We start from the raw sequence: 57,671 nt of genomic DNA, 5'->3' as shown, positions 1-57,671 counted from the left end.
AGATAAAACTGAAAATTTACAACCATGAATACAATGTATTGAAAATTAATAATATGGAGTTTGCTTATGTATATCCCAAAAGATTTTGCAGAACAACGTATTGATGTGTTGCAAGAGCTGATTATTCAGCATCCTTTTGCAACTCTTGTTTGTTATGGAAATCAAGGATTAGATGCACATCATTTACCTTTTGAATTAAATGCTGAGCAAGGGCAGTTCGGGGTGTTACATGCTCACGTAGCACGAAATAATTTGCTATGGACTGCGGTGAAAAATGGTGATGAAGTGCTGGTTGTATTTCAAGCTGGGGATGCATATATCACGCCGAATAGTTATCCATCCAAACACGAACATCACCAGCAAGTGCCAACATGGAATTATCGTGTAGTTCATGTCTATGGAAAAATCACGGTTCATGATGATGAACAGTATGTGCGTGGTGTCGTTGCACGACTCACAAGACGTCATGAAGCTTCACAAGTTGAACCATGGAAAATGACGGATGCACCTAAAGATTATTTGCAGCAAATGTTAAAAGCAATCGTGGGAATCCAAATTGAAATTACTAAAATTCAAGGTAAATTCAAGTTAGGGCAAAACAAAGCAATAGCAGATATTGAAGGTGCAGCAAGTGCATTGCAACAACAAGGTAAAGTAGAGCTGGCACAGGCAATGTATGCCGTGGCAGCAGAAAAACAAAACACTGTAGTGAAATAGAAGGAGCACCACAATGTCATGGACTACACCATTAACGTTACAAGGTGACTATGTTGTTGTAAAACCTTTAGCGTTGAATCAAGCAGAACAATTCATTGAAGCCGTTTGTGATGGAGAGTTATGGAATTTATGGTATACACGAATTCCTCAACCTGATCAGATGATTGCGGAGATTACACGGCGTTTAGCATTGCAACAAGCAGGGTCAATGCTGCCTTTTTGTATTGAAGATCGTCATACTCATCAAGTCTTGGGCATGACAACATTTATGAATATTGAACCTACCCATCGACGAGTTGAAATCGGCTCTACATGGTATCGGCGGTCGGCTCAACGTAGTCCAGTCAATACTGAGGTCAAACGGTTATTGTTAACACATGCCTTTGAGTACTGGAAGTGCATTGCTGTGGAGTTCAGAACATCATCTTTTAATGTTCAAAGTCAAATGGCTATTCAGCGCTTAGGTGCAAAACTCGATGGTGTACTACGTAGCCATCAAATTGTGCAAGGTGATATTTTACGTGATACTCATGTTTATAGTATTTTGCAGCAAGAATGGCCAGCAGTACGACATCATCTAGATTATTTAATGAGTAAACAACGTTAATTGTTTAAAGTCATTGTCATCTTGAGTACAAACGTACCAATGTGATTGCGGTCTTATATTTTTGTTATATAAGGAGAAAGCCATCTCATGGTGCGTTATTTTGTGGTTAAGGGGAGAGTACTCTGCCCACTGATTTGATTGTGGGCAAAGAAAAATGAACGGTATTGAGGCTGTTTGTGACGATTTAAATCTGTTGATCGGGTGGGCTTGAGATATTATCTGGCGTCATCAAAGCTTGATTTACATAGAGTTTGATTAATCTTTCACGTGAACCAATGGATTTTTGATAATGTGTTGAGTTGAGCAGTAGAGACGCGCCGTAGGTGACAGTCCAAATGTAAGATAAATAATCACGAATGGACATCATACTATTTGACTGTTTTAGATAGGCTGCAAAAATATCCTTAATTTCTAAAATACGCTGTTCACGAATATGGTACAGCTCTTTAAACAGATCATTGAGTTTGCGTTCGTTGTTGGTGAGACGTTCTTCAATAACATGTAATAAAATCGTTCGGTTTGAATTGAGCATGTTGTACAACATATATTGTGAAACATAAGATTTAATATCGTTATTGTATTTTTTGGAAATTTCTAATAACCGCAGTTCATTTAATATAATGAGTTCTAAATAGAGTTGATTCTTACTTTTAAAATGTTTGTAAATAGTGCCTTTGGCAATATCCAATTCATTAGCGAGTTCACTTAGTGTTATATCTTGATGTTTATCCAGCAATAAAGTTTCTGCCATCGCTAAAATTTTTTCCTTGCGCTGTAGAAGATTTTGTTGCCGTACAGTAGTCATTTTGAATTCCATATACATCAATTGATAAAGTCATTTTAGATCAAGCGATGTAGATTTTAGCTCAAATAATACCAAGGTTGGTCATCGTTGTTATAACTGTCTATAAAATAAGCATTATATCTGTTTTTCAGGTTTCACAGTAAATGTTGCTTAATGTCAAGAAAAGTGAACCCTTGAGGTCATTTCTAACAAATAAAATTCCATTTTTTAGGAAACTGCACTATTGTCAATGCGCACAAAATCAACGGCGATTTTATAAATCATAGTCATTGACTTTTAATGTTTGATCCTTGTGGGTTGGTTTCAAATTTTGTTTTTTTTAGGTTATTTATGTACAGTTCAATGCAAAATCAATTTATGAACTTAGTCCATTTCATGCAGTTTCTATCTAGTCGAACGCGATTTTAAAACCCCATAGGATTAGATAACACCTTCTTTCCTTTTGTGTCATATATCTAGAACAATTATCTAGAACAATGACATTAATGATATAGACCTAAATTTGATCAAAATAAAATCAGTACGCTGATTTTATCGGGCTAGTTTGTCTTTAAAAAAGATACGGATTTATTTTTCACTCACATGCACTATAAGGTAAGTAACAATGCCAATTTATAACGCTCCGCTCAAAGACATGGACTTCATTTTAAATGATGTGTTTAAGGCTGATGAATTTTGGCAAGCCAATGAAAATTTTGCCCACCTTGATATGGCAACGGCAAACGCAATTTTAGAAGAGATGGCTAAATTTTCTAAAAACATCATCCTTGATTTAAATCGCAGTGCTGATGAATCTGGTGGTGCCCAATTTGAGCAAGGTGTTGTTCGCACTCCTGAAGGATTTAAAGAAGCTTTTCAACAGTTTGCAGCAGGTGGCTGGATTGGTCTAGGCGCAGATGAGCAGTGGGGCGGTCAAGGCATGCCAAAAATGTTGACTGTGCTTGCAGACGAAATGATTTGGAGTACCAATCCATCATTTATGTTGTATCCATTACTGACTGTTGGTGCAGGCATGGCGATCAATGATCGAGCATCAGAACAACAAAAACAGACCTATTTACCGAAGTTATATACAGGGGAATGGTCTGGCACAATGTGTTTGACTGAACCTCATTCAGGTACAGACTTAGGTTTAATTAAGACTAAAGCAGAACCTAATGAAGATGGTTCATTTAATATTACTGGTACCAAAATTTTCATCACCAGTGGTGAACATGATTTATGTGAAAATATTATTCATTTAGTGTTAGCAAAAACACCGAATGCACCTGCTGGTTCACGTGGTATTTCACTCTTTATAGTACCTAAGTTTTTAGTGAATGAAGAGGGCCACCTTGGTGAGCGTAATGCAGTCTCTGCGGGTTCGATTGAACACAAAATGGGTATTAAAGGTTCAGCAACGTGTGTGATGAATTTTGATGGTGCCAAAGGCTATATGGTTGGCAAAGAAAATGAAGGTTTGGCTGGCATGTTCGTCATGATGAACTATGAACGTTTATCTATGGGGATTCAAGGTATTGGTGCTGCCGAATTTGCCTACCAAAATGCAGCACAATACGCCACAGATCGTTTACAAGGTCGTTCTGCAACAGGAGTGAAGTCTCCTGAAAAACCTGCAGATTCAATTTTAGTTCACGGCGATGTACGTCGTATGTTGTTAAATATTAAGGCAAATAATGAAGCATCACGTGCTTTTGCTGTATATGTTGGACAACAGCTAGATATTACCAAGTTCTCAAATGATGAAGAACAAATCCGTAAAGCCAATGATCGTGTGGCGCTATTAACACCAATTGCCAAAGCTTATTTAACAGATAAAGCTTTAGATTCAGCACTAGAAGCGCAAATGTGTTTTGGTGGTCATGGCTATATTCGTGAATGGGGAATGGAACAGTGTATTCGTGATTTACGTATTGCACAGATCTATGAAGGAACCAACTCAATTCAAGCAATTGATTTAATTGGACGTAAGACCACCAAATGTAAAGGTGCTTTTATTGCTGAATATATTGCAGAGATTCGTGAATTTGCTGCGAGCATGGATGATTGCGCAGTGAAAACAGCAACCAGTTCTGTGTGTGATCAGCTTGAAGCAGTGACTCAATTCATTGTTGAGCAATCACAAGTAGAGCCAGATTTTAGCAATGCTGTAGCCGTGGATTATTTACATAGTGTTGGACTACTCAGTTTTGTTTATATGTTTGCACGTATTCGCCAAGCCGCGGCAGCAAAATCTGAAGAGTTTTACCAAAATAAATTGGTATTGGCTGATTACTATGTTGCGAAATTACTCCCAGATCTAGCTGCACGTATTGCACGTATCCACGCGGGCTCAACACTTATTATGCAATTGCCTGAGGCGTATTTTACGGCTCAAGCATAGGATTTTGGGGGATGTTGCACAGGCTTTGATTTTATCTTACTTGAGGAAAATAGGGTGAGGCAGAGCCATTCCCCAGATCAATGAGGACAATATTGATATGCCTCAACGTACAAAAGTGTCGTTGAGGTTCAAGATGTATAAACAGGATGGAATAAAAAAATGATTGTAATTATAGATGGCGTACGCACAGCAATGGGTGGTTTTCAGGGTTCATTGTCTTCATGTACAGCACCAGATTTGGGTGCTGCTGTAATCAAAGCCAGCGTTGAACGCTCTGGTTTAACGGCTACAGATATTGATGAAGTGATTTTTGGTTGTGTATTACCAGCAGGATTAAAACAAGGACCAGCACGTCAAGCAATGCGTCAGGCAGGTTTGAGTGATGCTACAGGTGCAACAACAATTAATAAAATTTGTGGCTCTGGTATGAAAGCTGTGATGCAAGCAGCAGATGCAATTAAAGCAGGTTCAGCACAAATTGTTGTTGCTGGTGGTATGGAGTCGATGTCAAATGCACCTTATTTACTTGAAAAGGCGCGTTCTGGTTATCGTATGGGACATGCTAAGACCATTGATCATATGTTCCAAGAAGGCTTAGAAGATGCTGAAACCGGTCTTTCTATGGGCGTATTGGCACAAGAAATGGCAGATAAGAAGGGCTATAGCCGTGAGCAACAAGATGCCTATGCAATCAACTCACTCAATAAAGCAGTCAACGCAATTCAAAATGGTCATTTTAAAGATGAAATTGTTGCGGTGAATATAAAAACACGTAAAGGTGAACTTTGCGTAGATACAGATGAACAACCACTCAACGCCAAAGTAGATAAGATTGCAACTTTACGTCCTGCATTTAAAAAAGACGGCACGATTACTGCGGCAAATGCCAGTTCGATTTCTGATGGTGCATCGGCATTATTAGTTACTTCAGAAGAAATAGCGACTGCACGTGGACTACAACCTTTTGCAAAAATTGTTGCTTATGCAACGCATTCACAGCACCCTTCAGAATTTACCATTGCCCCTGTTGGTGCGATTGCTAAAGTGCTGGAAAAAGCAGGTTGGAATGCGCAAGAAGTTGACTTATGGGAAGTGAATGAAGCATTTGCGATGGTAAGTATGTTGGCTATTGATGGATTTAATCTTGATCCAAATAAAGTCAATATCAGCGGCGGTGCATGTGCATTAGGACATCCATTGGGTTCTTCAGGTTCACGTATTATTGTCACTTTAATGCATGCTTTAAAACGTACAGGTGCGAAAAAAGGGATTGCAACTTTATGTATTGGTGGCGGTGAAGCAACTGCGATAGCAATTGAATTGATCTAAGTAATGTATTGCTAGATTTAATGCATGGTACTGATTTGATTATTTAATAGATACGGTTTCAGTGATTGAGCGTTTATCAAAGTAGCCCATGATGAACTCAGGGAGAGGTCATTGGAGACTACTTTATTTTGAGATTTTTAGATTATGAATGGTTTAGATCGCATTCGTTTACATTCCTTACGTGATAAGGTGATGTCTGCAGAACAAGCAGTACAATTGATTAAAGATGGTTTTGTTGTAGGGATGAGTGGTTTCGGTGGTGCTGGAGAGGCAAAAATAGTGCCTTTGACTTTGGCTGATTATGCAAAGACGCATCCTTTAAAAATTACTTTAGCCACAGGTGCAAGTTTAGGTAATCAGATTGATGGTCGTCTAACTGAAGCGAATGCATTGGCACGTCGTTATCCTTACCAAGCTGATCCTGTACTACGTCAAGCGATTAATGCGGGTGAAGTGATGTATATCGATCAGCATTTATCTGAAATGGCAGATAATATACGACATCATAATTTACCTCGAATTAATGTTGCAATTATTGCGGCTACTGCGATTACTGAAGATGGTTTAATTATTCCTACAGGTTCAAGTGGTAACTCTGCTAATTTCGTTGAAATGGCCGATTTCGTTATTGTTGAAATTGACAATACCATTAACCCAGTGTTGGAAGGCGTACACGATATTTACGTTCCGAAGGCAAGACCTCATCGCGGCCCTATTCCAATTATGAGTGTAAGCGATCGTATTGGTCAGCAGGGTATTGAGGTTGCGCCTGAAAAAATTGCAGCGATCGTGATTAATGAGGTGCCTGATACTTCATTTGCAATGGATGAACCAGATGCAGATACCTTAGCAATTGCACAACATTTGATTCAATTCTTTGAAGCAGAGGTTGCAGCAGGACGTCTACCTGAAAATTTAGGTCCATTACAATCGGGTGTTGGTTCAATTGCCAACGCAGTGTTCTCAGGTTTTGAGCACTCAAATTTTCATGATTTAGAAATGTATTCTGAAGTATTGCAAGATTGTACTTTCCAGCTCATTGATTCTGGAAAAATGAAATTTGCATCTGGTAGTTCTATGACGCTATCAGAATCTTGTTTGACTCGTGTGATGAATAATTTTGATCAGTACAAAGATAAAATTGTGTTACGTCCACAAGAGCTATCAAATAATCCAGAGTTGATTCGTCGTTTGGGGATTATTGCGATTAACACTGCACTTGAGTTTGATATTTACGGCAATGTCAACTCAACGCACGTTACTGGTAATAAGATGATGAATGGCATTGGTGGGTCTGGAGATTTTACTCGACATGCCCATATTGCGATTTTTGTGACAAAGTCTGTGGCTAAAGCTGGGGCAATTTCATCTGTTGTACCAATGGTGAGTCATACCGATCATACCGATCATGATGTTGATATTTTAGTGACAGAGCAGGGACTTGCCGATTTACGTGGTTTAGCACCACGCGAACGTGCTTTAAAAGTGATCGAACACTGCGCACATCCAAGCTATCGTGCACAATTGATGAGTTACTATGAACGTGCGTGTGCTAAAGGTGGGCAGACACCTCATCTATTACATGAGGCCTTATCATGGCATGCTCTTTTTCAAGAAACGGGCAGCATGAAAGCAGTATAAGCATTTAACTTTTAGTGGTATCTGGTCCTTAATTCGGTCGTTGGTGTAATTCAGATTGATTACAGGGTGAAAGGGCCAGATATTTATTAAAAGCGATTCGCTGACTATAAGAATTATTATTGCAGATTTTGATGACTTGTTTTGAGCAAAAGTAATTAGAAAAGAATAAGGAACAAGTGAATTGTGGCATAACGTTATTCTTAGCTGTAATTTATCTTGATATTTCATGTGATATGATGAAGATGTGATTTGCTGATTAAATAAACAAATAGTTCTAATTTAGAACTTAAGTAATTTTGATTTAATTATTTGATTTTTAATATAATAAATGCATATTTTGTGTGGATTTTATGTCACTTTTGACTGCTTAGTAACGACATTATATATTGCTGCTTTTCTCATTTAACGATATTTTTAGCAAGGTAAAATATAGAAGCTTAGGATGGCCTAATCATAATCTAATGAGTAGATTTGGGCCATACGCCTAATTATTTCAATGCTTTAAGCTTAGTTCTCTATCCATCAGTTCAAGTATAAAAAACGACATGTATATAGATATAAAACTCACTTTATATCGTGCTGAGTTGATGGGCAAATTAAGTTGATGAGTGCGGCTTAGGAATAAACCATGACAGATGCACAGAATACGGCAGATACCCCAGTTGAAAGTGGGGCTGCAAATAGTACCCCAGTAATGAAATCGAAACGTAAAAAGTTATTGACTCTTGTTGCTATGATTGTCGTTATTGTTGGGGGGATTTATGCATTGATCACCTTATTTTTCGATAATAGTGTAAATACTGATAATGCGTATGTTGGTGCGGAAAATGCACAAATTACCTCCATGCTGAATGGTCAAGTATTGCAAGTAATGGTGAGCAACACTCAACAAGTAAAGAAAGGCGATATTTTAGCGCTTATTGATCAACGCGATGCACAAATTGCTTTACAGCAAGCTGAAGCACAGTTGGCCAAAGCCAAGCGTCAATACACGCAAAGTTCTGCAAATAGCCGTTCTTTGTCGTCACAAGTGCTGGTGAGTAGTGATGATATTAATAGTGCGCAAGCGCAGGTTGTGCAATCACAAGTAAGTTTGAATAAAGCACAAAACGAATATCAACGCCGTGCACAGTTGGCAGCAACGGGTGCGATTTCAAAAGAAGAACTGGGCAGTTATCAGAGTGCTTTAGATACAGCACAGGCCAATTTAAATGTTGCTAAGGCTACGTTAGCACAAGCAGAGTCTAAACAAAAAGCAGCACAGAGCAATCTAGCTGCAAATGAAGCATTAATACGTGGTACTTCAGAAGACTCAACACCTGACGTTTTAGTGGCTCAAGCGGCTGTTGACCAAGCAAAATTAGATTTAACTCGTACTGTAATTCGAGCACCTTTAGATGGGGTGGTAACGAATCGTAATTTACAAGTTGGGCAACGTGTTGCTCCAGGCTCAGTATTGATGGTCGTAGTGCCAATTCAACAACTTTATGTCGATGCAAACTTTAAAGAGAGCCAATTAAAGCGGGTTCGTGTTGGGCAAAGTGCTGTATTAACCTCTGATCTTTACGGAAAAGATGTTGAGTATCATGGTAAAGTGGTTGGTTTTTCTGGTGGTACTGGGGCCGCTTTTGCTCTTATTCCAGCGCAAAATGCGACAGGAAATTGGATTAAAGTTGTGCAACGCTTACCTGTACGCATTCAACTCGATCCTAAAGAGCTAGAGCAGCATCCGCTTCGTGTGGGACTTTCTATGGATGCCACGATTGACCTCAAATCGAAGTAATTGCCTATGAAAGATCTCACTCTACCAGGAGAGCTCAAGGGGCCCACATTACTATTAGCTGCCTTTGTATTGGCCTTGGCAAATTTTATGGTGGTGCTCGACATGACCATCGCCAATGTCTCCGTCCCACATATTACTGGAAGTTTAGCTGTTTCTAGTTCCCAAGGTACTTGGGTGATTACCTCGTATGCTGTTGCTGAGGCAATTTGTGTTCCATTAACAGGGTGGCTTGCTGGACGTTTTGGTGCAGTACGTATTTTTATTGTTAGTTTGATCGGCTTTACTACATTTTCAATATTATGTGGTTTATCCAATAGCTTAGCGATGTTGGTAATCTGTCGTATTGGGCAAGGCATTTTTGGTGGTCCAATTATGCCGCTTTCACAAACCTTATTGATGCGAATTTTCCCTCCTGAAAAGCAATCGCAGGCTATGGGAATGTGGGCAATGACTACCGTTGTTGGACCAATTTTAGGCCCAATATTAGGAGGCTCGATCAGTGATAATTGGTCTTGGCATTGGATCTTCTTTATTAATATCCCTGTCGGCGTGTTATGTGCTTATGGTGCTTTCCGTTTATTGCGTGGGATTGAGACACCAACAGCGAAGCTAAAAATTGATGCCATTGGTTTGGCATTGTTAGTGATCTGGATTGGTGCATTACAATTAATGCTGGATTTAGGACATGAATATGACTGGTTCAATAGTAATATCATCGTTGCATTGGCGATTATTACGGTACTAGGGTTTATTGTCTTTATGATTTGGGAGATGACCGATCAGCATCCTGTGGTGAATGTTCGGATTTTTCGTTATCGGGGCTTTTCCATTGCAACCTTGTCTTTGGCTTTTGCCTTTGCAGCCTTTTTTGGCAGTATTGTGCTTATTCCTCAGTGGTTACAACTTAACATGGGGTATACCGCAACATGGGCTGGCTATTTAACTGCAACAATGGGTTTTGGCAGTTTAATGATGTCTCCTATTGTTGCAAAAATGGCCACCAAGTACGATCCAAGAGCACTCTCTTGCTTTGGGCTAATGGTGCTTGGAATAGTGACATTGATGCGTGCCTTTTGGTCAAATGATGCCGATTTTATGGCGCTGGCTTTACCTCAGATTATTCAAGGTTTCGCTGTACCATTTTTCTTTATTCCATTATCTAATCTTGCCTTAGGTGCAGTACGTCTTGATGAAATGGCATCAGCGGCAGGGTTAATGAACTTTGTTAGAACAATGGCGGGGGCAATTGGCGCTTCAGCTGCGGTAACACTGTGGGATGATTTTGCGAAATCATCACGGAGTGATTTGGTTGGAACTTTACATACCGAACATACCCAATCTCAATTAATCCAACAGGGGATCAGTTCAGAAAGGGCATTAGGCATTATTTCTGATTTAGTGAATAAAGAAGCACTGACTTTATCTGTCAATCATGTGTTTTTTATTTTTGCGATGATTTTTATCTTTGCAGGATTAATCATTTGGCTGTGTCCAAAACCGAAAAGTAGTGTTGGTGCAGGGCATGCACACTAATTTCTCGTCAAATTAATAAGGAGCCCGCTACTAATAAAATAGCGGGCTTTTTATCTTGCATTTGTGAATTATTTGATTAAAAATACACTTCTTCATTGGGGAGTAGCCGCTATTTACGCAATGTAAATAGGTGATGATCAACATAATTGCTTATCTAAAGCATGGTCATCATAGCAAAAAACGTAATGTTTTCCTGTTGGCAAGACCTTTGATTTACTTTTCTTGTTGAGATTCTTTAGCTAGCAAGGAGGGGTAAGTCATGGGTTTTTATCTTGCTAGCTAGAGAAAATATAATGCTGAAGTATTTTAAGTTTTCCATCCTAGTTTCAATTGCTTGTCTCTTGCTCTCAGCCTATTGGGGCTATCATCATGGTGTTCATGCTGGTGGAGCTGCAATGCTGCAAGTGGTCAGTGCAACACTCATTTTAGCGGTTATGGAAGTTTCTCTGTCATTTGATAATGCAGTAGTCAATGCTGCCGTTTTAAAACATTGGAATCCATTTTGGAAGATGTTGTTTTTGACTTTAGGAATTTTGGTTGCTGTATTTGGAATGCGTTTACTTTTTCCATTATTAATTGTTGCATTAACTAGTGATTTGAGCATGTTTGAAGTCGCTCAATTAGCATTAAATCAACCTACGATTTATGCTGCCAAACTTGCAGATCATCATGCTGAGATTGTTGCTTTCGGTGGTATGTTTTTATTATTGGTATTTTTACATTTTATTTTTGATCAAGATAAAGAGATCCAATGGTTTAAATGGTTAGAACAACGCTTTACTCAATTGGGTAAAATCGCCGCGATAGAAGTGTTTATTGCTTTATCCATATTATTATTCATGAATGTTTTTGTGGCTGAGGATAAACGCTTTGTGGTTATGATGGCTGGTATTTGGGGGATTGTTATTTATATTGGTGTGCAAGTGTTGAGCCATTTTCTTGCTGGTGAGCAAAGTACCGCAACGGATCATTCTGTGGTGTCTTCTACTATTTTAAAAGGGGGAATTGCAGGATTTGTATATTTGGAAATATTAGATGCTTCTTTTAGTTTTGATGGCGTGCTCGGTGCATTTGCAATTTCAAATGATATTGTGGTGATTATGCTGGGATTGGCCATTGGGGCGATGTTTATTCGTTCGCTTACTGTATATTTAGTAGATCAGGGGACTTTAGAAAGTTATATCTACCTTGAGCATGGTGCACATTATGCAATTGGCGCATTGGCACTGATTATGTTGGCTAGTGCAACAGGTTGGCATATTTCAGAAATAATTACGGGTTTAATAGGAATATTTTTTATTATTTGGTCGAGCATTGCATCAATCTCACATCAAAAAAATAGCGTATCTCAATAGAATTTTAATAAGGTGGTTTTAAGCCGCATTTTGCCCCAAGTAAGGGGCTTTTTTATGTTTAAAAATTATTTAATTTTTAAAATCATTGTATTAGATGAAGATGGATTTTTATTTAATAATAATGAAAATGATTATCATTATTATTGTAATTGAGAATAAAGCGTGTATGATTTGTGCCAATTTGTAAATTTCATATAAAACAGGAAGTAAAGATATGTCGTCATTTATTCCACGACCATCTACACAGTTACTGAACTTTAAACCCAATCCCTATGCACAAATAATTAGAAAAATGATTTATATATCAGTGTTTATGGGGATCTCACCTTCAATGGCTTGGGCACAAGATATAGCAAATGAAGTTGTCGTATTACCTGTTATTGAAATGGAGGCTGAATATCAACAGCAGGCATTAAAAGAAGGGAATATGGATATTCCAAGAACAGAAAATGATGTCCAACCTTATACAGTAATTACAAAAGAAGAAATTAAAAATACGGGTGTTAATAATGTCAGTGCTTTGATCACCAAATTATTACCACAGGCAACCTCAACGCCAAACAGCTCTGGTTCAGGGTTTACAGGTACTACGAGTCAAATCAATTTAAGGGGCTTAGGTGCGAATCATACTTTGATTTTAATTAATGGTCGTCGTACAGCAGGTATTGGTAATCGTGGTACGGCTGAAAGTACTGATCAACCGAATTTAAATAATATTCCCTTGGAGGCAATTGAACGTATTGAGGTTTTACCTACATCAGCATCTGCTATTTACGGTTCTGGAGCGATCGGTGGTGTAATTAATGTGGTATTAAAGCGTGATTATATTGGAACAGAAGTAAGCATGCGTTATGAAGATACCACAGGAAATGGCCAACCGACTAAAACAGTAAGTTTAGTGAGTGGTTTTGCCCTTGAGGATGGTCGTACTCAGGTACTCTTTACTGCATCTAAACGTGATCAAGATGTATTAAAACATGCTGAAAAAAATTGGCGTAATATCGGGCGTAATCGACAATTAAAAAATAATCCAGATTCACTCAATAATGCCTCATCTCCACCAGCAGGACATTTGGTTAACCTTCGTATTAAAAATGATGATGGCACTTATACTGCAGCCCACATTCCTAAAGGTTGGAATGGTGATGTTAGTCAACTTGGTAAAGGCTATGCTTTAGGTCTATCTAATCAAATGAGTGCTTGGTCAGATCAAACTCAGATTGCTTTAGAAACCAAAACTGAAGCTTATAGTTTGGCAATTAACCGTGATTTTTCTGATCGTTTAAATGTTTATCTTGAAGGGGCTTATGATAAAGAAGAAGGCAAGCATTTAACCACACCACATGGTTATGGGGTTGTTACATATAAAGCTGATAATCCAGCAAACCCATTTGGTAAAGAGGTTCAGGTTAATTATCCTGTGAATTGGTCTGATATCGGGGAAAAGTCTTATCGTAAAACCGAAAATGAAACCAAGCGTTTAGCAACAGGATTTACCTTTGATTTAACACCTAACTTTACACTTTCTGCGGATTATTCGTGGAGCCGAGCAAATGTTATGGTGAATTATCCACGTCGGGGGAGTAAAAATCCGGGAGCTATTGCATGGGCAAAAGATTTAGATGCAGGATTAATTAATCTGATTAAAGATACAACAACCGATGGAACTGATGTTATTGCTAAATACTGGAATTACCCAAAAACTCAAACTCAATCAACAGTGAATGATTTTGCACTTCGTGGCGCAGGCTCGGTTTATTCTTGGTACGCTGGTGATATTAGTATGGCTACTGGCCTTGAGTATAGTAAAACAGAAACCGAGGGTTTTGCAGATCATCAACATGTTGATAATCCATGGCGCAAACCGATTGAGCGCAATATGGAGGCTAAAAGTGCCTATTTAGAATTGAGCATTCCGTTTATTTCACCTGAAATGGATTTACCTTGGGCAAAATTATTAGATGTTCAAGTTGCTGGTCGTTATGAGGAGTTTGCAATTGACTCTCGAACGCCACAATATACCGTTGATTCAGCTACAGGTTATAACTCAGTATTAACAGGTTATAATTATCAAGATAAAACCAAGTTTGATGCAATTAGTCCAACGATTGGTTTTAGATTTGCTCCCAATGATCAAGTTCTATTACGTGCCTCATATAGTGAAGGTTTTATTGCACCTAAATTAGCACAGCTTGCTGAGCTTAACAGTACATCTGTACATAACTCCACACTAGTTGATCCTAGAACAGGTAAAGAACTTGGAGGCTATACAGAAATAGGTGGTGGAAATCCATCCATTACACCAGAATCATCAAAGAGTTATAACGTTGGGGTGGTATTTACTCCTGATTGGGTGCCCGATTTGAGATGGTCTGTTGATTATTTCCAAATTGAAAAAGATAATAATATTGCTACACCTAATGCTGAGTATGTGTTGAATAATGAAGATCGTTTCCCAGGTCGAGTGATTCGTAATGCTCAAGGTCAAGTAGAAAGTATTAATACTCAACCATTTAATGCATTAGGTCTAAAAACCAGTGGTATAGACACGGCATTGAGTTATCGTTTTGATAGTTTACTCGGCGATGCAAATTTCAATCTTGGCTATACATATGTCGATCAATATATTCAACAAACCAACCTCACAGGAGGATGGGAAAGTAAGTTAGACGGTAGTGCTTCTGGTGATCCAATTCGCCACCGTGCAAATGCTTCTTTTAGCTTTAAAGCCAATGATGTTTGGACATTTGGCTGGGGTGCGCAATATTATAGCGGTTATAACATTACCAACGCAGCAGCGATTTTAAATCAAACGGGTGTTGCAGCAGAGCGTTTAAAGATTGGCAGTGAAATTTCTCATGATATTTTTGCTTGTGCAAATTTTAAAGTTCCAGGCATAAAAAAATTGAATGGTGCAGAACTTGGTTTTGGTATTAATAATCTTTTTGATCATTACACTGTAGATATGTCAGGAACAAACTATTTAAATCGTTATAGCAGTCAGATTGGTCGAAATTATTATCTCAACTTTAAACTGTCATTCTAAAGTTAGTTTTTGTGTTGTTTGATTAAGCCAAAGCGCATTAGTATGCACTTTGGCTTTTTGATTGAATCTCGCTATTGTTATAGCTTAAATGCTTTAATCTATATTAGTTTAAATTACGAACTCATATTTGAAATACAAAGGGACTAATGTGCAGAAATTTTTTTCTATCATCATGATGGCGGTATGTTTAGCCCCAACATTAAGTATGGCAAAACCGGATGAAGCATTGGTTTATGAAAAATCATCGGTAAATGTGAGTAGTCTAAATATGGAACAAATATTGTCCCGTATTTATCAGACACAAGCTTTAGCTGTTCCAGAAGAGTTAGAACATATTTCCTCCGCACCTAAAGCGATTATTCAAGTACGTGGTACTGAAAAAGAACAGTATCTACTCAGTTTATTACCAGTAGTAAGTTATAAAAATACTTCAGGTGAACTGCGTTATTTGTTAGTCATGCAGAAAAATAAATATTATGACGGCCAAATTATGAGTTGTCGTGCTTGTAGTGCAGATGCTGATATGTTTATTTTTAAACAAATCGATGGCCGATATTATTTAGTTAACTCAAAGTTTAATATGACCGATTTACCAGGTGGTGATGGGGAGTTAAAACTTGACCTCGAACAAGTGAGTAAAAATATACAAGCTTTTGGCCCAGAGCTTACAGGAAGTTATTTTGAGGCTGAGTTTTCAGGTGCAGGTGGGCAGAGTTCATCAGGTTGGTACGCTTTGTTATTGGCTGAACAAACACCTATTCAATGGGTTTTCATCGGTGATGCTGGCGGCGATACCAGCAGCTTTTATGCAGATCGTCCAGAGATGGCATGGACAACGACTTCTACATTAAAAGTGATACCGAATAAGAGTACCTATTATCCTATTCAGGTGCGTTATAAAGGTGTCGGAGCTCAGTTAAAAAAAGCAGAGATAAGTTATAAAACATTTGAATTTGATCGTAAAACGAGTAGTTATATTGAGAAAAAATCAGTAAAAAAATAGTCTTCTTATTGGACATAAAATGATTTATGTACTTCACCTATGATGGAGTGAAGTACAGTCATTTTAATGTGCTTGACTGGGAATTTATGCTTATTCCTGCTTTTAACTCAATTCGCTTGTAAGCATAAACAGTAAATAATTAAGCAGTTAATCGTTTTTTACTGAGAATAATATGGGCCAGTAAACCAAGACAGATACCCCAAAAAACGGAGCTCAGACCCATAAAATGCAAACCAGAAGCGGTGGCTAAAAAGGTAATCAGTGCTGCATCACGATATGTATCATCACGCATGGCCACAGCGATATTGCTACCAATGGCACCTAAGAGAGCCAGTCCTGCGAGCGCAGCAATCAGTTCTTTAGGGAGTAAACTGAACAACATGACAATACTGCCTGCAAATAATCCACCTAAAATATAAAATATTCCGTTGGCAATGCCAGCAATATAACGTTTCTCTTTGAGCTCATGAGCATCTTTACCCATGCAAAGCGCAGCAGTAATCGAGGCTAAAACAATGGTAATACCACCAACACAGGCAACGGCTAGTGAAGCAATGCTGGTGACCGAAATAATAGGTTTGGCAGGAATATCATATCCACTGAGTTTCATGATGGCCATACCTGGTAAAAATTGACCAGTTAAACTGACAATGATCAAAGGTAAAGCAAGATTTAGTGTGGAACGCCAAGTCCACTCTGGCAGGATGAGCTGTGGGATTGCTAAATTGAAATGGATATCTACAGGGTTCATATTTCCCAGACTGAGACTGAGTCCAATACCACTAAGTAGCACCCAAACCATGGCATATCGAGGTGAAAATCGTTTGGCAAATAAAAAAACCACCAACATGCAAAATACCAGTAGTGGCATAGTGTCAGTTGCAATAAAGAGGCCTAATCCAAATTGAAATAAGATACCTGCCATCATTGCAGCTGCAATATCTTGGGGAATCCATTTGAGTAGTTTGTCAAAATAACCACTCACTCCAATAATAAAAATAACTATGGCAGTGGTGATATAAGCTGCAACTGCTTCATTTAAAGAGACATTGGGAAATAAAGTGACCAGAAGTGCGGTGCCTGGTGCTGACCATGCTGTAATGACAGGAACTTTAAATTTAATTGATAAGTAAGTACCTGCAACTGCTGCACCAATTGAAATCCCCCAAATCCATGAGATCATCATTTCTGTTGAAACTTGAGCTTGTTGAGCTGCTTGGAAAAAAATAATTAATGGGCCTGAGTAAGAAATCAACACAGCTAAAAAACCAGCAACAGTTGCTGAGACTGACCAATCTTCACGTAATTGTTGCAATATTTTTGTCATCTATAAAAGCCTCCTTGCTCAGTATGACGAATGGTTGAGTTCGAGCGAACAGGGGATTAGCCTTGATCACCTCCACCAACAGGAATGACGGTTCCTGTCATATAAGAAGATTCATTGGAAGCTAGAAATAAGATTGCATTGACTTGTTCTTGAACACTACCGTAACGGCCCATCAGGCTTCGATCTATGGTTTGCTCAACAACTTGTTGCATCCAAATGCGTTCATCTTCAGTTTGTTCAGCACTATTTCTCGGTACTTTTCGAGGCGGTGCTTCTGTTCCACCAGTTGCAACAGCATTGACACGAATACCATCTTTGGCATGTTCAAAGGCTAAAGAGGCAGTCAAAGCATTCACTCCGCCTTTAGCAGCAGAATAAGGAATACGGTGAATACCTCGGGTTGCAATGGAGGAGACATTGACAATAGTCCCTGATTTGTTTTTCAACATTTCGGGTAGAACTGCACGGCAACACCACAGGGTAGGAAAAAGTGAACGATTGATTTCTTTGATGATCTCTTCTTCTGCAAAAGCCTCAAAAGGCTTCATCCAAATGGCACCGCCCACATTATTAATGAGCACGTTAACCGTACCATAGTGTTCAATTGCAGTTTGGACTACACTTTGCGCACCAGCAAAAGTTTCAAGATCGGCTAAAATACTGATCGCTTGGCCTGCATTGGCTTCAATTTCAGCTTGAACTTCTTCAAGATAATGTGAACGATCAGCCAGAACTACTTTTCCACCTTCAGCCGCAACTTGTAGTGCAACACCACGACCAATCCCTTGTGCTGCACCAGTAACAATAACGACTTGATCTTGAAATCTGTTCGGTTGTGACATGTAATTCAATCCTTTGCTGAGGTCTTTTATAGATTGCTAACGATTAGATTAGTTGGCAGAAAATTTTTCAAAGAGGAAGTTTGCTGGTTGTATATCTTCTGTACTTAACCAATTTCGTACAGCATCTACCATAGCAACTGGACCACACAGATAAATATCAACATCGCCAGCATTTAACCATTCATTATCAATATGACCAGTAACATAGCCTTTACGAGGATGTTCAGACTCTGGATGGGCAACAACCGTGCGGTATTCAAACCAAGGTAAATCTGCTTGCAACTGATCTAACTTTGCACATTCAACTAAGTCAAAATCGTGGGTTACCCCAAAGACTAAGCGCACAGGTTGAGTTGAACCTTTCTCTTCAAGAACTTGTAACATAGATAAAAATGGAGCGATACCTGTACCACCAGCTAACATCAGTACTGGACGTTGTACAGGGCGTAAATAGAAACTACCAAATGGGCCAGTAAAACTCATTTCATCGCCAACTTGTGCATTTTGGCTGAGGTATTGACTCATTTTCCCTTGTGGTACATTACGCACAACAAAGCTACATAAGTCTGAACCTGGTTTTGAGCTAAAAGAATAAGAGCGTGTTTCTTGACTGTTCGGTAAAGCCACATTTACATATTGACCAGCAAGGAACTGAATCTGTGTTTGATCTGCATTTAATGCAATGTCAAAGCAAATGGTTGATTCTGAAATAGCTTCAACACGTGCTAAGCGGCCATTAAATTGATGAACTTCTGTTTTACAAACCGCAGAAGAGGCTTGAATTTGAAATACTGCATCTGATGTTGGGCGGCATTGGCAAGCGAGAATATAACCTTCAGCCGCTTCTTCTGCTGTTAAGGCATCTTCAATATATAATTCTTCAGGCATATCATATTGGCCTGATTCACAAAAGGCGCGACATGTGCCACAAGCACCATCACGGCAATCTAGTGGAATATTTACTTTTTGGCGATATGCAGCATCAGAAAGCGTTTCGCCTTGAGCAACTGAGATAAAACGGGTAACACCATCTTCAAATTGGAGTGCAATATTGTGACTGGACACGTTTTAAAATCCTTTCAAAATGTTCGACAATACACGAGCTTCAGCAAGGCTGAGTGTGAGTATGAGAAGTGTGGTTAATTGAGTAAGTCGGTAGCGATTGCGAGAAAGAAGAGCAAGTACTACCGTTAAAACTTATTAGAGGTGATAGATATCAATCACTTGATTGATATAATCATTTTTCAAGACCACATATTTATTGAGAATTTGTGGTTGGTCGGTTGAAAAATCAATTTCATAGCGTGACATACCAAAGTAGCTATACTGTGTTTTATAGCGAAAACTCAAAGTATTCCAATTAAAACGTACAGTGAGTTTACTGCCTTCAACTGCAATAACTTCAACATTGTTAATGTTGTGACTGGTACGTGTGTCGGGTGTACTGGCAGAAGAGCGTTCGGTTTTAATACGAAATACACGGTCTTCTAAACCTTGACGATCTGGATAATAAATCAGTGAAATTTCTGCTTGAGGATCTTCGGTTAATTGGTCATGATCATCCCAAGCAGGCATCCAAAAAGATGCTGTAGGTGCATAACAATTTAACCAATCATCCCATTGTTCATCATCAAGCAAGCGAGCTTCACGGTATAAAAATTGTTGAACTTGCTCTAATGAAATTGTGCCTAAGTCGATTGCTGCATTCATGCTCCAGCTCCTTGTATCGCAAGTTCTTTTTCTGATTGAATGGCGTGTTTCATGGTTTTTAACCAATATTGGTGCTGTGCCAAATACAGACCTTCATCTTCAGTCTTAATACAACTTAATATCGGTTTTAAACCAATCTCATTGGCTGCATCATCAGGGCCTTGTACCCAATGTTTTGCACCACGGCACATGTCATTCCATTCAAGTTCAATCCCTGCATATCCCGCTTGGCAAGCACGAAATTCTTCTAAGTCATCGGGGGTTGCCATACCAGAAGCATTAAAGAAATCTTCATACTGACGAATACGACGTGCGCGTGCCTCAGGTGCTTCATTAACAGGTGCAATGCAATAAATCGTTACTTCTGTTTTATCTACAGAAATTGGGCGCAAGACACGAATTTGTGAACCAAATTGGTCCATGAGATAAACGTTGGGGTACAGACATAAATTACGTGAACGTTCAATCATCCATTTGCTCATTGGCGCACCGAATTTTTCGGTATATTCGTCTTGTTTTGCAAAGTTTGGACGATCTTCAGGATTTGCCCATTGTGTCCAAAGCAGCATATGTCCGTGTTCGAAACCGTAAGAACCACCACCTTGTTTGCCCCAAGCACCAGCACTCATTGCACGAATATTGTCAGCAGCTTGTTTTTCCTTACGCTGTTGAGTTGTTGCAGCATAATTCCAATGCACAGCAGAAACATGATAACCATCGGCTCCATTTTCAGCAGTGAGTTTCCAATTACCTTCATAGGTATAGGTTGAAGTACCGCGTAATACTTCCAAACCGTCAGCAGATTGGTCCACAATCATGTCAATAATTTTGGTGGTTTCACCTAAGAATGTTTCAAGTTCTGGGACATTTGGGTTTAAGCTGCCAAATAAGAAACCCTTATAGTTTGCAAAACGAGCAACTTTTTTAAGGTCATGGGAACCGTCTTGGTTAAAACAATCTGAATAGCCAGCTTCACTTGGGTCTTTTACCTTGAGTAACTTACCTGAGTTGTTAAAGGTCCAGCCATGAAATGGACAAGTATACGTTGCTTTGTTGCCACGTTTATGACGACAAAGTTGAGCCCCCCGATGTGAACAAGCATTAATCATTGCATTGAGTTCACCCTGACGGTTACGTGCAATAATAATAGGTTGGCGCCCAATGTGTGTGGTGTAAAAGTCGTTGTTATTCGGAATTTGACTTTCATGCGCCAAATAAACCCAGTTACCTTCAAAAACATACTTCATTTCAAGATCAAATAGTGCTTGATCTGTAAAAACTGAACGATGCAGTTTAAATTCGCCACTCTCAAAGTCATCAACCAAAAGTTCATCAATACGATCAAGATGACTAGTATTAATTACGGGTATACGCGGCATGTCCATTCTCCGACTTGCAAATATAAGTTCCGTCCCGCAATGCTTGAAAATTCACATTGGGTGTTAAATGAGGTTCAGGAGAGTTGCACGATCATGGATCACAATATATGTAAAACGATGAGCAGGTTTATTGCTATAAATCCTACATATCGAGGTAAGTTCTTCATTTGTGTTGGCAAATTGGCTACACCATAACATCACTTAACCTCACACATTCCCTGTGCTATATAGAAATTTAGCAATTTGATAAACCGAGTTTAAATGGGAGAATATTGGCCCACTCGATGATCTTGCAATCTCTACCTGATGTGAGATACCTTAAAAGAATAAATAAACACTGTCTAAGATCAAATTTGCATTTTTTTATATTTTAAAGGTATGGATACCATGGAACTCAGACATCTCAGATATTATGTCACCATTGTTGAAGAACAAAGTTTCACCAAGGCTGCGGAGAAACTGTATATTGCACAGCCACCTTTAAGTCGCCAGATTCAAAATTTAGAAGCTGAGTTAGGCATTCAATTGCTTGAACGTGGGAGTCGTCCACTTAAAACTACTGAGGCAGGGCAATTCTTTTATCAGCATGCTGTTAAACTTTTGTCTAATGCTGAAGAAATTAAATCAATGACACAGCGTGTCGGGATGCAAGAAAAAACGTTTAAAATGGGTTTTGTTGGATCTTTACTCTTTGGTCTACTTTCAAAAATTGTTTATTTATTCCGTCTACAGCATCCTCATCTAAAAGTGGAATGGATCGAATTAAGTACAGCAGAACAAATTCAAGCCTTAAAAGAAGGCCGTATTGATGTTGGTTTTGGTCGCTTACGAATATCAGATCCTGCAATTCGCCGTGTACTATTGCGTGAAGAGCCCATGATGGTTGCTGTACATGCCAGTCATCCACTTGCAGCGCAAAGCACGGGAATTAACTTGGTGGATATTGTGAGCGAAAAACAGTTTCTTTATCCGAGCACAGCGAAACCCAATTTCTCTACACAAATCCGTCACTTATATTCTGAATATGGCTTAGTCCCTAAAAACCTAATCGAGGTTCGTGAAGTGCAACTTGCTGTGGGTATGGTGGCAGCAGGTGAGGGTATCTGTATTGTTCCTGAAAGTGCAAAAACGATTCAATTACCCCACTTACATTATTTACCTTTACTGGATGATCGTGCTGTAAGCCCTATTTTTATGGTGACACGCAATATGGATGATACCGAACATATTCGTGCCATCTTTGATTGTGTTTATCAAGTCTATGATTTAGAAGGTATACCTTATCAGCGAGTAGAATTTTTAAACGTGCCAAGCTATTAAGTTTGCTTTTTGCACAATAAATCGCTGCTTTGTATGTGATGGCAAATGCGTTGTATGGCTGGATTGAGCAATGTTTAAACAAACATTCAAAATAAAATACCAACTTTTAAGGTATGGATTTATCTAAATTTGGTTTTGGACATCAAAAAGCTTTTGCTGCATTGTTTGGAAAATTTTGACCATACAAGTGCAGGAGGCGCGAAATGATGGAAAATACACAATTAGACATCAATACGGTCGTGGATAAGGCAAAATTCACAGCATTTCATTGGAATGTTTTAATCTGGTGTTTACTTATTATTATTTTTGATGGCTATGATTTAGTGATTTATGGGGTTGCTTTACCCTTACTCATGCAAGAATGGTCTTTGTCAGCGGTACAAGCAGGTTTGTTGGCCAGTACAGCATTGTTCGGGATGATGTTTGGTGCCATGTGTTTTGGAACGCTCTCAGACAAGATTGGGCGTAAAAAAACCATTATGATTTGTGTTGCAATCTTTAGCGGCTTTACTTTTTTAGGTGCATTTACTTCATCTCCAATAGAATTTGGCGTGCTACGTTTTCTTGCAGGGCTTGGTATTGGTGGTGTTATGCCAAACGTCGTTGCTTTAATGACAGAATATGCACCAAAACGTATTCGAAGTACTTTAGTTGCTTTAATGTTTAGTGGTTATGCCATTGGTGGGATGACCTCAGCATTGTTAGGTGCTTGGCTCGTTGCAGATTATGGTTGGAAAATCATGTTCTATATTGCAATTGTGCCATTTTTAGCGTTGCCCTTGATATGGAAGTGTTTACCTGAGTCTTTGATGTTTTTAACCAAGACAGGAAAAACCAAGCAAGTTTCTGAAATTGTGAACAAGATTTGCCCTGAACAGCCTGTGTTTACTACAACCCAATTTGTTGTTGCTGAGGTTGCAGCTGTAGATCAAGCACCACTGCGTGCTTTGTTCCAACAAGGACGTAGCTTTAGTACTTTCATGTTCTGGATTGCATTTTTTATGTGCTTACTCATGGTTTATGCACTCGGTAGTTGGTTACCTAAGCTTATGATTCAAGCTGGTTATTCGCTTGGTGCAAGTATGATCTTTTTATTTGCGCTCAATATTGGCGGAATGGTTGGGGCAATTGGTGGCGGTGTACTTGCTGATAAATTTCACTTAAAACCTGTGCTGAGTATTATGTTTGCTGTGGGGGCAGTAGCTTTAATTATGTTGGGATTCAACAGTCCACAATTGGTTTTATATACTTTAATTGCGATTGCTGGGGCTGCAACAATTGGCTCACAAATTTTACTATATACCTTCGTTGCACAGTTTTATCCAGCAGCAGTACGTTCTACAGGCATGGGCTGGGCATCTGGTATTGGGCGTATCGGGGCGATTGTAGGACCAGTGTTAACAGGTGCATTACTGACGTTCCAACTCCCTCATCAAATGAATTTTTTAATGATTGCAATTCCAGGAGTAATCGCAGCTTTAGCCATCTTTATGGTGAATTTAAAAGCTTCAGTTGAAGGGAGAACAGTGACTGAACCATCCGCTGAAGCAGAGGCCTCTCTTGTTGTCAGCAAATAACACTACGTTATATTGAGCTTTAGCTAGACTACTTGTGAACTTATGGTTTTTGTATACATGGTACACAAGATCTGATTCAGATGAGGTGCATAGACTTTAGTCCAAGAAACTTGGGGTATTATCCTTAGCAACTTACTTATAGAGAGGAGCTTACTCCTCTCTATTTTATGCGCTAATCATGATTGTTGAGCGTTCTGCTTTTGCTCCAGATTGAACCGTAAAATAAAAGCATAATCAAAAAGTTATAAACGTATGTTGTTGGGAAAAATCATACAACACTTGTCTTTGATATCATTTTGCTCCTTTCTACATTTACAGCTTGAACCCTTCATCTTTATGCAGTAATGGTTAAATTATGGCTATAGCGAACGCATGAGTTCAAAAATACCCAATACAATGAGCATTTACATGTTGCATGCAACATGCTAGATTTATTTATATCCAATTCAGTTGATCAATCGCGTCCTTTTCCGACCAGTTAGGGCGTTTAGCTGATTCTTGATGAATTAACAAATTTGCGGTGTTGATGATATGAGATTTCATCGCCTCAGCAGCTTTTTGTTGATCACCATGAATGAAAGCTTGATGTAGCTCAAGATGATCTTCAAAGGTCGCTTGACATGAACGTGAATGAGGGATGGTAGCCGAGCCTGCGATAAGGACCTGATTACGGGTATTACTAATAATATCAATGGCTTTTTGATTATCAACGATCTGTAACAGGGCAAGATGATAATCACGGTCAGCTTTTAGCGTCCCAGTACTATCACCTGAAAGGGATTTTTGTTTGAACTCCTCAAAAATTTGATTGAGACGTTCGATATCCTCTGGAGTTCGAATTTCAGTTGCTCGGCGAATTAAAGGCACTTCAAGCATTAAACGAATCTGGAAAGATTCGATCATTGTACTGAATGATGTCGGAATAATGCGTATGCCTTTGTTCTTTTCAATTTTTACAATACCGATTTTTTCCAGCATTTGAGCCGCTTCGCGGACAGGGGTGCGAGAAATCCCACCTAACATTTGACCCAATTCAGTGGCTGAATAAAGAACGTTGAATTCTAGCTGATTGTTAATAATCGCATCTTGCAGAATTTCAAAGGCTTCTTCAGTCAAACTTTTTGGTTTTTGGATCAATTTCATAACATTTAGCAGGGGAAGGTTGTTGAACAAGCATTATGCCATTATCGGAGGGGGAATCAATGGACTCTCCGTTGCTCGCCAAATTTTATTAGATTTTCCTGATGCAAAAGTAACTGTTTTTGAAAAAGAAAATAAAGTTGCTCAACATCAGTCTAGTCATAACTCAGGTGTGGTTCATGCTGGTTTGTACTATGAGCCAGGTGGCCTAAAAGCACGTTTGTGTCGTCGTGGTGCTGAATTAGTTCAACAGTATTGCCTTGAAAACAATGTTGCCTATGACGAATGCGGTAAGGTTGTGGTTGCACTGGACAAAGAAGAATTGCCACGTCTAGATGCAATTTATAAAAAATCTTTGGCGAACAAAGTACCTGATGTTCGTATGTTAAGTGCAGGTGAAATTGCGGAAGTAGAGCCAAACTGTATTGGTGTTAGTGCACTTTATTCACCACGTACTGCAATTGTCAGCTATGGAGCGATTGCAGAAAAAATTGCTGAAGAAATTCAAAGCAAAGGTGGCACGATTGTCCTTGGACGTAAAGTGAGTAACTTAACTGAAGAGCACAACAAAATCACAGTGCATTTTGCTGACCAAGATCATTACGATACAACTTTTGACTATGTTGTCACTTGTGCAGGTTTGCAATCAGACCGTTTAGCAGCAAATGCTGGTGATATCGCAACACCAAAAATCGTACCTTTCTTTGGTCAATATTATGTGATTGATGAAAACTTCAAAAGTCACGTTAAAGGCTTAATTTATCCAGTACCTGATCCAAAATATCCATTCTTAGGCGTACATTTCACTAAGCGTATTGATGGTCAAATGACTATTGGGCCAAATGCCTTTATTTCTTTTGGTCGTGAAAACTATGATGGTAAAACATTCAATCTTTCAGATATTTATGATTTCTTGACCTATAAAGGATTCTGGAAATTTTCATCTAAAAACATGTCAGCTGCATTACGTGAATTAAGTACTGTCATGAGCCAGACTAATTTTGTTGCAGAAGCAGCCAAATATGTTCCAAGTCTAGAAAACGTATCTTGTGTTCCTGCAACTCGTGGCATTCGAGCACAAGCAATGGAGTCTGACGGTTCATTGGTTGATGATTTTGTTATTCGTAAACAGGGCAATATTACACATATTCGTAATGCACCATCACCAGGTGCGACATCTTCATTGGCGATTGCTGAATATATCGTTCGTGAAGTGATGACCCACAAATAAGGCCGTTGAGTTGATTAAGGGATTGTAAAATGAGTCAACAGATTGAAACTGCAATTGAAGAAAAGAAGCGTATACGTAAGGTCGCAACGGCGACTATTGTTGGGTCAATGCTAGAATGGTATGACTTCTACCTATATGCGACCATGGCTTCGATTGTTTTTGCCAAAGTATTTTTTGATACTTCAAATCCAAGTAATGCAGCTATGCAAGCTTTTGCAACTTTTGCGATTGGTTTTATTGCACGTCCAATTGGTGGCATGTTCTTTGGTTATTTTGGTGATAAATTTGGCCGTAAAAAAATGCTATTTGTGACCTTTTTGCTGATGGGACTTTGTACAACAGCAATTGGTCTAATCCCAACTTATGAAACAATTGGGATTTGGGCACCTGTTTTATTGGTTGTTTTTCGTATTATTCAAGGTTTGGGGGCTGGGGCTGAATTGGCTGGGGCTGCAATTACATCGTATGAGCATGCATCAGCAGATAAACGTGGTCGTCAAGGGGCATGGCCAGCATTGGGCTTAAACTTAGGTTTGCTTTTATCATCTTTGACTATTTTCTTGTTGACCTTAAATGGTGATGAATTTCTTGTAAATGGTGGATGGCGTATTCCATTTATCTTGAGTTTTGTATTGGTTCTTATCGGACTTTGGGTGCGAAAAAGTTTGCCTGAAACTCCAGATTATCAAGAAGCAGTTGTTGATGCTCAAGTTGAAGTGAAGAAGGTTAATCCATTTAAGCAAATCTTACAGACAAATATGAAAGGCTTGTTGGTGGTTTTTGTCTTGGCTATTGGTTATAACGCGCTTAGTTATATCTTTAAGACATTCTCATTAGCTTACTTAACACAGTTCCAAGGTGTGAGTGCGCATGTGACTTCGTTGTCTGTAACAATTGCAAGTTTAGTCGCAATCGTAAGTGTGCCAGTCTTTGGATGGTTATGTGATAAATGGAGTAGTAAAAACGTATTAATTATCGGTGGTATACTCTCGATGTTATTCGCTTATCCATTTATGTATTTACTTGAAAAAGCTCAGGACAATACAATTTATTTGGCAATTGCGATTGGTACGGGTCTATTGGCACCAATGATGTTTGCACCACAAGGTTCTTTCTTGAGTCGCCAATTTGCAGTTGAAAACCGTTCAACAGGTGTGGGTACTGGTCGAGAGTTAGGGACAGCACTTGCTGGTGGATTGGCACCATTGGGGGCATTGAGTTTGGTGGCGATGTCGCCAACACATTCAACTACAGGTGTTACAGTGATTTTATTTATTGCTGCAATTCTTGTGATTATCGCTGCATTTTGTGATCAAGGTTATAAGTTCTCCCAACATAAAAATTAAAGCTGACTTTGATGATACTGCTTTGCTGTATCGGTCTTCTTCGTTAATCATGATGTTTTCGGCTAAACATGCCTGATTAACATGATCACTTTTCGCCACATCGATGTTTTTACGATGTGGTTTTTTTTATTTGTAAAAATAAGGTTGCCTGAATTAAGGTATAAAAAATAAAGCGATTGATTGTTAAAGAGGGACAGCTTAATTGTTTACATCAGTATATGCCTTAACAATGACAGTGATTGCTCAAATCAAACAGACTGATCAAATTGAACAGCTCGAACAGTTAATGGCTCATTACTGTCAAGATATTCAATTAGATTATTATATGTTTTCACTCTATCGAGTTGAGTCATTGGTACAACCTGAAATATTTATGTTAGATCATTATCCTGTAGGATGGTGTGATTATTATCATGAACAAAACTTTTACTTAAATGATCCAATAACAGCATATTGTTTTGAGCATGTTGTACCTATATTTTGGGATGAATTAATATTAATGCCAGATTTTCAAGATGCTCGATATCATGTCATGTTTGAACAAGCAAGACGGTTTGGAATGCACTCTGGCTTAAGCATTCCATTAAGTACAACCTTTGGTTTTAAGGGAATTTTTAATTTGGCGACTCAGAGCCAATCTGTACAAAGCAGAGCCTTATTAAATCAACTTTGTCCATACATACTGTTGTTATCAACACATCTTATGCAATGGTTTCAACAGTATCAAATATTACATACAAGTAAAGAGCCATTGAAACAGCCTTTAACCCAAAGAGAATATGAATGTTTATTTTGGGCATGTGAAGGAAAATCTTCTTGGGATATTTCAAAAATTTTAGGTGTCAGTGAGAGAACCATAATATTTCATTTGAATCACGTTATGATTAAATTAGGTGTGAATAATAGACAACATGCAGTGGCCAAAGGTTTGTTAACACAATTGATTCGGCCACAGTTCAAATAATCTCAGTGAGTTGTAATTAATTATTTAAATTAAGATGGGTGGACTTGAAATTGTGAGCATGCTTTAAGCCAAATCCCAATGCTCTATCTAAACCAATATGAATGATCCAAATTAATCCAATACTTAGTAGTATAGGTTGAGATAGAAAAATACATAACAAAATGAGTAGACTTGGAAATATATAATTATGGCCAAGATTATAACTCAAAGCTCCAATACGATTGTTAAAGGCATACGCCAAAATACTCAAATCGGGGAGTAGGATGCAATATAAAAAAAACATCCAGTCAAAAGCAAAATGGTAATAAAGACTTAATCCGATGATTGCAATGCAAAGGTTCTCTAATCGAAGAATAATGAGATGGCTAAAATTCATTGTGATATTCCAAAGTCTGTAATGGACATAAATAGATTTGAATTAGTTGTGTTTCATCAGATGATTGTTTGGGATGTTAGTGGTTTTGCTGCAATGAATAAGCTGTCACTTCTGACAGGGGGGACTCTGCAAAATTATTATTTTTAGGAATTCCTACCAAAAAGGTATATTTATATGCTAAATAGATAGTTTATATTTAAAAGACTTTGCTTTTTAATACAGGCTAGGCGATCAGTATTTAACTGATGCTGTTTTAATCTAGGAATGATAAAGCCTTACATCAGCGTAGAGTAGGATGAATAGATCCTTTCTATAGAGAAATTACATCTTTAGCCAGGTGATACGGATATGACCTCACTCAGCCAAAATATAGATGTTAATCATACGTCTCGTGATGCCGACTTTGCAGAAAATGTCATGTCCGATATTTGTGGTCAACATTACTTAGATAAAAGCTATAGTGGAACACTTGATTTTCACTATGACGGTATGCGTTTGCCACATAATAAAATGACGATTGGCATGGTTAGTTATGGTGCAAATGTTGCAATTAACATTGCCGAATTGAAAGCCTACAGCATTAGTTTGCCGCTTCTGGGACAGCAAACTTTAAACATGCATGGCGTACAATATCGCTCTAATCAAGACCAAGGTTTGATTGTTTCGAATCGGGAGCAACAAAACTTAATTATTAATAAAGACTGTAAAAAAATCCATGTGGTGATTCCAGAATCAAGTCTGAATAAAGTACTTTCAGATTTATTAGAACAACCAATACAAGATCAGATTGTTTTTAATCCTGAAATGCGTGTTCATTCAACACAGTTGATTGATGCATGGTGGAAAAATATTCAAGGATTCTTGGCACAAAAATCTCAATATATGGGGTTTTATGGTTTAGGTATGTTGTCTGGGGATTATGAAAACTTCTTAATTAAGGCTTTATTACTATCACAAGAAAATAATTATTCCGCTGCTTTAAAAATGGCAACAGAACAGCAAGTACCCACATATATTCGTCATGTGCAACAATACTTAATTCGACATGCGCGTGAACAAATTAGTGCGGAAGATTTACAACGTATTGCAGGGGTTTCGAAGTCCAAGCTTTATCAAGAGTTTCAGTATTATTTTTCAACTAGCCCAATGAGCTATTTAAAACGCTATCGTTTACAACAGATATTTAAAGCGCTAACAGCTCAATCGGGTCAACGTAATTTATCTATTTCCCAGTTGGCTTATGAATGGGGGTTTAATCATTTAAGCCGGTTTTCTCAGGAATACCGTGCCGAATTTGGTGAAAGTCCAAGTGATACTAAAAGCCGTATTTAATGTATTTTCTTAGTTAATTTTTTATTTTTTAAAACTTTAACTTATTAAAATCATAAGGGATTCCATTTGGAATCCCTTATGATTTTTAGCTCATTTAAATAGCTGGAATGAATTATTCACTGAGCATTTCTGTAGAGCGATTTACTTGTTTTCTTTCTAAAATGACTTTAATACTAAGAGCAATAAACGAAATAATCGTTGGAATGGCAAGAACATAGAAAATCGCATCTAGACCTAAATTAAAGCTAAAGATGAGTGATCCGAAGAATGCACCTAAAATTGCTCCAATCCGTCCAATACCATGCATCCAAGATACTCCAACAGCTCGACAAGCGGCAGGGTAATATAAAGCAGCGAGAGGCAGTAAAGATGACTGAGCACCAACCAATAAGGCACCAATAAAGAAAATGGTAATGCTGAGTAAGGTGATATTGCTATAAACAACTCCTGCTACAATGAACAATATGAAGGCAAATAAGTAGGCGTATTTAATAACAGTGGTCGGATGAAATTTGTCCATGTACCATCCCATCACAATTGCACCAATAACACCACCGAATGGGAAAATCGCAGAGAGTAAGCTAAATTGTTGTGTGCTAAAACCAGCAGTTTTTAAAATGGTTGGCATCCAACTGGTCAATAAATAAAAGACCAATAAACTCATAAAGCAACATAACCAAAGCATGGCTGAACCAGAAAGATATTTGCCTACAACTAGCTTTACTGGGTTTTGATTAGCATGCAGTTCTTGCTGTGCCAAAACTAAGTTTACATTCTGCTCGAAAGGTTTGCCTTGTAATTTTTCTAAAATTTTCTGCGCTTTAATTTGCTGTTGGCGTTTAATCAAGTATTGTGCAGATTCTGGCAATTGGGTTAATAACACCAAAACTAAAGGTAGAATACCTCCAATAATAATTACTTTTGCCCAGCCCATTGATTCAAGTAGGTAAGCTGACAATAAACCACCACTTGAGATTCCTAGCATAAAACCGCAGCCTGCAAGTCCAGTTAAAAAGGCTTTACGTTTAGCTGGCATATATTCAGAAACAATGGTACTGATATTGGGCATTGCTGCACCCAAACCTAAACCAGTAATAAAGCGATAAATCATTAGTTCTTGAGTTGAGTTTGAAAAACCACAAAGGATGGTAAAACTTGAGAAGACCAAGGTTGTTAGTACAATAACACCTTTACGACCAAATTTATCCGCAAGAGGACCTGAAAGTAATGCACCTATGGACATGCCCACAAGCGCAGCACTAAGTACAGGTGCCAATTCTTTTTTTGAGATTCCCCAGTCATCAATTAAAGCAGGTGCAACAAAGCCAATAATACCTGTATCTAAGCCATCACTAAAAAATACTAGAAAACCTAAAATAAACACGATCCACTGTAGTGGAGAGAGTTTATCCCTGTTAATCACATCATTAATATCTATACTTTTCATTTTGATTCCTTTCCTAATTTGACCGACGTCTTAGATCAAATATGCACTGGAAATATATGTCATCCTGACCTATATGCAGCAGATTATGTTCTATGCTGTAGGTAGATTCCCCCAATGGTAGTATTAAAGTCCCACCAATTTACTAGGATTTAATCTGTTTTTGATGTTTTACACTATCCTATCAGTCCTAGATTTAATCCATATTTTCCAAAAAATGGCTGGATAATTTGTATAGTGAGTTAGCACTGAATTATATAAAAGTCAAAAGGATAGCTAGGTTGCTATGCATCCTTAAATTTTACTGAACGATTAAAAAAATAAAGAAGTTAAAACATTGGCATGATGTGATTAATGTATTTTAAGTTTTGGCATTGGTTGGATAAAACATGCAGCATTTGGACAGTCACAAATTGGTTTCAAGGTAAATATAACTTCATACGGAGATCAGGAGTGAAACCAATGACGGGTCAAATGATTCAAATTAATACAACACAAGGCAGTTTTTCAGGTTATTTGGCTACGCCAGAGTCAGGTAAAGGACCAGGAATTGTTTTATGCCAAGAGATTTTTGGTATTAATGCTGCCATGCGTAGTAAAGCAGACTTCCTAGCAGAAGAGGGCTACACCGTATTGGTGCCAGATTTATTTTGGCGTATTGAACCCAATATTGAGTTAGGTTATAGCGCTGAAGACTTTAGCAAAGCGATTGCTCTATATCAGCAATATGATGAAGATCTTGGGGTCGAAGATGTTGCAGCGAGTTTAGACTTTCTAAAGACCTTAGAGCAGTGTGATCAGAGTACCGGTCTTGGTGTGGTTGGCTATTGTTTAGGGGGGAAACTTGCATACTTGGCTGCATGCCGTCTAGCTCAAGTTGCTTGTGCAATATCATATTATGGTGTGGGCATTGATAGCAAATTAGATGAAATGGCAAATGTAAAAGGCCGTTTAGTGATTCATCTTGCAGCGTTAGATCATTTCACTCCAGCTGAACAACAGATCAAAATTCAACAGGCTGCCCAAGCAACCCCAAATGTGCAGTGTCATATTTATGAGGGTGTGGATCATGCTTTTGCCCGCCCTGGTAGTGAGCATTTACATAAACCATCTGCAAAATTTGCTCATGAGCGTAGCATCACGGCGTTACATGACACAATTGGGCCACATTATGACTTGGTTGCGCTTTGGGAAGAACATATTCGTCATGAGTTCGACACGCGCGATGTGCCAGCAACAATGGCGACAATGGTTGCAGAGCCTTATGTTAATCACATTCCCACTTTAACGGGCGGAGTGGGCTATAGCCAATTGGCACGTTTTTATCGTTATCATTTTGTCCATCAAAATCCACAAGATATGAAGATTACTTCGATCTCACGTACGGTTGGTTCTACGCAAGTGGTTGATGAATTTATCATGAGTTTTACTCACGATGCAGAAATCGACTGGCTTTTACCTGGAGTGAAAGCAACTGGTAAATATGTTGAGATTCCAATGCTGGGTGTTATTCAGTTCCGTGGCAATAAGTTGTGTCATGAACATATTTATTGGGATCAGGCTTCAGTGCTCGTACAGATTGGTTTATTAGATCCAACTGGTTTACCTGTTGCAGGGGTGGAAACTGCGCGAAAACTATTAGATGAAAGTTTAGCTTCAAATCAATTAATGCCATCTTGGCCAAGTAGTGAAGGCAAGGCAATCGATTAAGGGGTAAACCATGGATTTTAATTTACAAGGAAAGGTTGGGGTAGTGAGTGGTGGTGCAACGCTCATTGGTCAAGCTGTAGTAAGAGCAATGCTTGCAGAAGAAATGCAAGTGGTCATTTTAGATATTGATCCAGCAGGTAAAAAAATTGCTGAGCAATATCCTGATGCTGTGATGTTTATTCAAACCGATCTCAGTCAAGATGAATCATTAAAACAAGCTGTGCAACATATCCATCAAGTCATGGGTTCTGTACACAGTGTTGTGAATTTGGCGTGTAGTTATCTTGATGATGGTTTTGCTTCTTCACGTCAAGATTGGTTAAAAGCGCTGGATATAAATGTTCTTTCTACAGTGGAACTTACTCGCCATTTATATGAAGATTTAAAGGAAAATCAAGGGGCTGTAGTTAACTTTACTTCAATTTCAACCCAATGCGCTCAAACAGGACGTTGGTTATATCCAGTATCAAAAGCTGCAATTCATCAGTTAACACAAAGTATGGCAATGGATTTTGCTGTTGATGGCATACGAGTTAACTCTGTTTCTCCAGGTTGGACTTGGTCACGTGTTATTGCCGAGGTGAGTGGGCATGACCGGATTAAAGCCGATCAAGTTGCAGCGGATTATCATTTACTTGGACGTTTGGGTAACCCAGAAGAGGTTGCCAATGTTGTTGTATTTCTCTTGTCATCTGCAGCCAGTTTTGTCACAGGTGCTGACTATGCTGTTGATGGTGGTTACGCCGTTATGGGGCCTGAGCAAAATCGGCCTGCAATTCCACGCTTAGCTGGATAACACTCAAAAGGATCTATAGACAGACTTTAATTTTATATTGGCGAATTGAGCTAATAAAAAGGCTGACTATAAAAATTGAAAGATAAAATTTATGGAGAAAGATATGCGTCGTATAGCGATCGTTGGTGCAGGGCAATCAGGTTTACAATTGGCTTTGGCTTTGTTAGACACAGGCTATGATGTTACGGTTTTAACCAATCGGACCGCAGAGGAAATACGTCAAGGCAAAGTAATGTCGAGCCAATGTATGTTCCATACAGCATTACAAACAGAACGTGATTTAGGCTTAAACTTCTGGGAGGAGCAATGTCCAGCAGTAGAGGGCATTGGCTTTAACCTAGTTGATATTGAAAATGGTGGAAAGGTTTTTCAATGGAGTGCGCGTTTAGAACGTTATGCTCAATCTGTGGATCAGCGTGTCAAAATGCCATTTTGGATGGAAGAATTTCAACGCCGTGGTGGTCAATTAATCATGCAAGATGTGGGTATTGATGAGCTTGAGCAGCTGACTGAGGACTATGAGTTAGTATTACTGGCAGCTGGAAAGGGTGAGGTTGTCAAACAATTTGTTCGAGATGATGAGCGTAGTCATTTTGATAAACCACAGCGTGCTTTGGCTCTAACGTATGTTAATGGGATGAAGGCACTTTCACCTTACTCACGAGTGAATTTTAATATTATTCCTGGGGTAGGTGAGTATTTCTGTTTCCCTGCATTAACTGTAAATGGCCCTTGTGACATTATGGTATTTGAGGGTATTCCTGAAGGTCCAATGGATTGTTGGCAAGAGGTCAAAACACCAGAGCAACATTTAGCTAAAAGTTTAGAAATTTTGAAAACTTATTTACCTTGGGAAGCAGAGCGTTGTACAGATGTGAGTTTAACTGATGCAGGTGGTGTACTTGCTGGACGTTTTGCGCCAACGGTTCGTAAGCCTATTTTAACTTTGCCTTCTGGCCGTAGAGTGTTTGGCATGGCCGATGCATTGGTAGTCAATGATCCAATTACAGGCCAGGGATCAAATAATGCCGCAAAATGTAGCAAGATTTATTTCGATGCTATTTTGGCAAATGACAATCAAGCCTTTAATGAACAGTGGATGCAACAAACTTTTGAAAAATACTGGGACTATGCCGAAACTGTTGTGGCATGGACTAATAGTTTACTAGCACCACCTCAAGCAGCAATGCTCGATGTCTTGGCTGCAGGTGCACAAAATCAAGCAATTGCCTCAGTTTTAGCGAATAATTTTGATGATCCTCGTCAGTATGCACCTTGGTGGTTTGACACTGTAGAAGCGAAGAAATTTATTGCAAGCAAAGAAAATACGGCAATGGCACAAGTCGCATGAGTGGAGGCGAGTCTATGCAAAATACTTTAAGTGAATTAGGTCTTAGTCAAGTTGATGTAGAAAACCCTCGTGAGATTCGTAATCTATTAGGTCAGTTTGCAACAGGTGTGACGGTGATTACCACACGTGGTCAAGATGGTCGTAAGGTGGGTATGACTGCAAACTCTTTTTCATCTTTGTCATTAGATCCACCATTGATCTTATGGAGTTTGGCAAAAACAGCACCAAGTTTAAATGATTTTTGTGCCGCAGAATATTTTGCAATTCATATGTTAGCTCAGGAGCATCATCAGCTTTCAGGTCATTTTGCCCGTGGAGCTGAGGATAAATTTGCAGGCATTGCCCATCAACAATGCCCTCAAGGAATCCCGTTATTAGATGATGCCTTAGCTACCTTGTTGTGCCGAAATGTACAACAATATGAGGGTGGAGATCATTTAATTTTTATTGGACAAATTGAGCATTATCAACAGCGTTGTGGTGAGCCTTTGGTTTTTCATGCGGGGCAATATCGTGTTGCATCTGCGCATCCAGCACTTTAACCCTATAAAAATGAAATAGTCGACCTCCTCTTGTGTATACACAAGGGGAGTTTTCATTTCTAGATGTACTTTATCAATGGCCAATAATTTCTTGTATTGCCGTTTTAATTTGTAAATTATAAAAATCTAGATCATGAAAGCCTAGATTATAAAGATTTTCAAAACCATAACAAACCGCCGTTAAACGCCAAGCCATACCTTCAATATCTGTTTTCTTCAGGCTGTGTTGTGAACGTTGTAGCCATTCACATACGACACTATGCCAGTGAAATAAAGCTTTTTTATAAGCAGCTTTCATTATTGGGTCATTTAAAGACATACTTTCAGCGCTATTCCATAGTCGGATATATGGTATGTTATTGTCTTCTAAACCAAACACTTGCATTAAATTGGCAATAACATCGCTATCTTCAATTTGATGAATTTCAGCAATATTTTGATAAGCAAGATCTAAAAAGGCTTGGGCTTTTAATTCAGAGATTGAGTTGAAGTGATGATGCACTTGGCCTACAGAAATTTCAGCAGCAATTGCAATTTTTCTAACCGTTAAGGTATTGAGTCCTTCATTTAAGGCAATTTTTTTTGCAACTTCTAATATCTGTTGCTCCCGTTGTTGTTTGTTTAAATAACTCATTTGGTCTCTCAAAAAAAACAATTGAACACATGTTCATATTTATTTAAAATCATGAACACATGTTCAACTTTACACGTGGTTTTATGTCTCGTAAATGGTACATCCTTATAATTAGCATTTTAATATATTTACCTGTCGCTATTGATGCGACGGTTTTACATATTGCGATTCCTACATTAAGTGAGGTTTTTGCATTAGATAATAATCAAATGCTTTGGGTGATCGATATTTATGCCTTAATGATGGCTGTATTTTTATTACCTATGGGAGCTCTAGGAGAGCGAATTGGTTATAAACGTTTGTTAATCATAGGCGCTGCAATTTTTGGTATAGCATCAATATTAGCTGCGTTTTCAATATCAGCATTGATGCTGATTCTTGCACGTGTGATTTTGGCTCTGGGTGCTTCCATGATTATTCCCGCGACTTTAGCCGCACTTAGAACTGAGTTTGAAGATGAAAAGCAACGTAATCAGGCTTTAGGCCTTTGGGTGGTTGCTGGTGGTGGTGGGGCAGCTTTAGGGCCTTTAGTCGGTGGTGTCTTACTTGAGTATTTTTCTTGGGGAAGTATTTTTTTAATTAATATCCCTTTAGTGTTGATTGTGTTGATGATTGGTGGGCGAATATTGCCTAAACAAATCGGGAACCCAGAGAAGAAAATAGATATTCGAGCTGCAATATTACTTATGGTCGCGATTTTATCATTAATCTATGGTGTGAAATCGGCCATGAAAACTGCTGATTTACAAGCTCTTGCGATTTTATTATTTGGCATAGTATTGCTTTATCTATTTGTACGGATACAAAACAAAGCAGCTGAAAAATTAATAAACTTTGATTTATTTGGCTATGCAGGAATTAAGTTTGGTTTTCTGATCTCATTTATAGCCATGATTGCTCTTGTTGGATTTGAATTATTAATTTCACAAGAGTTACAGTTTGTATTGGGCTATAGCGCTTTGGAAGCAGGATTGTATATTTTACCTTTCATGCTCACTATTAGCTTGGGGGGGATATTTAGTAGCACACTGCTTAATCGTTTTGGTTATAAGAAAGTTGCTGTTTGGGGATTAATTTTCAGTGCTGTTGCAATGTGGGGATTATCACAGACCCAGTTTGCAGAACAGATTATACAAGCCTCTTTGTTTATGGTGTTATTAGGTAGCAGTATTATCATTGCCTTTTTAGCAGCAACATCTGCAATACTTTCTTCAGCTCCACCAGAGCAGGCAACCGCTGCGGGTGCGATTGAAGGAATGTCATATGAATTAGGAACGGGCTTGGGCGTTACACTGTTTGGCCTGATTGCGGCTGCCATATATCAATATTATTTTACTCAAGATACGGCGATTAACTCTCAATATACTGAGTTGGCTACCAGCTCTTTACTTGAAACACTACATTCTTTGTCCAATATAAGTGAACCTGCTCAAGCATCTATACAGTTGCTTGCATTTGATGCTTTTACTGCTGCTCATAGTATTGTTTTATTGTTATCGAGCATGATTTTGTTTGTACTAGCATTGTTTATTCAGATTTTTTGGAAGCAAGAACATAACGTATAAACTTATGTTGCATTATCCCATGGAGTGAGCATTGCCAAAATGTGCTAAACAGGTGGAGTATTTATGGTTGGATGTTCATTTCATGTTGAAAATTAAGGTATTAACGGTGTACATATGTGGGTGCAGATTTAATCTGATATGAGATACAGTTGTCAGCATGATGTGAAATCTGACTATAATGTATTGTCCAGTTAAGTTGTATTTTTATGAGTCAGTCCACCATACCATCACCAGTGAAGCATTGGTGTGAATTTGAATTTATTGCTAAGACAGTAAAAAACCCAAATATTCATATTCATGGTCATTATAGTTATTATAGTGCGTACTGGGATGCTGGCTTTGAAAGATGCGTTGTACGTTATTTACATGACAAACCTCCACAGCTGAAAAACCTATTGATCAATTGTATATTGGCAACTTTGTTAGCTTTGGTGCTGAATGTGTGATCATGATGGGTGGAAACCAATTACATCGTACGGATTGGATTGCGACATTTCCTTTTGATACACGGAGTTTTGTTGCAGCAGGTGATACTGTCATTGGTCATGGCTGTTGGATTGGCAGTCGAGCTATGATTATGCAAGGGGTAGCATTGGGTGAAGGTGCGGTTGTTGCAACAGGTGCAGTAGTAACGCAGGATGTGCCTCCTTATGCAATTGTTGCAGGTGTGCCTGCAAAAATTATTAAGTATCGTTTTCCATTGGATAAAATTGAACAACTTTTGGCTTTGAATATATATCAGTTGGATGAAAAAATTATTTTAAAAATGCGAGATAAGCTGCAGAGTGATGATGTTGAGCAGTTAGCATTGGCTATTGCTAATTTATAGGTGTGAAAACAATTTTGGTGTAAAATAATCCATTGTTTTTACATCGTAATTAGTTATATTTTATATTCGAAATTCATTGTTTTAATCATTTTGGGATCGTGGTGATGACCTTTAAAATTAGTTTAGGCCCGACTTTGTTGGCCATTTTATCAATCGCATTATTAGGATGTGAAAAATCAGAGCAACAACAAAAAAATCAAGAACCAGCCAAGTCCATCGTTGCTTCGACAGTTGTTGAAGATGCTGCAACAAGTTCTAGTCCATTACCAAGTTCTGCTGTACCCGTAGTATCTGCGCAAGCGCCAGAGATTCTTTGTGATAAAGTAAAAGTCAATCAATGGGTTGGTTTTGATGAATCAGCAAAGGATGCTCAGTGTAAAAAAGTTGAAAGTTATAATATTGCTGAATATCGTTGTGCCGTTGAGAAAAAAGCCTTTGGCGCAGATTTCGATGCAATACATTTGTTGAGTAAAGACCAATCAATTTTCATTTATTCTAGTATGGAAAAATGTAATCAAGCAAAAGAGATTTGGCAGTCTAATTCACCTGAATAATAGATCATACTAATGGGTTGATTATAAAATGAGTTTTAAAAAGTATAGTTTAGTTATCGCAGGTTTATTTGTAGCGAATTCGACATTTGCTGCAGCACCAATATCTGGTCAACAGATGAAAACTCTACAGAAACAATTGCGTGGTAATATTCTATATCTTTCAAATCAGCAGGGAAGTTGTTTGTTGAGTGATCAATCCATCAGTTCTGCAATTACGGTTGTTTATGCAGATCCTAATAAAAAAAATGTTTTTCATTATCGTTTAGTTGAAGCGTTGCCTTTGGCAAAATCAAATGATTGTATTGAAACATTAGGCACAGATGGTTTAGAGGGTAAGTTTTTTTATCGTGTCGATGAAAAAAGTCGCGATTTCATTCGAGGTTATGGTTTCGAATTAGGGCATAAGCAATTAATTTACAAGCAAAGACAAATTATAGGGATCAATTTATTTGCTAAGGAGAGTCCACAACGCATCACTGAATGCAGCTCAAGTGAGGGTAAGCATTTTAATATTTGGCAAAGTAATGGTAAAAAATTAGAAAAACTATTACATCGCTATACATATTTGAATATGGATTTAGAATCCAATTGTAAAGATGCTGATTATCAGCCGGGCTTGCTGAATCTAGATGAATATTAATCTAACTTGAGTGTTGTTTACGAATGTTGGAGGGAAGTTGACCATAACGACGTTTATATTCCTGAGAAAAACGTCCTAGATGTGTAAAACCCCATTTAAAGGCTACATCGGTTACTGATAAGTACTCATTATTCATGAGCTCCAAATGGGCCTGTTCAAAGCGCAACTCTTTTAAATAAGCCATAGGCGTTGTACCCAAATAATTTTTGAAACCATTAAATAGCGTGCGAACACTGATGCCTGCTTGTGCAGCTAATTGTTCTACATTTAAAGTTTCATGTAAGTGATCTCTAATATAGGCTTCTGTGCGTTTAATAAAATGGGGTGAGATAACCTTCTCATTTTGTTGTAAAAGTTCCTGACTGTTATTACATTGCCCATATATCAAGGCATTAAATAGACTGGATTCAAATTGTTTAAATGCAAATGGATGTTGTAATGGATGATGTTCGGTTGCTAATGCTAACATCAAAGTTTTTAAAAGTTGTAGAAAATAAGCAGCACTAGGCCGTGAGAAATCCAGTTTGGGGTCAAATATAAGGCTCTGTTGCTGGAAGTGAGGTAAATGCTGTCTACAATGGAAATGCAAATCATCTTTGGCAATTTTTACAATAAGCTGTGGGGTATTTGCATGCCAACGCATCTGTAAAGCATGTCCTGGGGATAATAAAGATGCAACTTGAGCATAGGAAATAAACTTATGCGAAGCATATTGAATTTCTGCATAGCCTTTTGTTGGAATTTGAATTAAATAGAATTGTTCTAAATCATCTGGATCAATATAAACATCCTCACTGTAGGTTAAGCGACAAATTTGTATACTTCCCATGGTATGAATCATATGCATGCTGGCGCAAAAATCAGCCTTTTGTTGAATGATTTTGAGTTGGTGAGGTTTAAAAATATGGCCAACCTGTAGGCATGTTTCATTCGGATCATGGCATTGGAAGAGTAAATTATCAGACTGAAAAACCGATTCATTTTCAAAATGGCGGCCGCATATATTGGGGGAGTTGGCTGAGTTCATGGCTATCCCTTGCTAATCTTTAAGATTTAGCGTTATGTAATGATTGTGATTACACAATCAACATGTAAATAACGCTCTTTTATAGGCCTAATTCCTTTAGAACCACTTTATTTATATCAAACCAGAGTAAATTGGTCAATTTAAAAATAAGTAAATTGAATTGGTATAACATATTGATTTTAATTGTAATTTTAATAATATTTTCAATGTACTACTTATTTTTAAATATATTTTTTGTATTTTATATAAAAAGACTAGGCCAAAGACAAGTTGCTAGGGGGGGGAGTCTTTGACCTAGAAAGCGTGAGAGTAAGCAGAACAATATCTGTACTCAAATTCAAACATATAAAGTAAATTTAACTGTTACTTTGCACCGTATTACTCTGCAGGAATTTTTCACTATACAAACGATAATTATCTAGTGATTGTGATTCTAACCAGTTTTTTACAGCCTCAATCATTGGAGGAGGCCCACACAAGTACATATCAAACGCATTCTCAGCAAGTTGAGATTGGTCGAGGTGCTCATGAATAAAACCAGCTTTACCTGTCCAATCTGCTGATGGACGACCCACGATAGGCTGATAGTCAAAATTTAAACGTTCAGCATAGCTTTGTAAGCGTTGTTGTTCACATAAATCCAATTCAGTATTTACACCATAAAAAAGTTGAATCGGAAGTTTATGTTCAGCTGCATCCAATCGGTCAAGCATGCCAAGGAAGGCAGAAAGTCCTGTGCCGCCAGCAATAAAGACCAAAGGACGATCAACTTCACGTAAATAGAAACTACCTAAAGGAGCTTCAAGTAAAATAGTTTGACCTACTTGACAATGATCACGTAAGTAATTGCTCATTACGCCATCAGGTAATATACGAATCAGAAATTGCAATTGATTGTTCACATTCGGTTGGCTAGCAAAGGAATATGAACGCCATTCATTACTTCCTGGTATTTGAAGACGCGCGTATTGCCCAGGAAGATACTGTAATTGTTCTGCATGTGAACTGGCATCCACATGTAAAATAGCAGTTGTTTCGGAAACTAATTCTACTTTAGTGACCACACTGGTGATTTTTAATGTATCACCAGCATTACAGAATTCTGAGCTATGATCGAAATAAAAAGCCGCATCTGATTTTACACGAGTCTGACATGCCAACATTTTACGTTCAGCGAGATCGCGTTCACTTAAAGCATCTTCATCAACATAATCTAGATCGTATTGTCCACTTTCACATTGACCTTGGCAGGTTCCACATACACCTTCACGACAGTCAAGTGGAATGTTAATTCCTTGGCGAATTGCTGCATCAAGCAGCAACTCGTTATTGTTGACAGAGATAAAGAATGTTTTACCATCTGCAAAGTTTAGTGCAACTGAATGTCCCATATATAGCCCCTTATACGTGATAGAAGTCAAGGACTGAGTCAATCTTATCGTTCAACAGTAAGGTATGTTGGCGACGTATACGGAAGCTTTCTCCATCTTGGCGTAGAATATAGACGCTGTGACCATAGAACTGGCCTTGTACACCTTGGCGATTGTAGAGTGTATTCCAACCTACTTTTACTTCAATTGTGTCATCGGCAAGCTTTTGTACACGAACATTATTAATATTATGTAATGTACGTGGTAGAGGCATTGCAGAAGCTGCTTTACCCGTACGAATACGGAATACACGGTCTTCTAAGCCTGAACGATCAGCATAGTAAATATAAGAGAGGCCTTGGTCAGGGTCTTGAACATAGCTATGATCATCAATCCATTGAGGGATATGATAGACACTGTCTTCATCATAAAGTTCAAGATAAGCATCCCAGTCTTGATTGTCACAAAGTTCAGCTTTCTTATACATAAACTGTGTTACGGCAAAATGTAGTGCTTGATCCATAACTTATACCTCTTCCTTGACCGCAGTTTCATCACACTCAACCATATTGAGCGCTTTTTGTTTCAAACCTTTGAGCATTAATGCTTTCCAGTGTCCATGTTGATTTACATATAAACCTTCATGTGTAATTTCACGTCCAGTGATGACGGGATTAATGCCTAGAGCTTCAGCATTTGGATTACTCTCATAGCACCAATGTTGATAACCACGAGAAATATCGCTCCAACGCTCTAAACGTGCTTGGAAACCACGCTGTTGTTCACGGAATTCAGTTAAGTCATCTGGTGTTCCAAGACCTGAAACGTTGAAGAAGTCTTCAAATTGACGAATACGGTTGCGACGTGCTTCTGCCGACTCACCTTTTACACCAATACATTGGCTAACAACTTCGGTTTTATTCCATGCGACAGGGCGTACAATACGTAGTTGTGAGCTAATTTGATCCATAAAGAATAAACTTGGATACAAATTAAGATTACGTAAACGATGCATGGCCCATTCAGCACGCTTTTCACCGTATTTTTCAACCAAATATGGCATTACAGTTTCATAGCCTGGGCGTACTGTTGGGTTAGGCATTTCACTAAATAGCACGCTATGACCATTTTTCAAGCTAAACCAACCATCATCTGTGGTATTGTCACCAGCACCAAGCTTACTGTAGTCAAGTGTATCTAATTCTTCGCCTTTAGAAGCATTCACTTGTTGACGGTGCTGTACTGTTGAAACATAGTTGTAGTGCACAGTACTTACATGGTAGCCATCTACACCATTTTCATTCTGTAGCTTCCAGTTGCCATCAAAACTATAGGTTGATTTACCTTGAAGCACTTCAAGTTCGCCTGTTGGAGATTGTTCAACCATGAGATCAAGAAAAACTTTACCATCTCCTAAGAAATCTTCTAAGGAATCGGTAGCTCGTGTGTCTAAGCTAACAAAAATGAAACCACGATAACTGCTAATACGTGCTTGTTTTAATCCACGACTATTTTTGTCGAAATCATCACAATATTCAGAAGGTGCTTTAACTTTTACTAAGCGACCATCAGATTTATAACACCAAGCATGGAATGGGCAGGTAAATGTAGATTGGTTACCTTTAGCAACTCGTGTTAAGGTTGCGCCACGATGTTGACAGGCATTCACCATTGCATGAAGTTCACCTTTAGCATCACGACTGATAATTAAAGGTTGACGTCCAATTTGAACAGTTAGGAAGTCATTGTTATTTGGGATTTCACTTTCATGGCAAGCATAAATCCATACTTTTTCAAAGATGAGCTCCATTTCAAGCTCAAATAGTTCTGGTTCGGTAAACATATCGCGTGCAATACGATATACACCATCTTCTGGGCGAAAATCGATGCATCCCTCAACGAAATTTTGCCAATCATTTATATTTTTTTGAGCCATTGTGTCATCCTCAAGTCAATGTGCGCCTAGGGCAGATTGAAGCGGATTTCATCACTTACAGCTATCCGATTTTTCCATTTTGTTATCCAAAATCTGCAACAGATTCTTTTCGTTAATTAGAATGTTGCTCTCATATTTGGTGGGAGCTATACATTATATTCAATATTAAAAGGAACGATTTAAAATTTGAGCTGTATTTAAATGCAATTCAGATTTTTTATTTTTGTAATATGGATTGATTATTTTTTTAATTTAAAAACAGTTTTTATTTAAATTGATTGAATGTAATTTTTATTTAATTTTGAAATTGTATTTTATTAATTTCTAGGATGTATTTTATTTTTATAATAAAGTAATTTTATTTAGTTAAAAAATCATATATTAAACTGTGCTTATTTTATTCTATGTTTTATTCTTGTGCTTTAAAGTCAATGTAATAAAGTGCAGTGGTACTTTAATAATGTAAAATATTTTATATTTTTTTTAATTGCATAATAAATTTGTTATTTTTATATGTATTAGTAGAGTGAATGGTTTGGAGGGTTTTTTTGATTGATTTTATTGTTTTTAAATAAAATAAAAATTGATTTAAAAAAATAATTAGATATTTATTATGTATTAAATTAAAACTGAATTTAGGTTAATTGGAAAAGACCCATATAATTTTATTGCTTATGTGTTGTAAGTCACTTTTGTTCTTTTAAAAAGATAAATAGAGCGCATTATTTATGAATAAAATATATCGGGTTATATGGAATGCTTCGTTAGGAGCTTGGGTAGCGGTTTCAGAGTTGGCGAAGTCAAAGGGAAAAAGTTCTTCTCAATCATCTATTGTCGGGGTGACTGAAGAGATTGTTCAACAATCTTCTGTTCATTTTTCAATTAAGACGCTTGTTTTTATGATGTCCCTTATTGCTGGTCAGTCAGCAATGGCGAATTTGTCAGTTTGTGGAAGTAATGTTGCCAATGCTGGTAGTACGGTTGGAAGTGTCGTTGGGCACAATACGGATACAAAGGTTACAGCAAACTGTGGTTCAGGTACTGCTGTTGCAACAGCTCCAATTGGTGGAGCAATAGCAATTGGTGATAATAAAACGAATCCAACATTGGCTACTGGAAATGATAGTTTAGCGATTATGTCGGGTGCACGTGCAACAGGTGGTGTTGATAATATTGCTGTGGGTCATGAAGCCGTTGTATCAAATGTTAACTTGGCAACTGCTTTTGGCTCATTTGCTCAGGCAAGTAGAACGAATGCTGTTGCTTTAGGCTCAAAAGCAACAACCGCAACAGCGGCAACTAATGAAACAAATGCTATCGTAAATGGGTTAACCTATAGTGATTTTGCTGGTCAGGCATCCATGGACGGAATGCAAGTTTCGATTGGTTCGAAGGGTGCAGAACGCCAATTAAAAAATATTGCCGCTGGTAAAATTGCATTGGATAGTACAGATGCAGTTAATGGTAGCCAACTTTTAGCTACTCAAACTGTTGTGGGGAATGTTGCAGGTACAACCAAAAATATTTTGGGTGGTAATGCAATTTTGAATTCAAGTGGTTTACTGAGTATGACCAATATTGGTGGTACAGGTAAAAATAATATTGATGATGCAATTAAAGCCTCAAAAACTAAAATTACAGCTGGTACTAATACTGCAGTTAATTTTGATGATGCAACAAATACCTATGTAATTAGCGCTATAGCGGATACAGGTGCTACGGGATCAGAGCTGCATTATTTTAGTGTAAAAAGTGATAAACAAGGGCCGGACAGTAACTATTTAAATGATGGTGCTACTGGTATAGATTCTATGGCAGTAGGGGTAAATGCAAAAGCAACTGCACTTAACAGTATCGCACTTGGAACTAATACAGTAGCTGATGCAACGTATGCAACTGCGATTGGTTATGGTTCTAAGGTTTTCACTCTTGCCTCTGACCCACTAAAGGGAGATCTTTCTTCTGTAGCTTTAGGTGGGGCGCAGGTAACAGGGAGCGGGTCGACTGGTATTGGTCGTAGTACAGTCAAGGGGTTAAGCAGTTATGCAATGGGTGATAACTCTTCGGCAATAGGACATAGTAATATTGCAATTGGAGATAGTGCGCGGAGTGGAAAAGAAGGGGATCAAAATCTATTTGACCCCATAACTGGACTGGCGACCACCGAAGGCGCTATTGCTATAGGCACTTATGCTGAAGCAATAGGTACCAGTGCACTGGCCTTGGGCACTGGCAGTAGTGCTGCTACATATGGCACGGCAATAGGGGCTCAAGCGAAAGCGACAAAGTCAGGAAATATTGCTTTAGGTAATAACAGTGAATCGACTGGTAATGAGTCCACTGCACTGGGGGACAGTGCAAAAGCAACAAAAATACGAGCAACGGCAATAGGGTCAAAGTCACAAGCACTAGTAAATGATGGCGTTGCTTTAGGATCTCAAAGTGTCGCGGATCGTGAAGCTACAGGTCCAGCTGGAAACGTCTATAGTAATAGCAATGCAACTGTGGCAGATAAATTGGCTGTTGATGCAACTAAAGCAACATTCGCAGCGGTGAGTGTTGGTGGGCAGTTTATAGAGAACGGCGTACAGAAGATAGCCCGTCGTCAAATTACCAATGTGGCAGCAGGCCTAGAAGATACTGATGCAGTTAACGTTGCACAATTGAAGAGTGTTGCGAATGCTGCCAAGACTGTTGTTAAGAGTGGTAATAACACTACTGTTGATTATGATGAAAAAACAAATACTTATACAGTAAATTCTACTGGTGGAGGTGGAGGAGCAACAGGGTCTTTAACGTTTGCTGGAAATACAGGATCCAAAGCAAAACAATTGGGTGAAACAGTAACGATTAAAGGTGCTGGTACAAAAGCAGATGCAGAATATACTGGTGAAAATATAAAAACAGTCGTTGATAATAATGGCGATTTGAATATTGGTTTAGCAAAAAATCTAACCGGTCTTGAGTCTGTATCTGTTGGTAATACCGTCATTAATAGTAATGGCTTAACTATCAACAATGGCCCAAGCATTACAGCTGGTGGTATTCATGCTGGTGGTAAAGTGATTAGTAATGTTGCTGCCGGTATAGATGGTAAAGATGCGGTGAATGTTGAACAGTTAAATGCTGCTAAAACGAAGGTGGAAGCAGGTACTAACACAACTGTTACATACAATGATAAAACAAATACCTACACAGTAAGTAGCACAGGTGCTACAGGACCTTCAACTCATTATTACAGTGTAAATGATAGTGGAGTCGCTGGTGGAAACTATAATAATGATGGTGCTACTGGTATTGGTGCGCTTGCTGCTGGTATTGATGCTGGAGCAGAAGGTGAAGCTTCTGTTGCTATTGGTCTAGGTAGTAAAGCAGAGCGTGATAAGGCTACTGCTCTTGGCACTAAAGCAGTAGCAACAGGCCTAGCCTCAGTAGCGATTGGTGCAGAGGCGAATGCTAGTAGTAGTCATGCGATTGCTATTGGCTCTGAAGCACAATCTCTAGGAATTAATGCTGTCGCACTAGGCACTCAGACTGTTGCAGGGGGCAGTGATGCGATTGCACTAGGTACACAAGCTAAGGGTGCGGGTAATGAAGCAATTGCAATTGGGCGTCAAGCAGATGCATCAGGCGCACAGTCTTTAGCACTAGGTAGTTATAGTAAGGCAACTAAAGAGAATTCATTTGCAATTGGTAGCTTAGCTGAAGCCACTGCTGATCGTAGTTTGGCACTGGGTAATAATGCACAAGCATCTAAGGTGGGTGGTGTTGCTCTAGGTGCAGACAGTAAAACAGCAACTGATGCAGTGGCCATTACAAAAGCAGATTTGAATGGCTTGAGTTATGGTGGTTTTAGCGGACAGGCTAAAAATGCTGGAATGCAAGTTTCTATAGGATCAAAAGGCAACGAACGTCAATTAAAAAATGTCGCAGCTGGTGAAATCTCTGCAAGTAGTACCGATGCAATTAATGGTAGCCAACTTCATGCAACGAATACTGTATTGGGCAATGTAGCGAACAGTACAAAAAAAATCTTAGGTGGTAATGCTACACTAGATCCAAATGGCTCACTCAGCATGAGTAATGTTGGCGGGACAGGCAAAGATAACATTAATGATGCGATTGCAGCCTCAAAAACAGAAGTGGCTGAAGGCAAAAATATTAAAGTGACTAAATCTCAAGGGATTGATGGTCATGACATCTATACAGTAAAAACCGCAGATGATGTGAGCTTTAATAATTTAACCGTGACAGGTGAAACAAAACTTGGTGACAAGTTTGTTGTAAACAATAATGGTAACGTGACATATAGCGGTGAAATTTCTGAAGGAGATCATGTTACTAATAAAACTTATGTTGATCGTAAGATTGGTGAAGTTGCGAACAATCCATTAACTTTTGCCGGTAATACAGGTTCTACACCGAAGAAACTTGGTGAAACCATGAACATCAAAGGTGATGGTGTTAAGGCTGATGACCAATATTCAGCTGAAAATATCAAAACTGCAGTTGATGCTAATGGTGACTTGATCATTTCGATGGACAAGAACCTAAAAGCAGACAGCTTGGTGTTAAATGGCACTAATGGTAAAGACGGTCTAACGATTACAGGCGGTCAAGGTGCACCTGGTCTAAACGGCACAGATGGTGAAACTCGTATCATCTATAAAGATCCAACGACAGGTGAAAGTAAAGAAGTTGCGACTTTAAATGATGGACTGAAGTTTGTAGGTAATGACGGTCAGGTGATCAGCAAAAAACTCAATGAACAATTGGGTGTTGTTGGTGGCATGACGGACATGACAGCAGATGCTGCAAGTGCTGAAAACATTCGTACAGTGAAGAATGCTAAAGGTGAACTTGAAGTTCAATTGTCTAAGAACCTTAAAGGTCTTGAATCAGTTGTTGTTGGTGATACAACAATCAACAATACTGGTTTAACCATTAACAATGGTCCAAGCATTACGGCTGGTGGTATTGACGCTGGTGGTAAAGTAATTAGCAATGTTGCAGCTGGTAAAGATGGTAAAGACGCTGTAAACGTTGATCAATTGAATGAAGTTGTCGCAGGAACTAAAGTTGATGTCAAAGAAGGCAAAAACGTTAAAGTAACCAGCACAATTAATGACGATGGCAGCAAAGAGTTCACCGTAGCGACTGATAGCGTTGTTGACTTTGATAAAGTCACTGTTGGTAGTGTAACAATCGATAAAAACAGCAATGATATTACAGGTCTAAGTAATATTAATCTTGATGCTGATGATTTTGCGACTAAAGGCCGTGCTGCAACAGAAGAACAGTTGAAGTTAGTTAAAGATCAAGCTGATCAAACTGATGACTTTGCTGTTAAATATGACAAAAATGCAGATGGTACAGTAAACCGTGACAAAGTGACTTTGGGCGGAACTCAAACTGCATCTACTCAAGATCCTGTAACAGGAAAAATCACCACAACAGGTGGGACTAGCTTAACCAATGTTGCCAGTGCTGGTGATTACACTGATGTTGCCAATGCAAGCAATGCTGTAAATGCTGGTGATTTAAACAATGCCGTTAAAGATGTATCAACAGAGTTAACCAACAAAGGTCTTAACTTTGCAGGTAACACAGGTTCTACACCGAAGAAACTTGGTGAAACCATGAACATCAAAGGTGCTGGTGTTAAGGCTGATGACCAATATTCAGCTGAAAATATCAAAACTGCGGTTGATGCCAATGGTGACTTGATCATTTCGATGGACAAGAACCTTAAAGCAGACAGCTTGGTGTTAAATGGCACTAATGGTAAAGATGGTTTAACGATTACTGGTGGTCAAGGTGCACCTGGTCTAAACGGTACAGATGGTGAAACTCGTATCATCTATAAAGATCCAACGACAGGTGAAGACAAAGAAGTTGCGACTTTAACTGATGGTCTTAAGTTTGTAGGTAATGACGGTCAGGTAATCAGCAAAAAACTCAATGAGAAATTGGGTGTTGTTGGTGGCATGACAGACATGACAGCAGATGCTGCAAGTGCTGAAAACATCCGTACTGTTCAAAATGACAAAGGTGAACTTGAAGTTCAATTGTCTAAGAACCTTAGAGGTCTTGAGTCAGTTGTTGTTGGTGATACAACAATCAACAATACTGGTTTAACCATTAACAATGGTCCAAGCATTACGGCTGGTGGTATTGACGCTGGTGGTAAAGTAATTAGCAATGTTGCAGCTGGTAAAGATGGTAAAGACGCTGTAAACGTTGATCAATTGAATGAAGTTGTTGCTGGAACTAAAGTTGATGTCAAAGAAGGCAAAAACGTTAAAGTAACCAGCACAATTAATGACGATGGCAGCAAAGAGTTCACCGTAGCGACTGATAGCGTTGTTGACTTTGATAAAGTCACTGTTGGTAGTGTAACAATCGATAAAAACAGCAATGATATTACTGGCCTAAGTAATATTAATCTTGATGCTGATGATTTTGCGACTAAAGGCCGTGCTGCAACAGAAGAACAGTTGAAGTTAGTTAAAGATCAAGCTGATCAAACTGATGACTTTGCTGTTAAATATGACAAAAATGCAGATGGTACAGTAAACCGTGACAAAGTGACTTTGGGCGGAACTCAAACTGCATCTACTCAAGATCCTATTACTGGAAAAATCACCACAACAGGTGGGACTAGCTTAACCAATGTTGCCAGTGCTGGTGATTACACTGATGTTGCCAATGCAAGCAATGCTGTAAATGCTGGTGATTTAAACAATGCCGTTAAAGATGTATCAACAGAGTTAACCAACAAAGGTCTTAACTTTGCAGGTAACACAGGTTCTACACCGAAGAAACTTGGTGAAACCATGAACATCAAAGGTGCTGGTGTTAAGGCTGATGACCAATATTCAGCTGAAAATATCAAAACTGCGGTTGATGCTAATGGTGACTTGATCATTTCGATGGACAAGAACCTTAAAGCAGACAGCTTGGTGTTAAATGGCACTAATGGTAAAGACGGTTTAACGATTACTGGTGGTCAAGGTGCACCTGGTCTAAACGGTACAGATGGTGAAACTCGTATCATCTATAAAGATCCAACGACAGGTGAAGACAAAGAAGTTGCGACTTTAACTGATGGTCTTAAGTTTGTAGGTAATGACGGTCAGGTAATCAGCAAAAAACTCAATGAGAAATTGGGTGTTGTTGGTGGCATGACAGACATGACAGCAGATGCTGCAAGTGCTGAAAACATCCGTACTGTTCAAAATGACAAAGGTGAACTTGAAGTTCAATTGTCTAAGAAATTGACAGGCTTAACTGAAGTAAATACCACAAACCTCACAGTTACTGGTGAAACTAAACTTGGTGATAAGTTTGTTGTAAACAATAAAGGCAATGTGACTTATACAGGTGACATTACTAAGGGCGACCACATTACCAATAAAACTTATGTTGACGGTAAAGTGGGTGAAGTTGCCAACAATCCATTAACGTTTGCGGGGAACACGGGTTCTGTTGCGAAGAAACTTGGTGAAACTGTTAACATCAAAGGTGTTGGTGCTAAAGCTGATGACCAATATTCAGCTGAAAATATCAAAACTGCGGTTGATGCTAATGGTGACTTGATCATTTCGATGGACAAGAATCTAAAAGCAGACAGCTTGGTGTTAAATGGTAAGGACGGTAAAGACGGTCTTACAATTACAGGTGGTCAAGGTGCACCTGGTTTAAATGGTACAGATGGTGAAACACGCATTATCTATAAAGATCCAACGACAGGTGAAGACAAAGAAGTTGCGACTTTAACTGATGGACTGAAGTTTGTAGGTAATGACGGTAAGGTGATCAGCAAAAAACTCAATGAACAATTGGGTGTTGTTGGTGGCATGACAGACATGACAGCAGATGCTGCAAGTGCTGAAAACATTCGTACTGTTCAAAATGACAAAGGCGAGCTTGAAGTTCAATTGTCTAAGAAATTGACAGGCTTAACTGAAGTAAATACCACAAACCTAACGGTTACTGGTGAAACTAAACTTGGTGATAAGTTTGTTGTAAACAATAAAGGCAATGTGACTTATACAGGTGACATTACTAAGGGCGACCACATTACCAATAAAACTTATGTTGACGGTAAAGTGGGTGAAGTTGCCAACAATCCATTAACGTTTGCTGGTAACACTGGTTCTGTTGCGAAGAAACTTGGTGAAACTGTTAACATCAAAGGTGCTGGTGCTAAAGCTGATGACCAATATTCAGCTGAAAACATCAAAACTGCGGTTGATGCTAATGGTGACTTGATCATTTCGATGGACAAAAACCTTAAAGCAGACAGCTTGGTGTTAAATGGTAAGGACGGTAAAGATGGTCTTACAATTACAGGCGGTCAAGGTGCACCTGGTCTAAACGGTACAGATGGTGAAACTCGTATCATCTATAAAGATCCAACAACAGGTGAAGACAAAGAAGTTGCGACTTTAACTGATGGACTGAAGTTTGTAGGTAATGACGGTAAGGTGATCAGCAAAAAACTCAATGAGAAATTGGGTGTTGTTGGTGGCATGACAGACATGACAGCAGATGCTGCAAGTGCTGAAAACATTCGTACTGTTCAAAACGACAAAGGTGAACTTGAAGTTCAATTGTCTAAGAACCTTACCGGTCTTGAGTCAGTTGTTGTTGGTGATACAACAATCAACAATACTGGTTTAACCATTAACAATGGTCCAAGCATTACTGCTGGTGGTATTAACGCTGGTGACAAAGTGATTAGCAATGTTGCAGCAGGTAAAGACGGTAAAGATGCTGTCAATGTTGATCAATTAAACAAAGTTGCTGCTGCATCTAAAGTAGATGTGAAAGAAGGCAAAAACGTTAAAATCACCACCAACGTGAATGACGACGGTAGCAAAGAGTTTACAGTAGCAACAACAGCGGAAGTTGACTTTGATAAAGTCACTGTTGGTGACGTAACAATCGATAAAAACAGCAATGATATTACTGGTTTAAGTAATGTTGATCTTAAAGCTGGTGACTTCGGAACTAAAGGTCGTGCTGCAACTGAAGAGCAATTGATATCGGCAGCGAATGCTGTAGCCAAAGTAATCGGTGGTGACACAGATAACCGCGGTGCAACGATTATTGGTGCCAATATTGGTAATACAGGAAAAACAACAATTCATGATGCAATTGCTTCAGTGAGAACTGATGTAAAAGCAGGTGAAAATATCACTGTTGATACTCTTGTAAATGATGATGGTAGCCGTGAATTTACAGTTGCAACCAAGAAAGATGTTAAGTTTGATAGTGTAACTTTAGGTGATACTGTTCTTAACCAGACTGGTTTAACGATTAACAATGGTCCAAGCATTACTGTTAATGGTATTGATGCTGGTGACAAAGTTATTAGTAATGTTGCTGATGGTAAAAATGGTAAAGATGCAGTTAACGTTGATCAATTAACTAAAGCTGGAGAAGAGTTAACCAACAAAGGTCTTAACTTTGCAGGTAACACAGGTTCTACACCGAAGAAACTTGGTGAAACCATGAACATCAAAGGTGCTGGTGTTAAGGCTGATGACCAATATTCAGCTGAAAATATCAAAACTGCGGTTGATGCCAATGGTGACTTGATCATTTCGATGGACAAGAACCTAAAAGCAGATAGCTTGGTGTTAAATGGTAAGGACGGTAAAGACGGTCTTACAATTACAGGCGGTCAAGGTGGACCTGGTTTAAATGGTACAGATGGTGAAACACGTATCATCTATAAAGATCCAACAACAGGTGAAGACAAAGAAGTTGCGACTTTAACTGATGGTCTTAAGTTTGTAGGTAATGACGGTAAGGTGATCAGCAAGAAACTCAATGAACAATTGGGTGTTGTTGGTGGCATGACGGACATGACAGCAGATGCTGCAAGTGCTGAAAACATTCGTACTGTTCAAAACGACAAAGGTGAACTTGAAGTTCAATTGTCTAAGAAATTGACAGGTTTAACTGAAGTAAATACCACAAACCTCACAGTTACTGGTGAAACTAAACTTGGTGATAAGTTTGTTGTGAACCATAAAGGCAATGTGACTTATACAGGTGACATTACTAAGGGCGACCACATTACCAATAAAACTTATGTTGATGGTAAAGTGGGTGAAGTTGCCAATAATCCATTAACGTTTGCCGGTAACACAGGTTCTACACCGAAGAAACTTGGTGAAACAATGAACATCAAAGGTGAAGGTACTAAGGCTGATGACCAATATTCAGCTGAAAATATCAAAACTGCGGTTGATGCTAATGGTGACTTGATCATTTCGATGGACAAGAATCTAAAAGCAGACAGCTTGGTGTTAAATGGTAAGGACGGTAAAGACGGTCTTACAATTACAGGTGGTCAAGGTGCACCTGGTTTAAATGGTACAGATGGTGAAACTCGTATCATCTATAAAGATCCAACGACAGGTGAAGACAAAGAAGTTGCGACTTTAACTGATGGACTGAAGTTTGTAGGTAATGACGGTAAGGTGATCAGCAAAAAACTCAATGAACAATTGGGTGTTGTTGGTGGCATGACGGACATGACAGCAGATGCTGCAAGTGCTGAAAACCTTCGTACTGTTCAAAATGACAAAGGTGAACTTGAAGTTCAATTGTCTAAGAAATTGACAGGCTTAACTGAAGTAAATACCACAAACCTCACAGTTACTGGTGAAACTAAACTGGGTGACAAGTTTGTTGTGAACCATAAAGGCAATGTGACTTATACAGGTGACATTACTAAGGGCGACCACATTACCAATAAAACTTATGTTGACGGTAAAGTGGGTGAAGTTGCCAATAACCCATTAACATTTGCAGGTAACACTGGTTCTGTTGCGAAGAAACTTGGTGAAACTGTTAACATCAAAGGTGAAGGTACTAAGGCTGATGACCAATATTCAGCTGAAAATATCAAAACTGCGGTTGATGCCAATGGTGACTTGATCATTTCGATGGACAAGAACCTAAAAGCAGACAGCTTGGTGTTAAATGGTAAGGACGGTAAAGACGGTCTTACAATTACAGGTGGTCAAGGTGCACCTGGTTTAAATGGTACAGATGGTGAAACACGTATCATCTATAAAGATCCAACGACAGGTGAAGACAAAGAAGTTGCGACTTTAACTGATGGTCTCAAGTTTGTAGGTAATGACGGTAAGGTGATCAGCAAAAAACTCAATGAACAATTGGGTGTTGTTGGTGGCATGACGGACATGACAGCAGATGCTGCAAGTTCTGAAAACATTCGTACTGTTCAAAATGACAAAGGTGAACTTGAAGTTCAATTGTCTAAGAAATTGATAGGCTTAACTGAAGTAAATACCACAAACCTCACAGTTACTGGTGAAACTAAACTTGGTGATAAGTTTGTTGTAAACAATAAAGGCAATGTGACTTATACAGGTGACATTACTAAGGGCGACCACATTACCAATAAAACTTATGTTGACGGTAAAGTGGGTGAAGTTGCCAACAATCCATTAATGTTTGCAGCTAACACGGGTTCTGTTGCGAAGAAACTTGGTGAAACCATGAACATCAAAGGTGAAGGTGTTAAGGCTGATGACCAATATTCAGCTGAAAATATCAAAACTGCGGTTGATGCCAATGGTGACTTGATCATTTCGATGGACAAGAACCTAAAAGCAGACAGCTTGGTGTTAAATGGTAAGGACGGTAAAGACGGTCTTACAATTACAGGTGGTCAAGGTGCACCTGGTTTAAATGGTACAGATGGTGAAACACGTATCATCTATAAAGATCCAACGACAGGTGAAGACAAAGAAGTTGCGACTTTAACTGATGGTCTTAAGTTTGTAGGTAATGACGGTAAGGTAATCAGCAAGAAACTCAATGAGAAATTGGGTGTTGTTGGTGGCATGACGGACATGACAGCAGATGCTGCAAGTTCTGAAAACCTTCGTACTGTTCAAAATGACAAAGGCGAGCTTGAAGTTCAATTGTCTAAGAACCTTACCGGTCTTGAGTCAGTCGTTGTTGGTGATACAACAATCAACAATGCTGGTTTGACTATTAAAAATGGTCCAAGCATTACAACTGGTGGCATTAACGCTGGCGACAAAGTGATTAGCAATGTTGCAGCAGGTAAAGACGGTAAAGATGCTGTAAACGTTGATCAATTAAACAAAGTTGCTGCTGCATCTAAAGTAGATGTGAAAGAAGGCAAAAACGTTAAAGTCACTACTAAAGTGAATGATGATGGTAGCCAAGAGTTTACTGTAGCAACAGCAGCGGAAGTTGACTTTGATAAAGTGACTGTAGGTAAAGTTACTATTGATAAGAAAACGAATGATATTACTGGCTTAAGCAATACCCAGTTGGGTGGTGATACATTTGCAACTAAAGGTCGTGCTGCGACAGAGGAGCAATTGAATTATGTACAAAATAATTTAGTGACGATTCTTGGTGGTAATGCGGTCAATAAAGGTGGCAATGTTTCAATCACCAATATTGGTAACACGGGTAAAGATAATATCCATGACGCGATTTCTTCA

The 57,671-nt window shown here is 38.6% G+C and carries 38 protein-coding genes, 1 pseudogene and 1 riboswitch; of the genes and pseudogenes, 25 read left to right on the top strand and 14 right to left on the bottom strand.

Annotated features, from left to right (window positions below; all coding sequences use genetic code 11):
• Positions 1 to 66 precede the first annotated feature (66 nt).
• Together RFH42_RS09150 and RFH42_RS09145 are read left to right on the top strand one after the other, a co-directional pair.
• Entirely contained in the window at positions 67 to 717 is a 651-nt protein-coding gene (locus RFH42_RS09150) for an FMN-binding negative transcriptional regulator (protein ID WP_308975284.1), read from the top strand.
• Between the two features lie 13 nt (positions 718 to 730).
• Positions 731 to 1,324, top strand: a complete 594-nt coding sequence (locus RFH42_RS09145) for a GNAT family N-acetyltransferase (RefSeq protein ID WP_308975283.1) — start codon at positions 731 to 733, stop codon at positions 1,322 to 1,324.
• 184 nt (positions 1,325 to 1,508) lie between these two features.
• On the opposite strand, the gene RFH42_RS09140 is transcribed toward RFH42_RS09145, so the two are convergent.
• Positions 1,509 to 2,129: a TetR/AcrR family transcriptional regulator gene (locus RFH42_RS09140; protein WP_308975282.1), complete on the bottom strand. Its 621-nt coding sequence runs from the start codon at positions 2,127 to 2,129 to the stop codon at positions 1,509 to 1,511.
• 604 nt (positions 2,130 to 2,733) lie between these two features.
• Between RFH42_RS09140 and RFH42_RS09135 the strand changes: the two genes are divergently transcribed.
• The 8 genes from RFH42_RS09135 (at position 2,734) to RFH42_RS09100 (ending at position 16,202) form a co-directional block, all read left to right on the top strand.
• Entirely contained in the window at positions 2,734 to 4,512 is a 1,779-nt protein-coding gene (locus tag RFH42_RS09135) for an acyl-CoA dehydrogenase C-terminal domain-containing protein (protein ID WP_308975281.1), read from the top strand.
• 159 nt (positions 4,513 to 4,671) lie between these two features.
• Entirely contained in the window at positions 4,672 to 5,841 is a 1,170-nt protein-coding gene (locus tag RFH42_RS09130) for a thiolase family protein (RefSeq protein WP_308975280.1), read from the top strand.
• Positions 5,842 to 5,985: 144 nt separating this feature from the next.
• A complete protein-coding gene (locus RFH42_RS09125; RefSeq protein ID WP_308975279.1) occupies positions 5,986 to 7,482 on the top strand; it encodes a succinate CoA transferase in 1,497 nt (498 codons plus the stop codon).
• Between the two features lie 628 nt (positions 7,483 to 8,110).
• A complete protein-coding gene (locus RFH42_RS09120; protein WP_308975278.1) occupies positions 8,111 to 9,265 on the top strand; it encodes an HlyD family secretion protein in 1,155 nt (384 codons plus the stop codon).
• 6 nt (positions 9,266 to 9,271) lie between these two features.
• Entirely contained in the window at positions 9,272 to 10,798 is a 1,527-nt protein-coding gene (locus tag RFH42_RS09115) for a DHA2 family efflux MFS transporter permease subunit (protein WP_308975277.1), read from the top strand.
• Between the two features lie 85 nt (positions 10,799 to 10,883).
• Positions 10,884 to 11,039: riboswitch (yybP-ykoY riboswitch) on the top strand.
• Between the two features lie 52 nt (positions 11,040 to 11,091).
• Positions 11,092 to 12,153, top strand: coding sequence for a DUF475 domain-containing protein (locus RFH42_RS09110; RefSeq protein ID WP_308975276.1), 1,062 nt, complete (start codon positions 11,092 to 11,094; stop codon positions 12,151 to 12,153).
• 292 nt (positions 12,154 to 12,445) lie between these two features.
• Positions 12,446 to 15,199 (top strand): TonB-dependent receptor, encoded by a 2,754-nt coding sequence (locus RFH42_RS09105; protein WP_374990826.1) that lies wholly within the window; start codon positions 12,446 to 12,448, stop codon positions 15,197 to 15,199.
• A 148-nt stretch (positions 15,200 to 15,347) separates the two neighbouring features.
• Positions 15,348 to 16,202, top strand: coding sequence for a hypothetical protein (locus RFH42_RS09100; protein WP_308975274.1), 855 nt, complete (start codon positions 15,348 to 15,350; stop codon positions 16,200 to 16,202).
• Between the two features lie 139 nt (positions 16,203 to 16,341).
• Here RFH42_RS09100 and benE read toward each other — a convergent pair whose 3' ends face one another.
• The 5 genes from benE to benA form a co-directional block, all read right to left on the bottom strand.
• Positions 16,342 to 17,529, bottom strand: a complete 1,188-nt coding sequence (gene benE, locus RFH42_RS09095) for a benzoate/H(+) symporter BenE (RefSeq protein WP_308975273.1) — start codon at positions 17,527 to 17,529, stop codon at positions 16,342 to 16,344.
• A gap of 56 nt (positions 17,530 to 17,585) precedes the next feature.
• A complete protein-coding gene (locus RFH42_RS09090) occupies positions 17,586 to 18,371 on the bottom strand; it encodes a 1,6-dihydroxycyclohexa-2,4-diene-1-carboxylate dehydrogenase (RefSeq protein ID WP_308975272.1) in 786 nt (261 codons plus the stop codon).
• Positions 18,372 to 18,419: 48 nt separating this feature from the next.
• Positions 18,420 to 19,436 (bottom strand): benzoate 1,2-dioxygenase electron transfer component BenC, encoded by a 1,017-nt coding sequence (benC, locus tag RFH42_RS09085; protein WP_308975271.1) that lies wholly within the window; start codon positions 19,434 to 19,436, stop codon positions 18,420 to 18,422.
• A 135-nt stretch (positions 19,437 to 19,571) separates the two neighbouring features.
• The gene (benB, locus tag RFH42_RS09080; RefSeq protein WP_308975270.1) at positions 19,572 to 20,081 is read right to left on the bottom strand and encodes a benzoate 1,2-dioxygenase small subunit; all 510 of its coding nucleotides are present in this window, start codon (positions 20,079 to 20,081) and stop codon (positions 19,572 to 19,574) included.
• Complete coding sequence (benA, locus tag RFH42_RS09075; protein ID WP_308975269.1) at positions 20,078 to 21,460, bottom strand: benzoate 1,2-dioxygenase large subunit; 1,383 nt, start codon at positions 21,458 to 21,460, stop codon at positions 20,078 to 20,080. The genes benB and benA overlap by 4 nt, the downstream gene beginning before the upstream one ends.
• Before the next feature lie 387 nt (positions 21,461 to 21,847).
• Between benA and RFH42_RS09070 the strand changes: the two genes are divergently transcribed.
• Positions 21,848 to 22,780, top strand: coding sequence for a LysR family transcriptional regulator (locus RFH42_RS09070; protein WP_308975268.1), 933 nt, complete (start codon positions 21,848 to 21,850; stop codon positions 22,778 to 22,780).
• A 206-nt stretch (positions 22,781 to 22,986) separates the two neighbouring features.
• Positions 22,987 to 24,357, top strand: a complete 1,371-nt coding sequence (locus RFH42_RS09065) for an aromatic acid/H+ symport family MFS transporter (protein ID WP_308975341.1) — start codon at positions 22,987 to 22,989, stop codon at positions 24,355 to 24,357.
• 435 nt (positions 24,358 to 24,792) lie between these two features.
• Here the strand turns inward: RFH42_RS09065 and RFH42_RS09060 are convergent, their stop codons facing one another.
• A complete protein-coding gene (locus tag RFH42_RS09060) occupies positions 24,793 to 25,500 on the bottom strand; it encodes a GntR family transcriptional regulator (protein ID WP_308975267.1) in 708 nt (235 codons plus the stop codon).
• A 22-nt stretch (positions 25,501 to 25,522) separates the two neighbouring features.
• Between RFH42_RS09060 and lhgO the strand changes: the two genes are divergently transcribed.
• The 3 genes from lhgO to RFH42_RS09045 all read left to right on the top strand — a co-directional run bounded on the left by lhgO (position 25,523) and on the right by RFH42_RS09045 (position 29,038).
• Positions 25,523 to 26,728 (top strand): L-2-hydroxyglutarate oxidase, encoded by a 1,206-nt coding sequence (gene lhgO / locus RFH42_RS09055; protein ID WP_308975266.1) that lies wholly within the window; start codon positions 25,523 to 25,525, stop codon positions 26,726 to 26,728.
• A 29-nt stretch (positions 26,729 to 26,757) separates the two neighbouring features.
• On the top strand, positions 26,758 to 28,074 hold the full coding sequence (locus RFH42_RS09050; RefSeq protein ID WP_308975265.1) for an MFS transporter: 1,317 nt from the start codon (positions 26,758 to 26,760) through the stop codon (positions 28,072 to 28,074).
• 202 nt (positions 28,075 to 28,276) lie between these two features.
• Positions 28,277 to 29,038: a LuxR family transcriptional regulator gene (locus tag RFH42_RS09045; RefSeq protein WP_308975264.1), complete on the top strand. Its 762-nt coding sequence runs from the start codon at positions 28,277 to 28,279 to the stop codon at positions 29,036 to 29,038.
• Between the two features lie 16 nt (positions 29,039 to 29,054).
• On the opposite strand, the gene RFH42_RS16895 is transcribed toward RFH42_RS09045, so the two are convergent.
• A complete protein-coding gene (locus RFH42_RS16895) occupies positions 29,055 to 29,414 on the bottom strand; it encodes a DUF4260 domain-containing protein (protein WP_374990824.1) in 360 nt (119 codons plus the stop codon).
• A 348-nt stretch (positions 29,415 to 29,762) separates the two neighbouring features.
• Here RFH42_RS16895 and RFH42_RS09040 point away from each other — a divergent pair, with 348 nt between their 5' ends.
• Entirely contained in the window at positions 29,763 to 30,746 is a 984-nt protein-coding gene (locus tag RFH42_RS09040; protein ID WP_308975263.1) for an AraC family transcriptional regulator, read from the top strand.
• A gap of 112 nt (positions 30,747 to 30,858) precedes the next feature.
• On the opposite strand, the gene RFH42_RS09035 is transcribed toward RFH42_RS09040, so the two are convergent.
• Positions 30,859 to 32,193 carry an MFS transporter gene (locus tag RFH42_RS09035; protein WP_308975262.1) on the bottom strand — a complete coding sequence of 445 codons (1,335 nt, stop codon included), beginning with the start codon at positions 32,191 to 32,193 and terminating at the stop codon, positions 30,859 to 30,861.
• Between the two features lie 459 nt (positions 32,194 to 32,652).
• Here RFH42_RS09035 and RFH42_RS09030 point away from each other — a divergent pair, with 459 nt between their 5' ends.
• The 4 genes from RFH42_RS09030 (at position 32,653) to RFH42_RS09015 (ending at position 36,589) form a co-directional block, all read left to right on the top strand.
• Complete coding sequence (locus RFH42_RS09030) at positions 32,653 to 33,900, top strand: dienelactone hydrolase family protein (RefSeq protein ID WP_308975261.1); 1,248 nt, start codon at positions 32,653 to 32,655, stop codon at positions 33,898 to 33,900.
• Positions 33,901 to 33,910: 10 nt separating this feature from the next.
• Positions 33,911 to 34,696: an SDR family oxidoreductase gene (locus RFH42_RS09025; RefSeq protein WP_308975260.1), complete on the top strand. Its 786-nt coding sequence runs from the start codon at positions 33,911 to 33,913 to the stop codon at positions 34,694 to 34,696.
• 103 nt (positions 34,697 to 34,799) lie between these two features.
• Positions 34,800 to 36,047 (top strand): styrene monooxygenase/indole monooxygenase family protein, encoded by a 1,248-nt coding sequence (locus RFH42_RS09020; RefSeq protein WP_308975259.1) that lies wholly within the window; start codon positions 34,800 to 34,802, stop codon positions 36,045 to 36,047.
• Positions 36,048 to 36,061: 14 nt separating this feature from the next.
• Positions 36,062 to 36,589, top strand: coding sequence for a flavin reductase family protein (locus RFH42_RS09015; protein ID WP_308975258.1), 528 nt, complete (start codon positions 36,062 to 36,064; stop codon positions 36,587 to 36,589).
• 73 nt (positions 36,590 to 36,662) lie between these two features.
• Here the strand turns inward: RFH42_RS09015 and RFH42_RS09010 are convergent, their stop codons facing one another.
• Entirely contained in the window at positions 36,663 to 37,223 is a 561-nt protein-coding gene (locus RFH42_RS09010; protein WP_308975257.1) for a TetR family transcriptional regulator, read from the bottom strand.
• 59 nt (positions 37,224 to 37,282) lie between these two features.
• Between RFH42_RS09010 and RFH42_RS09005 the strand changes: the two genes are divergently transcribed.
• The 4 genes and pseudogenes from RFH42_RS09005 to RFH42_RS08990 all read left to right on the top strand — a co-directional run bounded on the left by RFH42_RS09005 (position 37,283) and on the right by RFH42_RS08990 (position 40,811).
• Entirely contained in the window at positions 37,283 to 38,788 is a 1,506-nt protein-coding gene (locus tag RFH42_RS09005) for an MFS transporter (protein ID WP_308975256.1), read from the top strand.
• Between the two features lie 206 nt (positions 38,789 to 38,994).
• A pseudogene (locus tag RFH42_RS09000) lies at positions 38,995 to 39,617 on the top strand (CatB-related O-acetyltransferase).
• A 104-nt stretch (positions 39,618 to 39,721) separates the two neighbouring features.
• On the top strand, positions 39,722 to 40,171 hold the full coding sequence (locus tag RFH42_RS08995; protein ID WP_308975255.1) for a hypothetical protein: 450 nt from the start codon (positions 39,722 to 39,724) through the stop codon (positions 40,169 to 40,171).
• Between the two features lie 28 nt (positions 40,172 to 40,199).
• A complete protein-coding gene (locus RFH42_RS08990) occupies positions 40,200 to 40,811 on the top strand; it encodes a hypothetical protein (RefSeq protein WP_308975254.1) in 612 nt (203 codons plus the stop codon).
• Position 40,812: 1 nt separating this feature from the next.
• On the opposite strand, the gene RFH42_RS08985 is transcribed toward RFH42_RS08990, so the two are convergent.
• The 4 genes from RFH42_RS08985 to antA form a co-directional block, all read right to left on the bottom strand.
• The gene (locus RFH42_RS08985) at positions 40,813 to 41,838 is read right to left on the bottom strand and encodes an AraC family transcriptional regulator (protein ID WP_308975253.1); all 1,026 of its coding nucleotides are present in this window, start codon (positions 41,836 to 41,838) and stop codon (positions 40,813 to 40,815) included.
• Positions 41,839 to 42,194: 356 nt separating this feature from the next.
• Positions 42,195 to 43,229: an anthranilate 1,2-dioxygenase electron transfer component AntC gene (antC, locus tag RFH42_RS08980; RefSeq protein ID WP_308975252.1), complete on the bottom strand. Its 1,035-nt coding sequence runs from the start codon at positions 43,227 to 43,229 to the stop codon at positions 42,195 to 42,197.
• A 10-nt stretch (positions 43,230 to 43,239) separates the two neighbouring features.
• Positions 43,240 to 43,731, bottom strand: coding sequence for an anthranilate 1,2-dioxygenase small subunit (gene antB / locus RFH42_RS08975; protein WP_308975251.1), 492 nt, complete (start codon positions 43,729 to 43,731; stop codon positions 43,240 to 43,242).
• 3 nt (positions 43,732 to 43,734) lie between these two features.
• The gene (antA, locus tag RFH42_RS08970; RefSeq protein ID WP_308975250.1) at positions 43,735 to 45,144 is read right to left on the bottom strand and encodes an anthranilate 1,2-dioxygenase large subunit; all 1,410 of its coding nucleotides are present in this window, start codon (positions 45,142 to 45,144) and stop codon (positions 43,735 to 43,737) included.
• Between the two features lie 728 nt (positions 45,145 to 45,872).
• Here antA and RFH42_RS08965 point away from each other — a divergent pair.
• On the top strand, positions 45,873 to 57,671 hold an 11,799-nt coding region (locus RFH42_RS08965), incomplete at its 3' end, for an ESPR-type extended signal peptide-containing protein (RefSeq protein ID WP_308975249.1).

The organism is Acinetobacter rudis (assembly GCF_031157835.1).
Lineage (GTDB): Bacteria > Pseudomonadota > Gammaproteobacteria > Pseudomonadales > Moraxellaceae > Acinetobacter > Acinetobacter rudis_A.
Note: the sequence above shows the minus strand (reverse complement) of the source record. Positions and strands in the feature narration are given on the sequence as shown.

What these genes read in the sequence shown, in the direction of transcription:
- RFH42_RS09050 (WP_308975265.1), top strand. Translation starts at nt 26,758, where the DNA reads ATGAGTCAACAGATTGAAACTGCAATTGAAGAAAAGAAGCGTATACGT.
- RFH42_RS09030 (WP_308975261.1), top strand. Translation starts at nt 32,653, where the DNA reads ATGACGGGTCAAATGATTCAAATTAATACAACACAAGGCAGTTTTTCA.
- RFH42_RS09145 (WP_308975283.1), top strand. Translation starts at nt 731, where the DNA reads ATGTCATGGACTACACCATTAACGTTACAAGGTGACTATGTTGTTGTA.
- RFH42_RS09060 (WP_308975267.1), bottom strand. Translation starts at nt 25,500, where the DNA reads ATGAAATTGATCCAAAAACCAAAAAGTTTGACTGAAGAAGCCTTTGAA.
- antA (WP_308975250.1), bottom strand. Translation starts at nt 45,144, where the DNA reads ATGGCTCAAAAAAATATAAATGATTGGCAAAATTTCGTTGAGGGATGC.
- benE (WP_308975273.1), bottom strand. Translation starts at nt 17,529, where the DNA reads ATGACAAAAATATTGCAACAATTACGTGAAGATTGGTCAGTCTCAGCA.
- RFH42_RS09065 (WP_308975341.1), top strand. Translation starts at nt 22,987, where the DNA reads ATGGAAAATACACAATTAGACATCAATACGGTCGTGGATAAGGCAAAA.
- RFH42_RS09010 (WP_308975257.1), bottom strand. Translation starts at nt 37,223, where the DNA reads ATGAGTTATTTAAACAAACAACAACGGGAGCAACAGATATTAGAAGTT.
- benA (WP_308975269.1), bottom strand. Translation starts at nt 21,460, where the DNA reads ATGCCGCGTATACCCGTAATTAATACTAGTCATCTTGATCGTATTGAT.
- RFH42_RS08985 (WP_308975253.1), bottom strand. Translation starts at nt 41,838, where the DNA reads ATGAACTCAGCCAACTCCCCCAATATATGCGGCCGCCATTTTGAAAAT.
- RFH42_RS09090 (WP_308975272.1), bottom strand. Translation starts at nt 18,371, where the DNA reads ATGTCACAACCGAACAGATTTCAAGATCAAGTCGTTATTGTTACTGGT.
- antB (WP_308975251.1), bottom strand. Translation starts at nt 43,731, where the DNA reads ATGGATCAAGCACTACATTTTGCCGTAACACAGTTTATGTATAAGAAA.
- RFH42_RS16895 (WP_374990824.1), bottom strand. Translation starts at nt 29,414, where the DNA reads ATGAATTTTAGCCATCTCATTATTCTTCGATTAGAGAACCTTTGCATT.
- RFH42_RS09005 (WP_308975256.1), top strand. Translation starts at nt 37,283, where the DNA reads ATGTTCAACTTTACACGTGGTTTTATGTCTCGTAAATGGTACATCCTT.
- RFH42_RS09015 (WP_308975258.1), top strand. Translation starts at nt 36,062, where the DNA reads ATGCAAAATACTTTAAGTGAATTAGGTCTTAGTCAAGTTGATGTAGAA.
- RFH42_RS09150 (WP_308975284.1), top strand. Translation starts at nt 67, where the DNA reads ATGTATATCCCAAAAGATTTTGCAGAACAACGTATTGATGTGTTGCAA.
- RFH42_RS09115 (WP_308975277.1), top strand. Translation starts at nt 9,272, where the DNA reads ATGAAAGATCTCACTCTACCAGGAGAGCTCAAGGGGCCCACATTACTA.
- RFH42_RS09020 (WP_308975259.1), top strand. Translation starts at nt 34,800, where the DNA reads ATGCGTCGTATAGCGATCGTTGGTGCAGGGCAATCAGGTTTACAATTG.
- RFH42_RS09110 (WP_308975276.1), top strand. Translation starts at nt 11,092, where the DNA reads ATGCTGAAGTATTTTAAGTTTTCCATCCTAGTTTCAATTGCTTGTCTC.
- RFH42_RS08995 (WP_308975255.1), top strand. Translation starts at nt 39,722, where the DNA reads ATGACCTTTAAAATTAGTTTAGGCCCGACTTTGTTGGCCATTTTATCA.
- RFH42_RS09125 (WP_308975279.1), top strand. Translation starts at nt 5,986, where the DNA reads ATGAATGGTTTAGATCGCATTCGTTTACATTCCTTACGTGATAAGGTG.
- RFH42_RS09130 (WP_308975280.1), top strand. Translation starts at nt 4,672, where the DNA reads ATGATTGTAATTATAGATGGCGTACGCACAGCAATGGGTGGTTTTCAG.
- RFH42_RS09105 (WP_374990826.1), top strand. Translation starts at nt 12,446, where the DNA reads ATGATTTATATATCAGTGTTTATGGGGATCTCACCTTCAATGGCTTGG.
- RFH42_RS08990 (WP_308975254.1), top strand. Translation starts at nt 40,200, where the DNA reads ATGAGTTTTAAAAAGTATAGTTTAGTTATCGCAGGTTTATTTGTAGCG.
- antC (WP_308975252.1), bottom strand. Translation starts at nt 43,229, where the DNA reads ATGGGACATTCAGTTGCACTAAACTTTGCAGATGGTAAAACATTCTTT.
- RFH42_RS09040 (WP_308975263.1), top strand. Translation starts at nt 29,763, where the DNA reads ATGACCTCACTCAGCCAAAATATAGATGTTAATCATACGTCTCGTGAT.
- benB (WP_308975270.1), bottom strand. Translation starts at nt 20,081, where the DNA reads ATGAATGCAGCAATCGACTTAGGCACAATTTCATTAGAGCAAGTTCAA.
- RFH42_RS09120 (WP_308975278.1), top strand. Translation starts at nt 8,111, where the DNA reads ATGACAGATGCACAGAATACGGCAGATACCCCAGTTGAAAGTGGGGCT.
- RFH42_RS09140 (WP_308975282.1), bottom strand. Translation starts at nt 2,129, where the DNA reads ATGACTACTGTACGGCAACAAAATCTTCTACAGCGCAAGGAAAAAATT.
- RFH42_RS09035 (WP_308975262.1), bottom strand. Translation starts at nt 32,193, where the DNA reads ATGAAAAGTATAGATATTAATGATGTGATTAACAGGGATAAACTCTCT.
- RFH42_RS09135 (WP_308975281.1), top strand. Translation starts at nt 2,734, where the DNA reads ATGCCAATTTATAACGCTCCGCTCAAAGACATGGACTTCATTTTAAAT.
- RFH42_RS09070 (WP_308975268.1), top strand. Translation starts at nt 21,848, where the DNA reads ATGGAACTCAGACATCTCAGATATTATGTCACCATTGTTGAAGAACAA.
- RFH42_RS09025 (WP_308975260.1), top strand. Translation starts at nt 33,911, where the DNA reads ATGGATTTTAATTTACAAGGAAAGGTTGGGGTAGTGAGTGGTGGTGCA.